At 68.1% G+C, this 54,082-nt stretch carries 64 protein-coding genes (1 of these 64 cut by a window edge); 48 read left to right on the top strand and 16 right to left on the bottom strand.

The genetic code is table 11. The features are described from left to right. The 30 genes from rplD to IEY70_RS15375 form a co-directional block, all read left to right on the top strand. Positions 1-337 carry the 3' portion of a 50S ribosomal protein L4 gene (gene rplD / locus IEY70_RS15520; RefSeq protein WP_189065936.1) on the top strand. Its footprint begins 269 nt before the window's first position, so only the last 337 of its 606 coding nucleotides appear in the window; its start codon lies off the left edge, out of view; the stop codon is at positions 335-337. After that, positions 334-621, top strand: a complete 288-nt coding sequence (locus tag IEY70_RS15515) for a 50S ribosomal protein L23 (protein ID WP_189065935.1) — start codon at positions 334-336, stop codon at positions 619-621. The genes rplD and IEY70_RS15515 overlap by 4 nt, the downstream gene beginning before the upstream one ends. A 13-nt stretch (positions 622-634) precedes the next feature. Further along, positions 635-1,468 carry a 50S ribosomal protein L2 gene (gene rplB, locus IEY70_RS15510; RefSeq protein ID WP_189065934.1) on the top strand — a complete coding sequence of 278 codons (834 nt, stop codon included), beginning with the start codon at positions 635-637 and terminating at the stop codon, positions 1,466-1,468. Positions 1,469-1,480: 12 nt separating this feature from the next. Continuing rightward, complete coding sequence (gene rpsS / locus IEY70_RS15505; protein WP_046843210.1) at positions 1,481-1,768, top strand: 30S ribosomal protein S19; 288 nt, start codon at positions 1,481-1,483, stop codon at positions 1,766-1,768. Continuing rightward, positions 1,765-2,169: a 50S ribosomal protein L22 gene (rplV, locus tag IEY70_RS15500; RefSeq protein ID WP_189065933.1), complete on the top strand. Its 405-nt coding sequence runs from the start codon at positions 1,765-1,767 to the stop codon at positions 2,167-2,169. Before rpsS ends, rplV begins: the two co-directional genes overlap by 4 nt. Further along, the gene (gene rpsC, locus IEY70_RS15495) at positions 2,169-2,912 is read left to right on the top strand and encodes a 30S ribosomal protein S3 (RefSeq protein WP_055362775.1); all 744 of its coding nucleotides are present in this window, start codon (positions 2,169-2,171) and stop codon (positions 2,910-2,912) included. Before rplV ends, rpsC begins: the two co-directional genes overlap by 1 nt. Further along, positions 2,912-3,337 carry a 50S ribosomal protein L16 gene (gene rplP, locus IEY70_RS15490; protein ID WP_189065932.1) on the top strand — a complete coding sequence of 142 codons (426 nt, stop codon included), beginning with the start codon at positions 2,912-2,914 and terminating at the stop codon, positions 3,335-3,337. Before rpsC ends, rplP begins: the two co-directional genes overlap by 1 nt. Continuing rightward, positions 3,324-3,527, top strand: a complete 204-nt coding sequence (gene rpmC / locus IEY70_RS15485; protein WP_189065931.1) for a 50S ribosomal protein L29 — start codon at positions 3,324-3,326, stop codon at positions 3,525-3,527. Before rplP ends, rpmC begins: the two co-directional genes overlap by 14 nt. Next, complete coding sequence (rpsQ, locus tag IEY70_RS15480) at positions 3,524-3,808, top strand: 30S ribosomal protein S17 (RefSeq protein WP_012693996.1); 285 nt, start codon at positions 3,524-3,526, stop codon at positions 3,806-3,808. Before rpmC ends, rpsQ begins: the two co-directional genes overlap by 4 nt. Continuing rightward, positions 3,805-4,209 (top strand): 50S ribosomal protein L14, encoded by a 405-nt coding sequence (rplN, locus tag IEY70_RS15475; protein ID WP_022800312.1) that lies wholly within the window; start codon positions 3,805-3,807, stop codon positions 4,207-4,209. Before rpsQ ends, rplN begins: the two co-directional genes overlap by 4 nt. Continuing rightward, the gene (rplX, locus tag IEY70_RS15470; RefSeq protein WP_444542421.1) at positions 4,209-4,556 is read left to right on the top strand and encodes a 50S ribosomal protein L24; all 348 of its coding nucleotides are present in this window, start codon (positions 4,209-4,211) and stop codon (positions 4,554-4,556) included. Before rplN ends, rplX begins: the two co-directional genes overlap by 1 nt. 58 nt (positions 4,557-4,614) lie before the next feature. Further along, positions 4,615-5,154 carry a 50S ribosomal protein L5 gene (gene rplE, locus IEY70_RS15465; RefSeq protein WP_189065930.1) on the top strand — a complete coding sequence of 180 codons (540 nt, stop codon included), beginning with the start codon at positions 4,615-4,617 and terminating at the stop codon, positions 5,152-5,154. A gap of 9 nt (positions 5,155-5,163) precedes the next feature. After that, positions 5,164-5,349, top strand: a complete 186-nt coding sequence (locus tag IEY70_RS15460; RefSeq protein ID WP_136389854.1) for a type Z 30S ribosomal protein S14 — start codon at positions 5,164-5,166, stop codon at positions 5,347-5,349. 434 nt (positions 5,350-5,783) lie between these two features. After that, the gene (gene rpsH / locus IEY70_RS15455; protein WP_189065929.1) at positions 5,784-6,185 is read left to right on the top strand and encodes a 30S ribosomal protein S8; all 402 of its coding nucleotides are present in this window, start codon (positions 5,784-5,786) and stop codon (positions 6,183-6,185) included. 96 nt (positions 6,186-6,281) lie between these two features. Then, a complete protein-coding gene (gene rplF, locus IEY70_RS15450) occupies positions 6,282-6,839 on the top strand; it encodes a 50S ribosomal protein L6 (RefSeq protein ID WP_189065928.1) in 558 nt (185 codons plus the stop codon). Continuing rightward, positions 6,839-7,177 (top strand): 50S ribosomal protein L18, encoded by a 339-nt coding sequence (gene rplR / locus IEY70_RS15445; RefSeq protein ID WP_189065927.1) that lies wholly within the window; start codon positions 6,839-6,841, stop codon positions 7,175-7,177. The genes rplF and rplR overlap by 1 nt, the downstream gene beginning before the upstream one ends. After that, positions 7,167-7,691: a 30S ribosomal protein S5 gene (gene rpsE / locus IEY70_RS15440; protein ID WP_189065926.1), complete on the top strand. Its 525-nt coding sequence runs from the start codon at positions 7,167-7,169 to the stop codon at positions 7,689-7,691. The genes rplR and rpsE overlap by 11 nt, the downstream gene beginning before the upstream one ends. Continuing rightward, complete coding sequence (rpmD, locus tag IEY70_RS15435) at positions 7,688-7,855, top strand: 50S ribosomal protein L30 (RefSeq protein WP_189065925.1); 168 nt, start codon at positions 7,688-7,690, stop codon at positions 7,853-7,855. The genes rpsE and rpmD overlap by 4 nt, the downstream gene beginning before the upstream one ends. Further along, positions 7,852-8,316, top strand: a complete 465-nt coding sequence (gene rplO, locus IEY70_RS15430) for a 50S ribosomal protein L15 (RefSeq protein WP_189065924.1) — start codon at positions 7,852-7,854, stop codon at positions 8,314-8,316. Before rpmD ends, rplO begins: the two co-directional genes overlap by 4 nt. After that, on the top strand, positions 8,317-9,636 hold the full coding sequence (gene secY, locus IEY70_RS15425) for a preprotein translocase subunit SecY (RefSeq protein WP_189065923.1): 1,320 nt from the start codon (positions 8,317-8,319) through the stop codon (positions 9,634-9,636). A gap of 195 nt (positions 9,637-9,831) precedes the next feature. Then, a complete protein-coding gene (locus IEY70_RS15420; protein ID WP_189065922.1) occupies positions 9,832-10,425 on the top strand; it encodes an adenylate kinase in 594 nt (197 codons plus the stop codon). A gap of 169 nt (positions 10,426-10,594) precedes the next feature. Further along, complete coding sequence (locus tag IEY70_RS15415; RefSeq protein ID WP_189065921.1) at positions 10,595-11,932, top strand: SWIM zinc finger family protein; 1,338 nt, start codon at positions 10,595-10,597, stop codon at positions 11,930-11,932. Then, positions 11,929-13,380, top strand: coding sequence for a DUF5691 domain-containing protein (locus IEY70_RS15410; protein WP_189065920.1), 1,452 nt, complete (start codon positions 11,929-11,931; stop codon positions 13,378-13,380). Before IEY70_RS15415 ends, IEY70_RS15410 begins: the two co-directional genes overlap by 4 nt. After that, positions 13,377-14,189 carry a hypothetical protein gene (locus IEY70_RS15405; RefSeq protein WP_189065919.1) on the top strand — a complete coding sequence of 271 codons (813 nt, stop codon included), beginning with the start codon at positions 13,377-13,379 and terminating at the stop codon, positions 14,187-14,189. Before IEY70_RS15410 ends, IEY70_RS15405 begins: the two co-directional genes overlap by 4 nt. After that, on the top strand, positions 14,186-15,277 hold the full coding sequence (locus IEY70_RS15400) for an ATP-binding protein (protein ID WP_189065918.1): 1,092 nt from the start codon (positions 14,186-14,188) through the stop codon (positions 15,275-15,277). The genes IEY70_RS15405 and IEY70_RS15400 overlap by 4 nt, the downstream gene beginning before the upstream one ends. Next, complete coding sequence (locus IEY70_RS15395; protein WP_189065917.1) at positions 15,278-16,033, top strand: DUF1963 domain-containing protein; 756 nt, start codon at positions 15,278-15,280, stop codon at positions 16,031-16,033. It abuts the gene before it with no gap. Positions 16,034-16,042: 9 nt separating this feature from the next. After that, entirely contained in the window at positions 16,043-18,229 is a 2,187-nt protein-coding gene (locus IEY70_RS15390) for a DUF5682 family protein (RefSeq protein WP_189065916.1), read from the top strand. A 92-nt stretch (positions 18,230-18,321) separates the two neighbouring features. Further along, positions 18,322-19,842 (top strand): polysaccharide deacetylase family protein, encoded by a 1,521-nt coding sequence (locus IEY70_RS15385; RefSeq protein WP_189065915.1) that lies wholly within the window; start codon positions 18,322-18,324, stop codon positions 19,840-19,842. A gap of 101 nt (positions 19,843-19,943) precedes the next feature. Then, the gene (locus IEY70_RS15380; RefSeq protein WP_189065914.1) at positions 19,944-21,137 is read left to right on the top strand and encodes a VWA domain-containing protein; all 1,194 of its coding nucleotides are present in this window, start codon (positions 19,944-19,946) and stop codon (positions 21,135-21,137) included. Positions 21,138-21,155: 18 nt separating this feature from the next. Further along, positions 21,156-22,148 (top strand): epimerase, encoded by a 993-nt coding sequence (locus tag IEY70_RS15375; RefSeq protein WP_189065913.1) that lies wholly within the window; start codon positions 21,156-21,158, stop codon positions 22,146-22,148. A 33-nt stretch (positions 22,149-22,181) separates the two neighbouring features. Here the strand turns inward: IEY70_RS15375 and IEY70_RS15370 are convergent, their stop codons facing one another. Beyond that, positions 22,182-23,417 carry a hypothetical protein gene (locus IEY70_RS15370; RefSeq protein ID WP_189065912.1) on the bottom strand — a complete coding sequence of 412 codons (1,236 nt, stop codon included), beginning with the start codon at positions 23,415-23,417 and terminating at the stop codon, positions 22,182-22,184. Positions 23,418-23,734: 317 nt separating this feature from the next. On the opposite strand from IEY70_RS15370, the gene infA reads away from it, so the two are divergent. The 7 genes from infA (at position 23,735) to rplQ (ending at position 27,150) form a co-directional block, all read left to right on the top strand. Beyond that, a complete protein-coding gene (infA, locus tag IEY70_RS15365; RefSeq protein WP_019012076.1) occupies positions 23,735-23,977 on the top strand; it encodes a translation initiation factor IF-1 in 243 nt (80 codons plus the stop codon). A gap of 115 nt (positions 23,978-24,092) precedes the next feature. Then, on the top strand, positions 24,093-24,206 hold the full coding sequence (gene rpmJ, locus IEY70_RS15360) for a 50S ribosomal protein L36 (RefSeq protein WP_019012075.1): 114 nt from the start codon (positions 24,093-24,095) through the stop codon (positions 24,204-24,206). A gap of 2 nt (positions 24,207-24,208) precedes the next feature. Then, the gene (gene rpsM / locus IEY70_RS15355; protein WP_189065911.1) at positions 24,209-24,589 is read left to right on the top strand and encodes a 30S ribosomal protein S13; all 381 of its coding nucleotides are present in this window, start codon (positions 24,209-24,211) and stop codon (positions 24,587-24,589) included. 3 nt (positions 24,590-24,592) lie between these two features. After that, on the top strand, positions 24,593-24,988 hold the full coding sequence (rpsK, locus tag IEY70_RS15350; protein ID WP_046843186.1) for a 30S ribosomal protein S11: 396 nt from the start codon (positions 24,593-24,595) through the stop codon (positions 24,986-24,988). 144 nt (positions 24,989-25,132) lie between these two features. Further along, positions 25,133-25,753: a 30S ribosomal protein S4 gene (rpsD, locus tag IEY70_RS15345; protein ID WP_055362796.1), complete on the top strand. Its 621-nt coding sequence runs from the start codon at positions 25,133-25,135 to the stop codon at positions 25,751-25,753. 14 nt (positions 25,754-25,767) lie between these two features. Next, positions 25,768-26,772 carry a DNA-directed RNA polymerase subunit alpha gene (locus IEY70_RS15340; protein ID WP_189065910.1) on the top strand — a complete coding sequence of 335 codons (1,005 nt, stop codon included), beginning with the start codon at positions 25,768-25,770 and terminating at the stop codon, positions 26,770-26,772. Between the two features lie 27 nt (positions 26,773-26,799). Further along, positions 26,800-27,150: a 50S ribosomal protein L17 gene (rplQ, locus tag IEY70_RS15335; protein ID WP_055362798.1), complete on the top strand. Its 351-nt coding sequence runs from the start codon at positions 26,800-26,802 to the stop codon at positions 27,148-27,150. 177 nt (positions 27,151-27,327) lie between these two features. Here rplQ and IEY70_RS15330 read toward each other — a convergent pair whose 3' ends face one another. From IEY70_RS15330 to IEY70_RS15315, 4 genes are all read right to left on the bottom strand, one after another. After that, positions 27,328-28,464, bottom strand: a complete 1,137-nt coding sequence (locus IEY70_RS15330; protein WP_189065909.1) for an AI-2E family transporter — start codon at positions 28,462-28,464, stop codon at positions 27,328-27,330. A 181-nt stretch (positions 28,465-28,645) separates the two neighbouring features. Then, positions 28,646-29,668 carry a helix-turn-helix domain-containing protein gene (locus tag IEY70_RS15325; protein WP_189065908.1) on the bottom strand — a complete coding sequence of 341 codons (1,023 nt, stop codon included), beginning with the start codon at positions 29,666-29,668 and terminating at the stop codon, positions 28,646-28,648. Between the two features lie 54 nt (positions 29,669-29,722). After that, positions 29,723-30,637, bottom strand: a complete 915-nt coding sequence (locus IEY70_RS15320) for an ABC transporter permease (protein WP_189065907.1) — start codon at positions 30,635-30,637, stop codon at positions 29,723-29,725. Continuing rightward, positions 30,637-32,616, bottom strand: coding sequence for an ABC transporter permease (locus tag IEY70_RS15315; RefSeq protein ID WP_189065906.1), 1,980 nt, complete (start codon positions 32,614-32,616; stop codon positions 30,637-30,639). Before IEY70_RS15315 ends, IEY70_RS15320 begins: the two co-directional genes overlap by 1 nt. 163 nt (positions 32,617-32,779) lie before the next feature. Between IEY70_RS15315 and ndk the strand changes: the two genes are divergently transcribed. Together ndk and IEY70_RS15305 are read left to right on the top strand one after the other, a co-directional pair. After that, entirely contained in the window at positions 32,780-33,196 is a 417-nt protein-coding gene (gene ndk, locus IEY70_RS15310) for a nucleoside-diphosphate kinase (RefSeq protein WP_189065905.1), read from the top strand. A 186-nt stretch (positions 33,197-33,382) separates the two neighbouring features. Continuing rightward, positions 33,383-34,441, top strand: coding sequence for a GGDEF domain-containing protein (locus tag IEY70_RS15305; RefSeq protein WP_189065904.1), 1,059 nt, complete (start codon positions 33,383-33,385; stop codon positions 34,439-34,441). 25 nt (positions 34,442-34,466) lie between these two features. On the opposite strand, the gene IEY70_RS15300 is transcribed toward IEY70_RS15305, so the two are convergent. Continuing rightward, positions 34,467-35,036, bottom strand: a complete 570-nt coding sequence (locus IEY70_RS15300) for a hypothetical protein (protein WP_229777971.1) — start codon at positions 35,034-35,036, stop codon at positions 34,467-34,469. Between the two features lie 77 nt (positions 35,037-35,113). On the opposite strand from IEY70_RS15300, the gene IEY70_RS15295 reads away from it, so the two are divergent. From IEY70_RS15295 to IEY70_RS15280, 4 genes are all read left to right on the top strand, one after another. Continuing rightward, positions 35,114-35,446 (top strand): hypothetical protein, encoded by a 333-nt coding sequence (locus IEY70_RS15295; protein WP_189065903.1) that lies wholly within the window; start codon positions 35,114-35,116, stop codon positions 35,444-35,446. Between the two features lie 126 nt (positions 35,447-35,572). Beyond that, positions 35,573-36,376: a nitroreductase family protein gene (locus IEY70_RS15290; RefSeq protein ID WP_189065938.1), complete on the top strand. Its 804-nt coding sequence runs from the start codon at positions 35,573-35,575 to the stop codon at positions 36,374-36,376. An 81-nt stretch (positions 36,377-36,457) separates the two neighbouring features. Continuing rightward, positions 36,458-37,354, top strand: coding sequence for an aldo/keto reductase (locus tag IEY70_RS15285; RefSeq protein WP_189065902.1), 897 nt, complete (start codon positions 36,458-36,460; stop codon positions 37,352-37,354). Between the two features lie 173 nt (positions 37,355-37,527). After that, entirely contained in the window at positions 37,528-38,601 is a 1,074-nt protein-coding gene (locus IEY70_RS15280; protein WP_189065901.1) for a type III polyketide synthase, read from the top strand. A 214-nt stretch (positions 38,602-38,815) separates the two neighbouring features. Here IEY70_RS15280 and IEY70_RS15275 read toward each other — a convergent pair whose 3' ends face one another. The 5 genes from IEY70_RS15275 to IEY70_RS15255 all read right to left on the bottom strand — a co-directional run bounded on the left by IEY70_RS15275 (position 38,816) and on the right by IEY70_RS15255 (position 43,863). After that, the gene (locus IEY70_RS15275; RefSeq protein ID WP_189065900.1) at positions 38,816-39,145 is read right to left on the bottom strand and encodes a hypothetical protein; all 330 of its coding nucleotides are present in this window, start codon (positions 39,143-39,145) and stop codon (positions 38,816-38,818) included. Positions 39,146-39,224: 79 nt separating this feature from the next. After that, positions 39,225-39,434 (bottom strand): hypothetical protein, encoded by a 210-nt coding sequence (locus IEY70_RS15270; protein WP_189065899.1) that lies wholly within the window; start codon positions 39,432-39,434, stop codon positions 39,225-39,227. A 198-nt stretch (positions 39,435-39,632) separates the two neighbouring features. Further along, positions 39,633-40,088, bottom strand: coding sequence for a heme-binding domain-containing protein (locus IEY70_RS15265; protein WP_189065898.1), 456 nt, complete (start codon positions 40,086-40,088; stop codon positions 39,633-39,635). 154 nt (positions 40,089-40,242) lie between these two features. Next, positions 40,243-42,174, bottom strand: a complete 1,932-nt coding sequence (locus IEY70_RS15260; RefSeq protein WP_229777970.1) for a heavy metal translocating P-type ATPase — start codon at positions 42,172-42,174, stop codon at positions 40,243-40,245. 210 nt (positions 42,175-42,384) lie between these two features. After that, the gene (locus IEY70_RS15255) at positions 42,385-43,863 is read right to left on the bottom strand and encodes an NADP-dependent isocitrate dehydrogenase (protein ID WP_189065897.1); all 1,479 of its coding nucleotides are present in this window, start codon (positions 43,861-43,863) and stop codon (positions 42,385-42,387) included. A 71-nt stretch (positions 43,864-43,934) separates the two neighbouring features. Between IEY70_RS15255 and IEY70_RS15250 the strand changes: the two genes are divergently transcribed. Then, on the top strand, positions 43,935-44,213 hold the full coding sequence (locus IEY70_RS15250; protein WP_160975755.1) for a helix-turn-helix transcriptional regulator: 279 nt from the start codon (positions 43,935-43,937) through the stop codon (positions 44,211-44,213). A gap of 16 nt (positions 44,214-44,229) precedes the next feature. Here the strand turns inward: IEY70_RS15250 and IEY70_RS15245 are convergent, their stop codons facing one another. The 3 genes from IEY70_RS15245 to IEY70_RS15235 all read right to left on the bottom strand — a co-directional run bounded on the left by IEY70_RS15245 (position 44,230) and on the right by IEY70_RS15235 (position 46,484). Beyond that, a complete protein-coding gene (locus IEY70_RS15245; RefSeq protein WP_189065896.1) occupies positions 44,230-44,622 on the bottom strand; it encodes a hypothetical protein in 393 nt (130 codons plus the stop codon). Positions 44,623-44,673: 51 nt separating this feature from the next. Beyond that, positions 44,674-45,456, bottom strand: coding sequence for a DinB family protein (locus tag IEY70_RS15240; RefSeq protein WP_189065895.1), 783 nt, complete (start codon positions 45,454-45,456; stop codon positions 44,674-44,676). Between the two features lie 170 nt (positions 45,457-45,626). Further along, a complete protein-coding gene (locus IEY70_RS15235; RefSeq protein WP_189065894.1) occupies positions 45,627-46,484 on the bottom strand; it encodes a hypothetical protein in 858 nt (285 codons plus the stop codon). Between the two features lie 198 nt (positions 46,485-46,682). Between IEY70_RS15235 and acnA the strand changes: the two genes are divergently transcribed. Both acnA and IEY70_RS15225 read left to right on the top strand, forming a co-directional pair. Continuing rightward, positions 46,683-49,394: an aconitate hydratase AcnA gene (gene acnA, locus IEY70_RS15230; protein ID WP_189065893.1), complete on the top strand. Its 2,712-nt coding sequence runs from the start codon at positions 46,683-46,685 to the stop codon at positions 49,392-49,394. Positions 49,395-49,452: 58 nt separating this feature from the next. After that, a complete protein-coding gene (locus IEY70_RS15225; protein ID WP_189065892.1) occupies positions 49,453-50,211 on the top strand; it encodes a TIR domain-containing protein in 759 nt (252 codons plus the stop codon). Here the strand turns inward: IEY70_RS15225 and IEY70_RS15220 are convergent. Beyond that, on the bottom strand, positions 50,193-50,414 hold the full coding sequence (locus IEY70_RS15220) for a hypothetical protein (protein WP_189065891.1): 222 nt from the start codon (positions 50,412-50,414) through the stop codon (positions 50,193-50,195). The genes IEY70_RS15225 and IEY70_RS15220 overlap by 19 nt on opposite strands. Before the next feature lie 49 nt (positions 50,415-50,463). On the opposite strand from IEY70_RS15220, the gene IEY70_RS15215 reads away from it, so the two are divergent. Together IEY70_RS15215 and IEY70_RS15210 are read left to right on the top strand one after the other, a co-directional pair. Continuing rightward, the gene (locus IEY70_RS15215) at positions 50,464-50,796 is read left to right on the top strand and encodes an HNH endonuclease (RefSeq protein ID WP_189065890.1); all 333 of its coding nucleotides are present in this window, start codon (positions 50,464-50,466) and stop codon (positions 50,794-50,796) included. Between the two features lie 335 nt (positions 50,797-51,131). Beyond that, positions 51,132-52,316 (top strand): S8 family serine peptidase, encoded by a 1,185-nt coding sequence (locus tag IEY70_RS15210; RefSeq protein WP_229777969.1) that lies wholly within the window; start codon positions 51,132-51,134, stop codon positions 52,314-52,316. 94 nt (positions 52,317-52,410) lie between these two features. On the opposite strand, the gene IEY70_RS15205 is transcribed toward IEY70_RS15210, so the two are convergent. Further along, entirely contained in the window at positions 52,411-53,424 is a 1,014-nt protein-coding gene (locus IEY70_RS15205; RefSeq protein ID WP_268243918.1) for a transposase, read from the bottom strand. Positions 53,425-54,082 lie beyond the last annotated feature (658 nt).

The following is a 54,082-nucleotide window of genomic DNA, read 5'->3' as shown; positions in this document are numbered from 1 at the left end:
CTACGGCTACACCCTGCCCCGCAAGGTCCGCCAGCTGGGCCTCGCCATGGCCCTGGCCGCCCGCCAGGACGAAGGCAAACTGGTCGCAGTGGACGGCTTCGACGTCGACGGCAAGACCAAGAACTTCGTCTCCTGGGCCGCGCAGAACGGCATGGACGGCACCGAGCGCGTCCTGATCGTCACTGACGACGCCCAGACCCGCCAGGCTGCCCGTAACGTCGCCTGGGCCACCGTGATGCCCGTCGCCGGCCTGAACGCCTACGACATCCTGCGCCACGACCGTCTGGTGATCGACGCGATCGCGCTGGAACCCGCCCAGGAAGGGGAAGAGGCATGAGCCACTACGACATCCTTCAGCAGCCCGTGATCAGCGAGAAGGCCTACGCCGGCATGGAACGCGGCGTGTACACCTTCTGGGTGAGCCCCAAGGCCACCAAGACCGAAATCAAGAGCGCCGTCCAGAAAGCGTTCGGTGTGACCGTCATCGGTATCAGCACCATGAACGTCCCTGGCAAGCGTAAGCGCGTCGGCCGCTTTATCGGCCACCGCGCCGACCGCAAGAAGGCCATCGTGCGTCTCGCCGACGGCCAGAAGATCGAGGCCCTCGAAGGCCAGGCCTAAGGAGAGATTGAACATGGCCGTCAAGAAATACCGTCCGTACACCCCCAGCCGTCGCCAGATGACGACTGCGGACTTCAGCGGACTGACCAAGAAGCGCCCCGAAAAAGCGCTCACCACCGCCCTCCCCAAGACCGGCGGTCGTAACAACCGTGGCCGCATCACCAGCCGCTTCATCGGCGGTGGCCACAAGCGCCTGTACCGCATCATCGACTTCAAGCGCCGCGACAAGGCCGGCGTGACCGCCAAGGTCGCCGCCGTCGAGTACGATCCCAACCGCAGCGCCCGCATCGCCCTGCTGCACTACGCCGACGGCGCCAAGCGTTACATCCTGGCCCCCGAAGGCCTGATGGTCGGCGCGACCGTGAACGCCGGACCCGAAGCCGAACCCAAGCTGGGCAACGCCCTGCCGCTGCGTTTCGTGCCCGTCGGTGCCGTCGTGCACAGCGTCGAACTGGTTCCCGGCAAGGGCGCCCAGCTGGCCCGCAGCGCCGGCACCAGCATCCAGGTGCAGGGTAAGGAAAGCGACTACGTGATCCTGCGACTGCCCAGCGGCGAACTGCGCCGCGTGCACAGCGAGTGCTACGCCACCATCGGTACGGTCGGCAACGCCGAGCACAAGAACATCAACCTCGGTAAGGCCGGTCGCAGCCGCTGGCTCGGCCGCAAGCCCCACCAGCGCGGTAGCGCCATGAACCCCGTGGATCACCCCCACGGCGGTGGTGAAGGCCGTACCGGCGCCGGCCGCGTGCCTGTGTCCCCCTGGGGCCAGCCCGCCAAGGGTCTCAAGACCCGCAAGAAGCGCAAGAACAGCGACCGCTTCATCATCACCCGCCGCGGCGGGAAGTAAGGAGGGTAGGACATGCCCCGTAGCCTCAAGAAAGGCCCGTTCGTGGATGACCACCTCCTGAAGAAGGTCGACGTCCAGAACGAAAAGAAAGACAAGCGCGTCATCAAGACCTGGTCGAGGCGCTCCACCATCGTCCCCGAAATGATCGGCCACACCATTGCCGTCCACAACGGCAAGCAGCACGTGCCCGTCTTCGTGAACGAGCAGATGATCGGCCACAAACTCGGCGAGTTCAGCCCCACCCGCAACTACCGCGGCCACGGCGCTGACAAGAACGCCAAGGGGAGCAAGAAGAAATGACCGCTCCAGTCACTGAATTCCGCAACAAGAAGCAGCGCAAGCAGAACGTCAAGCTGCGCACGCCCGGCAAGGCCATCGCCAAGTACGTCCGCATCAGCCCCCGCAAGGTGCGTCTGGTCGTCGACGTGATCCGCGGCAAGAGCGTCCGTGACGCCGAAGACCTGCTGCGCTTCATCCCCCGCGCCGCCAGCGAGCCCGTCGCGAAAGTCCTGAACAGCGCCAAGCACAACGCGCTGCACAACGACAACATGCTCGAAGACCGCCTGGTCATCACGGCCGCCTACGTGGACGCCGGACCGACCCTCAAGCGCCTGATTCCCCGCGCCCGTGGCAGCGCGAACATCATCAAGAAGCGCACCAGCCACATCACCATCATCGTGGGCGAGAAGGGGAACAAGTAATGGGTAACAAGATCAACCCGAACGGCTTCCGCCTGGGCATCACCCGTGGCTGGAACAGCCGCTGGTACGCCGGCAAGAAGCAGTACGCCGGTCTGCTGAAAGAAGACGAGAAGATCCGTAACCTCGTCGGCAAGAAGCTCAACGCTGCAGGCATCGCCCGCATCGAGATCGAGCGCGCCGGCCAGCAGGTCAACGTGATCATCAGCGCCGCGAAACCCGGCATCGTGATCGGCAAGGGCGGCGAGTCCATCAAGGAACTCCGCCAGGACATCGAGAAACTCGTGTCCGCCGGCACGGTCGCGGTGAACGTCGCCGAGATCCCCAACCCCAACATCAGCGCGCCCCTGGTCGCCCTGCGCATCGCCGAGCAGATCGAACGCCGCTTCGCGTTCCGCCGCGCCATGAAGCAGGCCGCCCAGCGCGTGATGGAATCCGGCGCCCGCGGCGTCAAGATCATCCTGTCCGGCCGCCTCGGCGGAGCCGAGCAGGCCCGCACCGAGATGGTCCGCGAAGGCCGCGTGCCCCTGCACACCCTGCGCGCCGACATCGACTACGGCACCGCCCTGGCCCGCACCACCTACGGCATCCTGGGCATCAAGGTCATGGTCTTCACCGGTGAAGTCATCGGCGGCCGCACCGAAACCTTCGCCCGTCCCCAGCGCCGCAACGACGAACGTCGTCCCGAAGGCGACCGTCCCAACCGCCGCCGCCCGACCGCGCGGCGCCGCCCCGGAGGTGAGTGATGCTTCTTCCCAAGCGCACCAAGTTCCGTAAACAGCACCGCGGCCGGATGACCGGTGACGCCAAGGGCGGCGACTACGTCGCGTTCGGCGACTACGGCCTGATCGCCCTGGAACCCGCCTGGATCCGCAGCAACCAGATCGAGGCCTGCCGTATCGTCATGAGCCGTCACTTCCGCCGCGGCGGTAAGATCTACATCCGGATCTTCCCCGACAAGCCCGTGACCAAGAAGCCCGCCGAAACCCGAATGGGTAAAGGGAAAGGCGCCGTGGAGTTCTGGGTCAGCGTCGTCAAGCCCGGCCGCGTCATGTTCGAAGTGTCCGGCGTGACCGAAGTCCAGGCCAAGGAAGCCTTCCGTCTGGCCGGTCACAAGCTGCCCATCCAGACCAAGATGGTCAAGCGCGAGGTTTACGATGAAGCCCAGTGAGATGCGTAACCTGAAGGCCGACGATTTCGCCCGCGAAATCGACGCCCGCAAGAAAGAACTGATGGAGCTGCGCTTCCAGGCCGCCACCGGCAACCTGGCCCAGCCCCACCGCGTGACGCAGCTGCGCCGCGAAGTCGCCCAGCTCAACACCATCCGTGGCGAGCTGAGCAAGCAGGGAGAGCAGGCATGAAAAAGACCTTTACCGGCGTCGTCGTGAGCGACAAGGCCGACAAGACGGTCAGCGTGAAGGTCGAGCGCCGCTTCGCTCACCCGCTGTACGGCAAGGTCGTGACCCGCAGCCACAAATACGCTGCCCACGACGAGAACAACGAATTCAAGATCGGTGACCGCGTCGAGATCCTCGCCGTGCGCCCCATCAGCAAGACCAAGACCTGGAAGGTCACCAAGCTGATCGAGCGTCCCCGTGGCATCGAAACCACCGCCGTGGAAACCGAAGGCGGTAACGCATGATCATGCCCCAATCCCGCCTCGACGTGGCGGACAACAGCGGCGCCCGCGAGATCATGTGCATCCGCGTGCTGAACAGCGGCATCGGCGGCAAGGGCCTGACGACCGGCGGCGGCGGTAACAAACGCTACGCCCACGTCGGCGACATCATCGTCGCCTCCGTCAAGGACGCCGCCCCCCGCGGTACCGTCAAGGCCGGCGACGTCGTCAAGGCCGTGGTCGTGCGTACCAGCCACGCCATCAAGCGCGCCGACGGCAGCACCATCCGCTTCGACAAGAACGCGGCCGTCATCATCAACAACCAGGGTGAACCCCGCGGCACCCGCGTCTTCGGGCCGGTCGCCCGTGAACTGCGTGACCGCCGCTTCATGAAGATCGTCTCCCTGGCACCGGAGGTGCTGTAATGCCCCGTCCCAGCGCTGGTAGCCACCACAACGACAAGCTGCACATCAAGAAGGGTGACACTGTCATCGTCCTGAGCGGCAAGCACAAAGGCAAGACCGGCAAGGTCCTCCTCGCCCTGCCCCGCGACCAGAAGGTCGTCGTGGAAGGCGTGAACCTCGTCACGAAGAACGTCAAGCCCAGCCCCGCCAACCCCCAGGGCGGCCAGGAACAGCGCGAGCTGGCCCTGCACGCCAGCAAGGTGTCCATCGTGGACCCCGAGACCGGTAAGGCCACCCGCATCCGCAAGACGGTCGTGGACGGCAAGAAAGTCCGTGTCGCTGTCGCCAGCGGCAAGAACATCGACTGAATTTCAGGGTCACGCGCAAGCGTGACCTGGGCGACCCGTCCGCCCGAAGAGAGGCAACATGCAGACCCTGAAGACCAAGTACAACGAGCAGGTGCGCCCGGCCCTGGTGGAGCAGTTCAGCTACTCCAGCGTCATGGCCGCGCCCCGCATCGAGAAGATCGTGATCAACGAAGGCCTGGGTTCCGCCAAGGAAGACAGCAAAGCCATCGACAAGGCCGCCAAGGAACTGAGCCTGATCACCCTTCAGAAGCCCATCATCACCAAGGCGAAGAAGAGCATCAGCAACTTCAAGCTGCGTCAGGGCATGCCGGTCGGCATCAAGGTCACGCTGCGCGGCGAGCGCATGTACGTGTTCCTCGAGAAGCTGATCAACATCGGCCTTCCCCGCATCCGTGACTTCAAGGGTGTCAACCCCAACGCCTTCGACGGCCGCGGTAACTACAACCTCGGGATCAAAGAGCAGCTGATCTTCCCGGAAATCACCTACGACATGGTCGACAAGGTGCGTGGCATGGACATCACCATCGTGACCACTGCCAAGACCGACGAAGAAGCCCGCGCCCTCCTGCAGGGTCTGGGCCTGCCCTTCCGGAAATAAGGAACTGATATGGCGAACACCTCGAAAGTTGTCAAGGCAGCCCGCGGCCACAAATTTGCCGTGCAGAACTACAGCCGTTGCAGCCGCTGCGGCCGCGCCCGCGGGTACTACCGCTTCTTCGGCATGTGCCGCATCTGCATCCGCGAGATGGCGCACAAGGGCGAACTGCCCGGCGTGAAGAAAGCCAGCTGGTAATCAGCTGACACCCCCCAAGGCCTCCCCACGCGGGAGGTCTTTTGCATTCCCGCCGCGATCACGGCCCAGGGATCACAGCTCAGGGATCACAGTGCAGGACTCACGGCGCATGGCAGCCTGGCGTCCCAGGTCCGGTCCGGCAGCCTGTCGGGGCGGCTTGTCGGGGCGGCGAGGAACTGATACACTCTCAAATTGCCGTGCTCTGAATCTTCAGGGTGTGGATGCAGTGCCCCCCGGATACGAACCTGTCGCCTTGAGAGGTGATCGTCCGGTGGTGGTGAAGACCCAACAGAAGAGACGCGCCACTGGCCACCACTTCCACTTGGGGAGAACCGCGCCCGACCGCCAGCTTGCCTGGGGCCGGGCCACCTGCCGGGAGCAGGCCCGCACACGCGGGAACCAGCCCGGATCAACACCAGCCCATTGGAGGCTACATGTTGAGTGATCCCATCGCCGATATGCTCACGCGCATCCGTAACGCGACGCGCACCTTTAAGGAGACCGTGGACGTCCCGGCCTCCAAGTTCAAGGAAGAACTGGCCAAACTGCTCGTGCAGGAAGGCTACGTTGCGTCCTACGAGCGCCTGCTGCCCGAAGGGCAGAAGTTCGACGTGCTGCGCCTGACCCTGAAGTACGGCGCCAAGCGTGAGCAGGTCATCAAGCACATCGAGCGCATCAGCCGTCCTGGCCGCCGCGCGTACGTGAGCGCCGACAACCTGCCCCGCGTTCAGCGTGGCCTGGGCGTTGCCGTGGTTTCCACGAGCAAGGGCCTGCTGGCCGACCGCGACGCCCGTAAACAGGGTGTTGGCGGCGAAGTCATCTGCGTTCTCTGGTAATCCCCTTCCCGGGAGTCCAGCGAGCACGAGATCTCACCTGACCTCGGCCTCCCATAGCGGGAAGGTCCGAATTTAAGGAAAGAAGGAGGACAGCACATGTCCCGAATTGGTAAACAGCCCATCGCCGTGCCGAGCGGCGTGACCACGAGCGTCGCCGGTGGCGTGTTCAAGGTCAAAGGCCCCAAAGGCGAACTGACCGTTCCCTACAACCAGGAACTGACCATCAAGCAGGACGGTGACCAGCTGCTGGTCGAGCGTCCCAGTGATCAGCAGCGTCACCGTGCCCTGCACGGCCTGACCCGCACCCTGGTCGCCAACGCCGTCAAGGGCGTCAGCGACGGTTACACCATCAACCTGGAACTCAAGGGCGTCGGTTTCCGCGCCAAGCTCGCCGGGAAGGCCCTGGAACTGACCATCGGTTACAGCCACCCCGTCGTGATCGAGCCCCCGGCCGGCGTGACCTTCACTGTTCCGGAACCCACCAAGATCGACGTGAGCGGCATCGACAAGCAGCTCGTCGGCCAGGTGGCCGCCAACGTCCGTAAAGTTCGTAAGCCCGACGCCTACCACGGCAAGGGTGTGCGCTTCGCCGGTGAGAAAATCAGCCTCAAGGCCGGTAAGGCTGGCGCCACCGGCGGGAAAGGGAAGAAATAATGGCTGCCCAGACTACCGTGCGCCGCAAACTCCGCGCCCGCCGCAAAGTGCGTCAGGCTGCCGGAGAGCGCCTGCGCCTCAGCGTGTACCGCTCCAGCAAGCACATCTACGCCCAGATCATCGACGACAGCAAGGGCATCACGCTCGCCGCTGCCAGCAGCGCTGCCGTCAAGACGGGTACCAAGACTGACACCGCCGCCGCCGTTGGGAAGGCACTGGCCGAAGCTGCCGTTGCCAAGGGTGTGACCAAGGTGGTTTTCGACCGTGGACAGTACCGCTACCACGGACGCGTGAAAGCGCTCGCAGACGCGGCGCGGGAGGGTGGCCTTGACTTTTAACCGACGCAACGACCGCAATGCGGAGCGCGAGAGCAGCGAATTCGAAGAGAAGATGCTGTTCGTCAACCGCACCAGCAAGACCTACCAGGGCGGCCGCCGTTTCCGCTTCTCCGCACTGGTGATCCTGGGCGACCGCAACGGCCGCGTGGGCATGGGTATCGGCAAGGCGAAAGAAGTGCCCGTGGCCATCGAGAAGGCCAAGAGCATCGCCCGCAAGAACATGATCATGGTGCCCGTCGAGAACGGCACCATCCCGCACGACATCGTCGGCGTGAACAGCACCAGCCGCGTGCTGCTCAAGCCCGCAGGCCCCGGTACCGGCGTGATCGCGGGCACCGTGCCCCGCTCCATCGCCGAACTGGCTGGCATCACCAACATGCTGTCCAAGGAACTCGGCAGCCGTAACAAGGTGAACGTGGCGTACGCCGTGTTCGACGGCCTGAAGAACCTCCGCACCGCCAAGCAGGTCCGTGCCCTGCGCGGCGAGGCGCAACCCACCGGAGGCGCGCAGTGAAAATCACCCTCAAGCGCAGCGTCATCGGTCGCCCTGGCTACCAGGTGAAGACCCTCCACGCGCTGGGCCTCAAAAAGATCGGCGACAGCCGTGAAGTCAGCGACAGCCCTGCCATCCGTGGCATGGTGAACACCGTCAAGCACCTCCTGGAGGTGGAAGCGTGAAGCTCCACGAACTCAAACCCCACGCTGGCAGCCGCAAGGACCGCAAGCGCGTCGGTCGCGGCCCCGGCGGCACCGACAAGACCGCCGGTCGCGGTCACAAGGGCCAGAAGAGCCGTAGCGGCGCCGGTAAGGGCAGCTACTTCGAAGGTGGCCGCAGCACCCTGATCAGCCGCCTGCCCAAGCGCGGTTTCAACAACGTCGGCATCACGTTCGAAGTTGTGAACCTGGGCAAGCTCGAAGGCATCGAGGACACCACCATCGACCGCAACACGCTGGAACTCGCGGGCCTCGTGCGCCGCAAGAACCGCCCCGTGAAGCTGCTCGGCAACGGTGAAGTGACCCGCGCCCTGACCATCCACGTCGACGCGGCCAGCGAAAGCGCCGTCAAGGCCGTGGAAGCCGCCGGTGGTCAGGTCATCCTGCCCGCCGCGAAGACGGAAAGCGCCGAGAAGGCGGAGTAAATGCTGCGCGCCTTCCGCGACGCGTTCCGGATTCCGGACCTTCAGCGGAAGATTGTCTTCACCCTGCTGCTCCTCGCGGTGTACCGACTCGGGAGTGCCATACCCACTCCCGGCGTCAACACCGCCGCACTTGAACAGGCCACCTCGGGTGGCCTTTTCGGGTTGATCAGCATGCTCTCGGGCGGCAATCTTTCGCAGTTCTCGATCTTCGCGCTGGGCGTGCTGCCGTACATCACGGCCAGCATCGTGATTCAGCTGATGACCACCACCATCCCCGCCCTGGAGAAACTCTCGAAGGAAGGCGAGGAAGGCCGCAAGAAGATCAACCAGTTCACGCGGTACGCCGCCGTGGGCCTGGGCGCCGTGCAGGCACTGTTCTTCTCGCTGTACATCACCAGCAACCCCTCGTTCCTGGCGCCCGGCTGGGATCCGGGGATCTTCACGTTGGTCGTGATGGTCCTGACCCAGGTGGCCGGGATCGCGTTCACCATGTGGATCGGCGAGCGCATCACGGACGTGGGTGTCGGCAACGGCATCAGCCTGATCATCACGGCGGGCATCATCGCGGTGTACCCGCGTGAGATCGCCGCGACCGCGCAGTTGCTGTCCACCGATCAGGTGCAGATCCTGTCGCTGGTGGCGTTCGTGGCCGTGATCCTGCTGACCATCGCCGGCATCGTGTACGTGTACCAGGCCGAGCGCCGCGTGCCCGTCACGTACGCCCGCGCGCGTGCCGGTGCGGCCGGTCAGGCCCGCGGGGCCGGTCAGGCCACCTGGCTGCCCATCAAGGTGAACCAGGCGGGCGTGATTCCGGTGATCTTCGCCTCGGCGATGCTGATCCTGCCGAACCTGATCGCCACGGCGACCGCTACCCGCGCGCCCGCCGTGAACGCCTGGATTCAGACGAACCTGACTTTCGGGCAGCCGCTGTACCTGCTGCTGGAAGCGGCGCTGATCTTCGGGTTCACGTACCTGTACAACTCCGTGCAGTTCGACCCCAAGCGCATTGCCGAGCAACTGCGCGAGGCGGGCGGTTTCATTCCGGGCGTCCGTCCGGGCACGCCCACCGCCGACTTCCTGGGCACCATCAGCAGTCGCCTGAGCCTGTGGGGCGCGATCTTCCTGGTGATCCTGACCATCCTGCCCCAACTGGTGCAGAAGGTCACGGGCATCACCACCTTCCAGTTCTCTGGAACGGGGCTGCTGATCATCGTGGGTGTCGCCCTCGAAACGCTCAAGCAGCTCGAAGCGCAACTGACGGTCCGCCGTTACGACGGGTTCATCAGCAAGGGCCGCATCCGTGGCCGCCTGAACAACTGAACCTGACGCCTTTCCCGGAACCCGCTTCCGGAACCCGCCTGCCCGTCACGCAGGCGGGTTTTTCGTGCGTGTCCGCTCGGGCCGGAGCAGCGGTGGGGCGGGATTCGTTACCTGCCGGGGTACAGGCCCGGACTGGGCAGCGCGGCCCCCCGCAGCGCCGGAGCCTTTATCCTGAAGGTCTAACGGAGGGAAAGTGTGACTGGACAGAAGAACAACGTCGTGATCTTCCTCGGGCCTCCCGGCGCAGGCAAGGGAACCCAGGCGGAACGACTGGCGCAGGACCGTGGCCTCGTGAAGATCAGCACCGGGGACATCCTGCGGGATCACGTGAAGCGCGGCACCGAACTGGGCGAGCAGGTCAAGCCCATTCTGGACGCCGGGAAACTGGTGCCCGACGAGATCCTGATCGCCCTGATCCGCGACCGGCTGGCCGACATGGACAGCGTGCGCGTGATCTTCGACGGCTTCCCGCGTACGACCGCGCAGGCGCAGGGGCTGGACGTGCTGCTGGAGGAACTGGGCGCGCCCGTGAACGCCGTGCCGCTGCTGGAAGTGCCGGACGAGGTGCTGGTGGGCCGCATCGTGGAGCGTGGCCGTCAGGCGGCCGAGCGGGGCGAGGCGGTGCGCAGCGACGACACCGAGGAGGTGGCGCGCCACCGTCAGCAGGTGTACCGCGAGCAGACGCAGCCGCTGATCGATTACTACTCCGCGCGGGGGCACCTGTACCGCGTGGACGGTGTGGGCGGCATGGACGAGGTGTACGAGCGGATCGTGGCTGGCCTGAAGTAGGCACTGTGACAGGGGGCCGGAGGTGACGTGCAGGACTGCCGTCGCTTCCGGCCCTTTCCTGTGACGTTGCAGCACTTGCCCCGGAACGGTGAATGCGTTACATTACGCCAGTAACGTAATTCATTCTCTGACATCTGGTGCGTGCGCGCCGGACGTGAAAGGAAGGCCCATGACCCCCACGCCCACTCCGCTGACCTCCGACACCGTCCTGGCCCTCGCACCCGACGCCGCCAGCGCCCACGCCGCCCGCAAACTCTCCACGCCCGGCAAATGGCAGAACCTGAACGCCCCCCCCGGCAGCCTGTGGGGCGAATGCCAGGGCAGCGGCAGCACCCCCTACCTGACTGGCGTGGACCTGAGCGGCCCGGCCTTCAAGTGCTCATGCCCCAGCCGCAAGTTCCCCTGCAAGCACGCGCTGGCCCTGCTGCTGCTCCGCGCCTCCCACGCAGAAACCTTCGGACAGGCCGCGCCGCCCGGCACCCTCCAGACCTGGCTGGACGGCCGGGCCGCGCGGGCAACAGCAGAACGCCCGGCCGCAGACGGCAACCCGGCCACTCCCGCTGGAAACGCCGCGCCCGACCCGGCCGCACAGGCCAGACGCCGCGCCGCCCGCGAGAAGAAAGTCAACCTGGGACTGAACGCCCTGCACACCTTCCTGAACGACCTGATCCGCGACGGCCTCGCGCACGCCCCCACCCGCCCATACAGCGACTGGGACACCCAGGCCGCCCGCCTCGTGGACGCCCAGGCACCCGGCGCCGCCCGACTGGTCCGGCAGATTCCCGACCACCTGCACGACCCCGCCGCACTGCTCGCGCACCTGGCCCGCCTGTACCTGCTGACCGAAGCCTGGGCCCACCGCGACACCCTGTCTGGCACCGAACAGGCCGACCTGCGCGCCGCGCTGGGCTTCCCGCTCGACTCGGCCAGCGTGCTGTCTGGCGGCGGCATCCGCGCCCACTGGCAGGTCATGGGTCAGAGCGTCACCGAGGAGGACACCATGAGCACCCGGCGCACCTGGCTGGTCAGCGGCGACCACACCGCCCTGCTGCTGGACTTCTCGGCCGCCGGACGCCCCTTCCCGCCCGCCCTGCCCCCCGGCGCGGAGGTACAGGCCGAGGTGTGCTTCGCGCCCGGCACGTTCCCGCAACGCGCCCTCCTGAACGGTGAGACCGCCGCCACCGGCCCTGCGCGTCCGGCAGACGGCCTCACGCTGGACGCCCTGCTGGACCGGCACGGCGCGGCCCTCGCCCTGAACCCCTGGCTGGAACGCACCGCGCACCTGACCGGCCCGCTGCACCTGCTGCCCGGCGACCCCTGGCACGCGCAGGACAGCACCGGCCGCCTCCCCCTGACCGGCAGCGGGCGCACCCTGCACACCCTCCTCGCCCTGAGCGGCGGGCACCCCGTCACCGTGTACGCCGAATGGAACGGCGAGACCCTGACCCCCCTGAGCGTGCAGCAAGGCGGTACGCTGCACCCCTTCCGGCCCACGGTGAACGCATGAACGACCACGACGCCCTGCTGGCCCTGGCCCTGATCGGCACCGCACGCGGCACCCTGCCCACACCCAGCACGGACGCCCCCGGACAGGCCGCCGCGCAGATCACCCGCCCGGACGCCGAGGGTACCCTGCTGGCCCGCGCCGCCCTGCACGCCCTGACGCACGCCGCCGGACGCACCCCCGACCCCGCCAGCGACGCGCCCCCCGCACCCGCACCCGCCGACACCCTGCCGGAAGCGCCGGAACGTGCCGCGCGGCACCTGCCACTGGTCCTCGGCACGCCCCTCCTGAGCGAATGGCTGACCCTCTGCGCGCACGCCGGATGGCGCGTCCCCACCGCCCACCTGCCGGAACTCCTCGACGCCGCCCGGAACGACAGCCGCCTGCGCCACCTGCTGACCCCCGTACTGGGCGAACGCGGCCGCTGGCTCGCGCAGTTCAACCCCGACTGGTCCTTCATGCCCCCCGACGAGGACACCTGGGACACCGCCACCGACGCGGGCCGCGAAACCCTGTGGCGCAGCGTCCGCGAACGCGACCCGCACGCCGCCCGCGACCTCCTGAACCAGCACCTGAGCAGCGAACGCGCCGCCAGCCGAAAACGCCTCCTGATCGCCCTGCTCGACACCCTTGCCCCAGACGACCACACCCTCGAACCGCTGCTGGACGCCCTGACCACCGACCGCAGCGACGACGTACGCACCCTGGCCCGCATGACCCTGCACCGCCTGAGCCGCAGCGCCCAGAACGCCCGCAACGCCGCCCGGTTCGCCGCCCTGGTGAGCCTGGAAAACCCCGGTCTGCCCGGCCGCCTGACCCGGCCCACCGGCCCCGACGAGCACGCCACCCGCGACGGCCTGCCCGACCCCACCAGCAAGGACGCCCTGAGCGCCGCGGCCCTGCTGGAGCACCTGCTGGAACACACCCACCCGGACGCCCTGCTGGCCGCACTGAACATCCCGCCCGCCACGCTCGTGAACATCGCCCGGCAGCACGACCACCTGCCCGCACTGGTGCAGAACGCCGTCAACACCAGCCATCCGGCACTGGCCGCCGCGCTCCTGCACGACCTGCCCACCCACCCCTTCCTGCTCCAGATCGGACCACCCGAAACGCTGGCCGCCGCGCAGAAGCAGGCCCTGCAAGACCGCGACCCGGAACGCCTGCTGGCCCTCCTCGGCCCCCAACCCGGCCCCTGGCCCCCCGACCTGAGCGCCGACCTCCTGACCACCCTGCACGCCACCTGCCCCACCCGCCACCACGCCACCCACACCTACCGCTGGGAACAACTCGCGGAACTCGCCGCCACCCACGCCCACCCACACATCCCCCACCCCGGCCCACTGCCAGACGACGCCACCGAATGGGCCCCCCAGACCATGAACAAGCTCCAGGCCACCCTGGACCTCAGGCAGCAACTCTGGACCGACTTCGGCAAGGGGAGAGGATGACGGTGGACTTGAGACTCCTCAGGCGGGAAATTCGAGCGCAGAAAGCGACGCCAGCCAGATTGAATGACCTTGCAGCCGCAGATGTCACTCTGGCCCGGTTGATTGCGCGGCAGTACCACACACCAGTTCCCGTCTTGGAGACACTGGCCAGTCACGCAGATGTATTCACCCGCCGTAATGTTGCCGGACATTCCCGAACGCCCACAGCAACCCTGATACAACTGGCCAGAGAGCGGCGCTTCCATGTTCTGAAGGCGTTGGCAAGTAACCGGGGCACTCCAGGTGAAGTCATCAACAAACTGGCGCGACACCATCATCACACCGTGAGAGCGGCCTGCCTGGGCCATCCGCAGCTCAGCTTCAACCGGTACTACCAACTGGCCCACGACCCCCATGCAGGTGTGCAGACCGCGTGGCTGGAGCATGAACTCACCCTCATCCGTTGGAAGAGCACGCCGCTGCCCACGCCCGACGAACTTGCGGCGTGGCTCGCCTCTCCACACATTTCTTTCCGTCATGTCCTGGCGCGGCACCTGTACCTCCTCCTCCCTGAACAGCAGACCGCCACCGCCGACGCTCTGCTCACCAACGACGACCCGGTCATCCGCGAACACGTCATCTTGTACGCCTCGGAAGCCATGCAAAACCTTCACTCTCGCGACCCTTCGCCCTGGATTCGCGGGGTCATCGCTGCCCGCACTACCGACCCTGACCTCGTACGTTCCCTGCTTGACGACCCCGACGAGCACGTCCGCCGCGCCGCCACCCGCAACCCCCAACACATTGCCCATCCCGGAGCCCACCCATGACCACCCCTGATTCCACCGTCCTCCGTCAGCACGCCGAGCAGGCCTACGCGCACGAACTGTCAGCCCTGGCCGCGCACGACGACCGGCCCCGCCCGCCCCGCTGGAACCTCTCGCCGCACGCCGTCCTGACGTACCTGATGGGCGGCACGCTGAAAGACGGCACCGAGATTACCCCCAAGTACGTCGGGGAACGCCGCCTGATGGAGATTGCCGTCGCCACGCTCGCCACGGACCGCGCCCTGCTGCTGATCGGCGTGCCCGGCACCGCCAAGAGCTGGGTCAGCGAGCACCTGGCCGCCGCGATCAGCGGTACCAGCACCCTGCTCGTGCAGGGCACCGCCGGCACCAGCGAGGAGAGTGTGCGCTACGGCTGGAACTACGCCCGCCTGCTCGCCGAGGGTCCCAGCGAGGCCGCCCTGGTCGAGAGTCCCATCGTGCGTGCCATGCGCACCGGGAAGATCGCCCGCCTGGAAGAACTGACGCGCGTGCAGAGCGACGTGCAGGACACCCTCATCACCATCCTGTCCGAGAAGACGCTGCCCATCCCGGAACTGAACGCCGAGGTGCAGGCCGTGCAGGGCTTCAATCTGATCGCCACCGCCAACAACCGCGACAAGGGCGTGAACGACCTGAGCAGCGCTCTGAAACGCCGCTTCAACACGGTCATCCTCCCCGTGCCGGACAGCCTGGACGACGAGGTCAGCATCGTCACCCGCCGCGTCGCGCAACTTGCCACCAACCTCCACATTCCCGCCCAGCCGCCCGCGCTGGAGGAAGTGCGCCGGATCGTCACCGTGTTCCGCGAACTGCGCGCCGGAGCCACCGAGGACGGCAAGACGAAACTCAAGAGCCCCAGCGGCAGCCTCAGCACCGCCGAGGCGATCAGCGTCGTGAACCACGGCCTGAGCCTCGCCGCGCACTTCGGTAACGGGCACCTGACCGCCCACGACGTCGCCGCCAGCCTCGTGGGGGCCGTCGTGAAAGACCCCGTGCAGGACAGCGTCATCTGGCGCGAGTACCTCGAAACTGTGGCGAAGAAACGCGACGACTGGAAAGACTTCTATAAAGCCTGCCGGGCGGTGAGCTGAATGACGGACATGGACGACCGGGAATGGTCGGAAGAGGAAGTCGAGCAATTTCTCGAGGAGTTCAGACGTCTGAACGCTCGACCAGCCAGCGTCCTGCAAGTTGGGGGATTCATGCCAACCCGCAGACCACTGGCCTCACACATTGGATTGATTCCAGTCATGCGGCCACACGAGACTTGGCCCCTGGACACACAGGAGCGTCCCATGCAGTTCATCGCGCAACTCAACCTGACGGAGGCCCCTTACCTCCCAGATGAACTGAAGCAATACGCCCTCCTGACTCTTTTCGTGGCAGAGGACTGCATACAGCGGCGTTTCATGCCGGGAAGTTGGACACTCAGGGCCTACCCGACTGTGGCCGACCTGATCCCGGTGGAGCCTCCACAGCAGCCCTGGCACTGGATGCGAGGGTTTGAATGCCAGTGGCAACTGATCACCGACTACCCCGCATATGACGACGCGCAACTCAAATTGCCGGACGGACTTAGCCTTGAGGATGACCTTCCTGAGGAAATCCACGGCTTCAACGTTGCTCGAAGCAAGGTGGGCGGATTCGCCTCGACAATCCAGCACGAGGTCGAGTTCGTCAGCGCCACACAAACAGTAGATGGCGGGCAGCGGGGCGATAATCCTCCCTTCGTGCTTCAGATTAACAGCGAGGAGAAAGCGCAATTGATGTGGGCAGACAACGGCACGCTTTACGTCGGAAAGCGAACTGGTACGGACGAATGGTTCGCGTCCTGCCAGTTCTACTGAGGTCTGACCGTGACATCATTGATCTCCATTTTCCCCATCCGTCATCACGGCCCCGGCAGTGCGCGGTCGCTGGAGCACGCGCTGTCGCAGCTCAATCCGGACGTGGTGCTGGTCGAGGGGCCGTCCGATGCGGATTCCGTGCTGCCGTTCCTGGCGCTGGAGGACATGAAGCCGCCCGTGGCGCTGCTGGGCTACGTGAACGACGATCCGGCGCGGGCCTCATTCTGGCCGTTTGCGGCGTTCAGTCCGGAGTTCGTGGCGTTCCGCTGGGCGGCGCGGGCCGGGGCGGCGGCGCGGTTCATGGACCTTCCGGCATCGGTATCGCTGGCAGGCGAGCGCGAAGGTGACGAGGCGGATGATCTGCACAGCGATCCGCTCCGGGTGCTGGCGGAGGCGGCCGGGTACGCGGATTTCGAGCGGTGGTGGGAGACGCTGGTCGAGGCGCGCGGCGATGATTTCGACGTGTTCGAGGCCGTGAACGAGGCGATGCGGGCCGTGCGGGCGGACGCTCCGGCGGCGTCGGGCCGGGAGGCGGCGCGTGAGGCGTGGATGCGGCAGGCGATCCGCGCGGCCGTGAAGGGCGGGGCGGGGCGGGTGGCGGTGGTGTGCGGCGCGTGGCATGCACCCGCGCTGGACGTACAAGCCTTCAAGGCGAAGGACGACGCGGCGATCCTGAAGGGCCTGCCGAAGGCGAAGGTCACGCTGACCTGGGTGCCGTGGACGCACGGTCGCCTCAGCACGGGCAGCGGGTACGGGGCGGGCGTGCGGTCGCCGGGGTACTACCATCACCTGTTCACGACGCGGCGCGACGTGACGGAACGCTGGTTCGCGCGGGTGGCGCGGCTGCTGCGCGAACAGCGGCTGGAGGCGAGCAGCGCGTCCGTGATCGAGGCGACGCGGCTGGCGAACACCCTGGCGGCCCTGCGCGGGCGGGCGTTGCCGGGCCTGGATGAGCTGAACGAGGCGGCCCTGAGCGTGTTCGGCTGGGACAGTGACCTGCCGCTGCGCCTGATCGAGCGGCAACTGGTGGTCGGCGAGGCGCTGGGTGAGGTGCCGGACGGCGTGCCGACCGTGCCGCTGGCGCAGGATCTGGCAAAACTCCAGAAGCGGCTCCGGCTGAAGGTGCAGCCCGAGCAGATGGAGCTGACGCTGGACCTGCGGACGGACAACGATCTGGCCCGCTCGGTGCTGTTTCACCGCCTGAACCTGCTGGGCGTGCCGTGGGCGGCCGAGCGGTACGCGGGCGGGCGCGGCACGTTCAAGGAGGCGTGGGCGCTGGCCTGGAAGCCGGAGTTCAGTGTGCGGCTGGTCGAGGCGAGCCGCAGCGGACAGACCGTGCAGGACGCCGCGACGGCCGTGGCGACCGACGCCGCCCGGAACGCGGGCACCCTGACGGAACTCACGACGCTGCTGGAGGCCGTGCGCTACGCGGATCTGGAGGGCGCGCTGCCGGTGGCGCTGGCGGCGCTGGACGCGCGGGCAGCCGGGAACGCGGACGTGAGTGATCTGCTCGAAGCTCTGCCGCCCCTGGCGCGACTGGCGCGGTACGGGGACGTGCGCGGCCGGGAGGGCGAATCGAACGCCCTGGCCGGGGCGACGTTCCGGACGCTGCTCACGCGGGCGGGCGTGGGTCTGCCGCTGGCGGCGGTCGGAATCGCGGACGACGCGGCAGAGCTGCTGCGCGGCCACGTGAGCGGCGCGGACGCGGCGGTGCGGTTAATGGGCGACCCGGACGCCCTGACCGGCTGGCACGCGGCCCTGGATCGCCTCGCGGGCCGGGACGACACGCCCCCGCTGCTGCACGGGGATGCCGTGCGCCGCCTGCGGGACGCGTCCGTGCTGGACGGCGCGGAGGTGCAGCGCCGCCTGGGGCTGGCGCTGGGAGCGGGCGCGCCGACCGGGATCACGGCGTGGCTGGACGGTTTCCTGGGCGACAGCGGCGCCCTCCTGATCCACGACCCGGCGCTGCTGGCCCTGCTGGACGACTGGCTGACCGGCCTGGACGCGCCCGCGTTCCAGGGGACGCTGCCGCTGCTGCGGCGGGTGTTCTCCCGTTTCGAGAAACCCGAACGCCGCGCCATTGGCGAGTCCCTGCGCGGCGGGCGCACGGTGCGGGGCGCGGCACGCGAACTGAACGGGGAACGGGCGCTGCGGGTCGTGCCCGTGGTCCTGCGCCTGCTGGGGGTGACGGCATGACCCGGACCCTGTCGGGTCTGCCTGGGCCACTGAGGGCGGCGCGCCTCATTGTCGCTGGCGGCCCTGTGTGGCGGTCGCTACTGTGGAATTCCATGTCGATCCTGCCGGCCCCCACCACGCCAACCACTGCCGCTCCAACCACCGCTGCGCCAACCACCGATGCTCTAACCACTGCCGCGCCCCCCGCCCGCCCGACCTGCCCGCTGCCGCCTCGCCTGCCCGGAATCCGTGGATCGGCGGGGCGCTCCCTGACCCGCCTGCGGGTGGGGGTGGGTCTGGTGGCGGCGGCGCTGGGTGCAGCCCTGCCGGGCGCGGCGCAGGCGGCTCCGGTGGTGCTGGTCTACCATCAGGTGGGGGCGAGTGGCGGGGCGTCGCTGGGCATCGACCCGGACGCCCTGAACCGCCGGATCGAGACGCTGCGCCGCATGGGGTACCGCTTCGTGACGGCCAGCGAGGCGGCCCGCGCGCCCGCCAGTGAGCGGGTGGCGGTCATTCAGTTCGACGACGGGTTCGAGAGCGTGTACCGGCTGGCACTCCCGGTGCTGCGCGCCCAGGGGGTGCCCGGCACGGCGTACGTCATCTGGTCGCGGGTGGGGCAGCCCGGCTCTCTCAGCGCCGCGCAGGTGCAGGAACTCCGCGCGGCCGGGTGGGAGATCGGCGCGCACACCCACGCGCACGCGGCCCTCGCGGACCTGAGTCCCGCCGGTCTGCGGCGTGAACTGGCCGCGCCGGACCAGGAGACCGGTGACGCCGCGCCCCGCTGCGTGGCGTACCCCCTGAACCGCCAGGACGCGCGGGTGCGGCGCGAGGCCCGCCGTCAGGGGTTGCAGTGCGGCGTGGCGGGCGGCCCGCCGACGCTGGGCCGCGCGGACCCCATGGCCCTGCCGGCGCCCGCCATCACTCCCTGGGACGACTCGCTGCTGCCCATGCGGGTCCGCTGGGGCCTGGACGCCCGCGCGCCGCTGCTGCTGATGGGTGTCACGGCGCCCGCACTGGACGGCGTGCGCGGCGAGCATCCGGCCACCCGGCCGCCCCTGACCTGGAACCCGGCGCACTACGAGTTGCTCGGGAACGGGCTGATCAGCGCCGCGTGGCGCGGCGAGCGGGAAACCCGGCTGGCGTGGCGCGAAGGAGCCTGGAGCGTGAACGTGGCGGCCCGGCGTGGCGTCGGCCCGGAGAACGGCGCGTATACCGGGGCGGGCGTGGCGCTCAACGTGTCGCCGTTCACGCTGGCTGCCGGACTGGACAGCAGCGGTCCGTTGCTGGGCGGCGCGGTCGCGCTGGGCGGGTACGGCGAACTGTGGGGACGCGCCAGCCGCCTGCGGGACGAGTGGCAGTGGGGCTGGGGCGGCACGTTCATCCCGGCGGACTACTGGGTGGTCACGGCCGCGCACGACGCTGCGGGCACGCAGCTGGGCCTGCGGGCCGCCGTGCCCTGGCAGAGCGGGGAGGGCCGTCCGCTGCGGCTGGGCGGCGGGTACCGCTGGGGAGAGAAGCCCGGCCCGTTCGCGGAAGCCGAGTACCGGGTCGGCAGTTACGCGGTGACCGCCGAGCTGAGCGGCGACGCGAGCGGCGAGCGGCGCTTCGGGGTTAAGTTCACGTCCGTCTGGTAAGCCTGCGCAGAGCGCATGCCTGCGGACGCAGGACACCGTGAACGCAGGACACCGGGAACGCAGAGGGACCAGGAACGCAGGGGCAAAGGAGGCGGAAACACATGACGGACACGGGAGACACGGAAAGGCGGCGCCGCTGGCGGCTGGTGCTGGGCGGGGGAGACGCCGACGGGCTGGCGGGCGGCCCCGGCGAGGGCGCGCCGGTCAGTCTGGGCAGCCTGGACCGCCGGATGGACGACGCCCTGTCTGGCCTGTACGACGCGGACCCCGGTGCGCGCCGGGGCGGGCTGGGCGCGAGCGCCCCTAAGGTCGCGCGCTGGCTGGCGGACCTGCGCGAGTTCTTCCCGGCGGACGTGGTGCGTGTCTTGCAGGGCGACGCCATCGAACGCCTGGACCTGCAGCAACTGCTGTTCGAACCCGAGATGCTGGACGGCGTGGAACCGGACGTGAACCTCGTGGGAACGCTGCTGTCCCTGAAGGGCGTGATGCCCGGGCAGGCGAAGGACGCCGCCCGCGCCGTGGTGCGCCGCGTCGTGGATGACCTGACGCGCCGCCTGGAGGAACCCACGCGCGCCGCCGTGACCGGCAGCCTGAACCGCGCGCAGCGGAACTTCCGGCCCCGCCCGGCCGAGATCGACTGGGACCGGACGATCCGCGCGAACCTGAAGTCCTACCAGCCGGACCGGAACACCGTCATTCCCGAGCGGCTGGTCGGCATGGGCCGCCGGCGCCGCAGCCTGCGGGACATCGTGCTGTGCCTGGACCAGTCGGGCAGCATGGCGAGCAGCGTCGTGTACGCCGGGGTGTTCGGCGCGGTGCTGGCCAGCCTGCCGGCCGTCAGTACGCGCGTGGTGGTGTTCGATACGGAGGTCGCGGATCTCAGCGAGCACCTGGATGATCCGGTGGATGTCCTGTACGGCATTCAGCTGGGCGGCGGCACCGATATCAACCGGGCGCTCGCGTACTGCCAGGGGGTCATCCGGCGGCCCGAGCAGACCGTCATGGTCCTCATCAGTGACCTGTTCGAGGGCGGCGACGAACGCGAGATGCTGGCCCGCACCCGCACCCTCAAGGAGTCCGGCGTGAACGTCATCGCGCTGCTGGCCCTGTCGGACGACGGCGCGCCCAGTTACGATCACGGCGTGGCGCGTGCCTTCGCGGCGATGGGCATCCCGGCGTTCGCGTGCACGCCCGACCACTTTCCGGGCCTGATGGCCGCCGCCATCCGTGGCGACGACGTGGCCGCCTGGGCGGGCGAACTGGGACTCGTGGTGCGTGGGGGCGGCGTAGGCTGAGCGCATGAGGCTGAGCGAATGACGACCCGACCCGACCTGCACGGACCCGAACGGGTTCAGTCCGGCGCTGCGCCCCGCCTCGTGATCGCGGGCGGCAGCGGTTTCCTGGGGCGGGCCGTGGCGCGGCATTTCGCGGCGCAGGACTGGGACGTGGTGATCGTGTCGCGTTCGTGCCCGCCGGTGCCAACGCCGGGACGCTGGGTGCCCTGGGACGCGCTGAGGCAGGGCGGATGGGTGAGGGAACTGGACGGCGCGGCGGCCGTGCTGAACCTCGCGGGCCGCACCGTGAACTGCCGGTACACCGCGCAGAACATGCTGGACATCTACACCTCGCGCCTGGACAGCACGCGGGCGCTGGGGCGCGCTGTGGCCAGCGTGGACCGGCCGCCCGCCGTGTGGCTCAGCAGTTCCACCGCGACCTTCTACCGTGACGCCCGCGACCGCCCGCAGGACGAGGCCACCGGCGAGCGGGGCGAGGGGTTCAGCGTGGATGTCGCGACCCGCTGGGAGGACGCCCTGCACGAACTGAACCTGCCGCACACGCGCCGCGTGGCCCTGCGGACCGCCATGGTGTACGGCGTCGGTGCGGGCGGCATCATGGAAACCACGGACCGGGTCGTCCGGCTGGGTGGGGCCGGGCCGATGGCCGGGGGCGGGCAGTACGTGTCGTGGATTCACGAGCGGGACTTCTGCCGCGCCGCGCAGTTCCTGATCGGGGGTGACCTGTCCGGGCCGGTCAACGTGTGCGCCCCGCAGCCCCTGCCGAACGCCGGATTCCTGCGCGCCTACCGGCAGGCGTGGGGCGTGCCGCTCGGCGTGCCCTCTCCCGCGTTCCTGATCGGGCTGGGCGCAGCCGTCATGCAGTCCGAGGCGGAACTGCTGCTCAAGAGCCGCTGGGTGGTGCCGGAGCGACTGCTCGGCGCGGGCTTCACCTTCGAGTTCCCCGCCTGGCCGGGCGCGATCCGTGACCTGGTGGCCCGTGCGCGGCGCGAGGGGCACGCAGGGCGGTAGGGGGCCGCTGCGGGTGCGGTCAGTCCAGGGCGGTCAGTCCAGCGTGCAGTGCCAGCCGCCCGGCGTGCGCGTGACCCGGTCCACGGGCAGCGTGATGTCCACCCGGTCGTTCCTGACCTGCCACAGCCCGCCGGTGGTGTCGGGTTCCGGAAGGCCCCGTACCTCCAGCCGCGCGGTGCTCAGCAGGTCGTGGCCCTGAGCGAGGGCCGCCGCGCCGTGCAGATGCAGGTGCGCTCCGGAGCCCCTGACGGTCAGGAGGCGGGTGTGCAGTACGCGGTCGCCGTTCAGGGCGTGCAGGTTCATGGGGTCGAATCCCGTGACGTGCAGGCCGGACGTGGCCGTCACGGTCAGGTGATGCCCGTCCTGCGCGTGAAAGCTGTCGTCCAGTACCTGAAGGTGCCGGGCGTGACCCTGCGCGGCGTCCTGCGCGGCGGCCAGCAGGGAAGGAGTGGTGGCCGGAGTGATGCGCGCGTTCCCGGTTCGTTCGTCCAGCAGGGCGTGCAGGGGCGTGCCGGTCAGCGCGGCGGCCTGCCAGGGGGTGCCCGTGCGGTCCAGCAGGTGCGCCAGGGCCGCGCCGCTGTCGTAAGTCCAGGCCCGCGCGGTCTGCGTGGCGGCCTGCCCGGCGTTCAGGGTGGGCGGCACGTTCAGGAAGCGGGTTTCGACGTGCCGCGCGAGACCCTCGCGGGTTTCCATGCGGGTCTCGAACTGCCGGTGGTGATCCGCCAGCCGCGCGTGCCGTAGCGCCCGCCATGTCAGCGCGTCGCGGGCCGCTGCGTGCCAGTCTGTGTGGCAGTCGCGCTGGGTCAGGGCCAGCGCCAGTGCCGCCGTTTCCTCGGCGCGGGCGTGCAGCACGTCGGGGTCGCCTGCCGGGTACGTCAGGGCGGCCAGTTCGGCTGCCTCCCAGGCGACCGAGGGCGTCGCCTGCTGGTACACGTGAAAGGCCTCGTGAACCAGCACGGAGGCCAGCGTGGGGGCGTCCACGGCGCCCAGCGAGGGCAGCAGCACCCCGGCCGCGACCACGCCGCCCGGCAGGATCACAGCCGTGTTCGCGCCCAGCGCGGGGTGACGGCCGGGCCAGGACCAGTCGAAGCCGCCCCCGGGTGCCGGGGCGGGTGTCCAGCCGGTGTCGGCCGGGCGGGGGCCGCGCAGCCAGCTGCGCTGACCGTCGAAGATGACCAGTGGGATCGTTGCGGGCGTGAATCCCGGCCACAGCGGCGGGGCACGCCGCACGAGGTCACTGGCCCTGCTCAGCAGGTCGGCTGGAAGCATGGCCCATTCTCTGCTGCCGGGAGGGGTCCGGGCTGCCGGAGTTGCCACTGCCGGGGTGTTTGCATGGGGTGTTTGTATGGGGTGCTGGTGGAGGGATGACGGTGGGGTCTGCGCCAGCGGGGCGGCGTTCCTCGCGGCAGGGCCATGAACGCCAGAGAGGCTGGTGTCCGGAATAGCCGAACGTTTCCGGGTCGTTCTGGCAGGTACGCCAGAATCCGGTCGGTCGGACCGCCCGCACGCTTGCCGATCCGGGCAGGGGCGTGATACCTTTACGTTTGGCTTGTATCAAGCCTGGAGGTTGCGTGGCGAGACGAAAAATGCCGGAACAGCGGGAAAAGCGTAAGAAGGAAGAGTCCGATACCGTGCGGGCCGAGGGCGTCGTGGAGGAAGCACTTCCGAACACGACCTTCCGAGTGAAGCTCGATACAGGACACGATCTCCTGGCTTACATCAGCGGCAAGATGCGCATTCACTACATCCGCATCCTGCCCGGTGACCGTGTGGTTCTGGAAATCAGTCCGTACGACACGTCGCGCGGACGGATCGTCTACCGCAAGTAACCTGGGGCCGAAGTACCCATAGATTCCCCACCTGCCAGAGGTGGGAGGGGGGTCGAGCGCTGCCAGTCAGCCGCCCAGGATGGGGCGGGCCGGCGCGGCGGCGCGAGGAGGAAGCATGAAAGTTCGTAGCAGTGTCAAAAAGATGTGCGACAACTGCAAGGTGATCCGCCGCCACGGGCGCGTTCTGGTCATCTGCACCAACGTCAAGCACAAGCAGAGGCAGGGTTAAGCATGGCGCGTATTGCTGGCGTTGACCTGCCCCGCGAAAAGCGCGTCGAAATCGCGCTCACCTACATCTACGGCATCGGCCTGACCCGCTCCAAGGAAATCCTGGCGACCACCGGCATCAACCCGGACACCCGCGTCAAGACCCTCAGCGAAGCGGAACAGAGCACCCTGCGTGAAGCCATCGAGAAGACCTACAAGGTCGAAGGTGACCTCCGCAACGAAGTCGGTCAGAACATCAAGCGTCTGATGGACATCGGTGCCTACCGTGGCCTGCGTCACCGCCGCGGCCTGCCCGTGCGCGGCCAGCGCACCAAGACGAACGCCCGTACCCGCAAGGGGCCGCGCAAGACCGTCGCCGGCAAGAAGAAAGCGACGAGGAAGTAAGCCATGGCGAAGAGTACCAAAGGCAAGACCCCGCGCCGCGCCCGGCGCAACATCAGCGCTGGCCGCGCGTACGTGCACGCCAGCTACAACAACACCATCGTCACCATCACTGACCTCGACGGCAACTCCGTTGCCTGGAGCAGTGGCGGCACGATCGGCTACAAAGGCAGCAAGAAGGGCACGCCCTACGCTGCCCAGCTGGCCGCCGCCGACGCGGTGAAGAAAGCGCAGCAGACCTTCGGCATGAACATCGTCGACGTGATCGTGCGCGGTTCCGGCTCCGGCCGCGAGCAGGCCATCCGCGCCATCCAGGCCAGCGGGATCGAAGTGAAGTCCATCATGGACGACACCCCCGTCCCCCACAACGGCTGCCGCCCCAAGAAGAAGTTCCGCGCCTAAAGCGCACGCGCGCGCCCACCTGCCCCGCCTCCACCGCTCACCTCACGGTGACGTAAGCCTCACCACAGGCAACGGAGGCGGGCAACAGAGGGCCGCAGACCCGGCTGCACTTCACAGAAGTCGCGCCGCAAGGAGAGTTAAGACATGGGTCGTTTCCGTGGTTCCATCACCAAACAGAGCCGCCGCGAAGGCATCAACCTCGCGGAGACTGAAAAAGTCCAGAAGTACCTCGACCGCCGTCCCTACGCGCCCGGCCAGCACGGCCAGCGCCGTGGCCGTGGTCGCCCCAGCGACTACAGCGTCCGACTGCGTGAAAAGCAGAAACTCGCCCGCCTGTACGGCATGGGCGAGAAACAGTTCCGTAACCTCTTCGAGGAAGCGGCCAACGTTCCCGGCGTGACCGGCACCGTGTTCCTGCAGCTGCTCGAACGCCGCCTGGACAACGTCGTCTTCCGCATGGGCTTCGCCAGCACCCGCCGGCAGGCCCGTCAGTTCGTCGGCCACGGTCACATCCTGGTCAACGGCAAGAAGGTCGACATCGCCAGCTACCGCGTCAAGATCGGCGACGAGATCAGCGTGTCCGAACTCGGCCGCAAGATCGGCTTCATCCAGGAAAACATGGAAGCGCAGAAGCGCCGCCGCGTGAGCCCCTGGGTCGAACTGGACGCCGAGAACTTCAAGGGCACCTTCTCCCGCCTCCCCGCGCGTGAAGACCTCGCCCTGCCCATCAACGAGAACTTCATCATCGAGTACTACTCGCGCTAAATCAGGAGGCCCCAGTGGATCAAAAGCGCCCTCAACTCAAGGCCCGCGTGGACGGCGATTACGGCGAGTTCGTCCTGGAACCGCTCACGCGCGGTTACGGCGTCACCATCGGGAACCCCATCCGGCGCATCCTGATGTCCTCGATCCCCGGTACCGCTGTCACCAGCGTGTACATCGAGGACGTCCTGCACGAGTTCTCCACGATTCCTGGCGTTAAGGAAGACGTGATTCAGATGATCCTGAACCTCAAGGAGCTCGTCGTGAAATTCCACGCGAGCGGCCCCAAGACCCTCACCCTGCGAGCGCAGGGCGAAGGCGTCGTGCGGGCCAGCGCCTTCGAGGTCCCCAGCGACGCTGAAATCGTCAACCCCGACCTGGTGATTGCCAACCTCGCAGAGGACGGCAAACTGGTCATGGAAGTGCGCGTCGAGGAAGGCGAAGGTTACGTTCCCGCCGACAAGCACGCCACCAAGGACCGCATCAACTCGATCCCGGTGGACGCCGTGTTCTCCCCGGTGCGCCGCGTGGCGTACCACGTGGAAAACACCCGCGTCGGTCAGCAGACCGACCTGGACCGCCTGATCCTGCGCGTCTGGACCGACGGTAGCGTCGGACCCCAGGACACGCTGGACAAGGCCGTGGAAATCCTCCGTGACGAACTCACGGTGTTCGGCAACGTCGAGGCCCTCCCGGCCGTGACGCCCGAGTACCAGCAGCCCGTCTACACGCCCGCCGCTCCCGCAGCGCCCAACGTGTACGACCTGCCCCCCCAGAACTCCACACTGAACCTGAACCCCGGCGATTACCCCGCCGAGATGGACTCACCCCGCGTGACCCTCGAAGGGCTGGGTCTCACGACCCGCGTGCTGCACTCCCTCAAGGAAGAAGGCATCGACAGCGTGGACGCCCTGTGCGCCCTCTCCGACCGCGACCTGAAAAAGGTCCCCGGTATCGGCGAGCGCAGCCTGGACGAAATCAAGCAGCAACTCGCCCAGTTCGGCCTCGCCCTGCGCGACTGAGCCGACTGACCCCAAAGGAGAATCACCATGCGTCACGGTAAATCCGGTCGCAAGCTCAACCGCAACAGCAGCGCCCGCACCGCCCTGGCCCGCGCCCAGGCGACGGCACTGCTGCGTGAAGGTCGCATCCAGACGACCCTCACCAAGGCCAAGGAGCTTCGCCCCTACGTCGAGAAACTGATCACCACCGCCAAGGGCGGCGACCTGCACGCCCGCCGTCTGGTGGCCCGCGACATCCACGACAACGACGTGCTGCGTAAAGTCATGGACGAAGTGGCCCCCAAGTACGCCGAGCGTCCCGGTGGCTACACCCGCATCCTGCGCGTCGGCACCCGCCGCGGTGACGGCGTCACCATGGCCCTGATCGAACTCGTCTGATCGACCGACCTGTCCGAGCCTGACCCCGCCCCAGTGGCGGGGTTTTGCGTTGCCGCGTTGGGGTTGCCGCGCCACCAGGGCGGCTCGCGGCAGGCGGGAATGGAAGGAGGGCGCACAGGGGGGCCAGGACGTCCATAGGGAACGTACGTCCTGGCCCCCTTCCGTCCGGTCGGTCGTCTACGGCCCCTCGGTGTAGATGCGGCTGGTGAAGTAGTACTTCTGCATCAGCAGCTTACCCAGCGCCACAGTCGGCACGGCCAGCAGCGCGCCCACGAAACCCAGCAACCCCACGCCCACCAGGATCGCCAGCAGCACCGTGACGGGGTGCAGGTCCGTGGTCTTGGACAGGATGTACGGACTCAGGAAATTCCCCTCGATCTGGTTGGCCGCCACGAACACCACGATCACAAAGATGATCTTCAGCAGCGCGCCCGGCATGGTCAGCGCCAGCAGGATCGCCGGGGTCGCCCCGATGATCGGCCCCAGGTACGGCACGATGTTGAACGCGCCCGCCAGGAACCCGATGGCGGCCGCGCTGGGAATGCCCACGATCATCAGGCCCAGCCACACGAACACCCCGATGAACGTGGCGATCACCAGTTGCCCGCGCACGTACCCGCCGACGGCCGTGCCGATCAGTTCACTGACCTCCAGCACGCGCGGCTGCCAGGGGCGTGGGAACACGCCCAGCAGCGTGGCGTTCACGCGGCTGTAATCGAGCATCAGGTAGATGCTCAGCAGCAGGATCAGCAGGATCTGCCCCAGCACCCCCCCGATGGACAGCAGTCCGCTGAGGATCGACCCGGTAGAGTTCAGTCCCTGTTGCAGGATCGGCACGAGGTTCTGCCCGAGGTTCTGCACGTACTCCTGCGCCGACTCGATGATGCTGGCGCGCGTGCCGTCCAGCCCGGTCACGCCCTTGCTGCTCAGCCAGGAGGTCGCGCGGTCCAGCGTGTCGCCCAGCGTGCCGATCTGCTCCGGAAGCTTCTGGATCAGTGTGACCAGCTGCCCCGACACGGTCGCCAGGAGTGCCCCGGCCAGCGTGAACAGGCCCAGGAAGACCAGCACCACGAAGAACACACCCAGCCCCCGCTTGACCCGCCCGCGCACCAGCCAGTTCAGCAGCGGATTGGCCAGGTAGGCGATCAGGAACGCCACGGCGAAATCGACGATGACCGTGCGGATCTGCCCGCTCAGCCGGTACAGCAGGTACCCGGCGATCAGGAACACGATCAACCGGACCCAGGGGCTTCGCCAGGCGTACTGGAAGGCGTTCAGGGAAGGCGCAGCGGGCGGGGGAGGGGATGGAGTCACGGTCCTCTCAATCTACGCCACTCCATCTATGCCACGTGCCCTGCGGCCGCGCGGGCGGGGAGGCTGACCGTCTGTTCATGCACCGGCCCCAAACCACCAGCCCCCAAACCAACCCCGGAACGGCGGAAGGCGCACGGCGATCATGCCGGTGCGCCTTCAGAAGGGCAGTCAGGTGGCCGGTTCAGAACTGCCGGGTCACGACCTGCCCGGCCTGCCCGAGGCTGGCGGGGGCCGCGCCGTTCACGCTGACCTTCACGGCCCCGGCGTTCCCGGTGCGGATGGTCACGCCTTTCGGGAAGCCCTTGACGCTCCCGGCGGGCGGCGTGCCCTCGTACAGCACCCGTCCCGAGCTGTCGGTCACGCGGGTCCAGGAGGCCCCGGCGAAGGTGACGGTCACGGGCTGCGCCGGCTTGGCGGCCGGTGTGGTGGCCTTGGGCGCGGAGGTCGCGGCAGGTTTCGCGCTGGCGGGCGTGGTCGCGGCGGGTGTCCCGGTGGTCTGCTTGGTGACCAGATCCGTCAGGGTGCTGGCCTTCCCGCTGGGGTTCAGCTGGGCGCGCAGGTTGCGGCTGCGGCTCAGGTCCACCGTCTGCTTCAGGGGGGTGCGCCCTGCGAACTCCACGCGCAGTTGCGCGTTCCGGCGGGCGTCCACCGGGAACGACCGGACGGGCGTGACGCCCAGGTCGCGGTTGTCGAGGTACACCTGCGCGCCGCTGGGCACGCTGCTGACGCTCAGGCGCACCGTGACTACCGGGGCCGGCGTGGGGTCCGCCGCTGCCGGTGCGGGCGTGCCCGTGGTGACCGGCGCGGGTTTCAGGAAGGCGCTGTACGCGTAGTACCCGCCGGCACCCAGCACGATCAGTGCCGTCACGACGCCCGTGATCAGCGCGGGATTCAGGCCCCCGGCGCGCGCTGCTGCGGGGGTGGCGGTCGCGGCACTCCTGACTGCCGGGCCGCGCAGGGCCTGCGAGGCCTCGGCGGGCACGCTGCGGTCGAATTCGGCCAGCAGCGGGGCCGGGTCGAGGTTCAGTTCCCGCGCGTAGCGTTGCAGGTACGACCGGGCGAAGGTGCGTTCCGGCAGGAGACTGGTGTTGCCTTCTTCCAGGGCCCGGAGGTAATCCCCGCGAATCTTGGTTCGCAGGGCCACGTCCTGGGTGGTGAGCCCCTGGGTTTCACGGGCCTGTTTCAGCGCGGCGCCAAAGCTCATATCCGTTACCCTACACGCTTCGGTGCGTCCGCGTGGCGCGGGGCGGGTGCGCCCTCAGCCGTCATAGGGCGTCCCGAGGGCCTTGGGTGCGCGGCTGCGGCCCGTGAAGATCAGCGCGACGATCGTGATCAGGTACGGCAGCGCCTGCACCAGCGTGGGCGGCAGCAGGTCCGTGCTGCCCAGCGCGATACTCAGGGCCTGCAGGAACCCGAACAGCACGGTCGCGGCCAGCACGCCCAGCGGTTTCCACTGCCCGAAGATCAGCGCGGCCAGCGCGATGAAGCCGCCCCCGGCGCTGATGTTCCGCACGTACGAGTCGAGGTTCCCGATGCTCAGGAACACCCCGGCCGTGCCGGCCAGCATGCCGGACAGGATCACGGCGACGTAGCGCATGCGGCGCACGTTCACGCCCATGCTGGCCGCCGCGCCCGGCTGCTCGCCCGTGGCGCGCAGGCGCAGCCCGAACGGCGTGCGGTACATCACGTACCACGTGACCGCCACCGCCAGGAACGCGAAGTACACGGGCGGCGAGAAGCGCAGTTCCCCCACGCCCCACAGCGGCAGGGCCTTCTCGACCTTGGGGCTCTCGTTCGACACGCCGTACAGCGCGGTCAGCAGCACGGCAGGCACGCCGCTGGCCAGCAGGTTGATGGCCGTGCCGCTGATCACCTGATTGGCGCGGTACTTGATGCTCAGGACCGCGTGAATCCAGGCGATCAGGCCGCCGACCAGCATGCCGCAGATCCACCCGGCCCAGGGCGCGGCGGCGCCCAGCGACGGTCCCAGCAGCTGCGTACTGACCGCCCCGGCCAGCGCGCCGAAGATGATCAGGCCGTCCAGGGCGATGTTCACCACGCCGCTGCGTTCGCTGAACAGGCCGCCCAGCGCGGTCAGCAGCAGCGGCACCAGACTGCGGATGAAGGTGGCCAGGAAGGCCGTGGTCAGAAGTTGATCGAACAGACCGTCCATTACTTGTCACCTTCCCGCTTGATCTCTTCACTGCTCTGCGCGACGTTCGGCAGCGGCGTGCCGCGTTCCAGATGCGCGGCCGAGGCGTCCAGCTGCGCCTGCTCGGGCTTCCCGTTGCGGTCGGTCTCGGCGACCAGTTGCGGGGGTGGCGGCTCGGTCACGCGGCGACTCAGGAAGCCCCCGGCGGCGATGAACAGCACGATCAGGGCCTTGAGGATCGTCACGATGTCGTTGTTGACCTTGTCGAGTTTCTGCTGCACGTTGATGCTGCCGGTGTCGATGGTCCCGAACAGCACGCTGGACGCCACCACGCCCGCCGGGGTGCTCTGACCCATCAGCGCGACCGCGATGCCGTCGAAGCCCACGTTGACCGGGGTGTTCAGGGTCAGGCGGTACTCGTTGAGCGCCCCGCCGTTCACGTAATGCGTGCCCGCCAGGCCCGCGAAGGCCCCGGCGATGGTCATGGCCAGGATGGTGCCGCGCGCCACGCTGATCCCGCCGTACTCGGCGGCCTTGGGGGACAGGCCCACGGCGCGTAGCGCGTACCCGGTCGCGGTGCGCCACATCAGCGTGCCGAACAGCGCCACGCAGGCCAGGGCGATCAGGAACGAACCGTTCAGGCGGCTGCCGGTCACGTCGACCGGAATCCCGACGCGCCAGGTCACGGCGGCCAGCACGATGGCGGCGGCCCCGGCGATCAGGCTGGCGTTCTTCACGCGGCCCCGCAGCAGCGGGCGGCCCACGAAGAACACGACCGCCGCGACCAGCAGGCCGATGCTGACGGCCGTCTGCCCGTCCCTGCCGACGTTCAGGATGTCCAGCAGCGGCGGCAGGCGCGAGCCTTCCTGAAGCAGCTGGCTCTGCGGGTTGGAGCCTTCGGCCTTGAACGGCTGGGTGTACGTGCGGCCCAGGAACGGGAAGGAGTCACTGCCGATCATGAACACGAAAATCGACGACGCGACGTAGTTCAGCATGATCGTGTTGATGACCTCGCTGGACCCGAAGCGCGCCTTGAGCAGGCCCGGAATGGCCCCCCACAGCGCGCCCCCGGCCGCGGCGGCCAGTACCGACAGCGGCAGCAGGCCCCAGCCCAGGCTGGCCGGGCCGTACACGCCGACCAGCATCGCGCCGATGGCGCCCATGGTCAGCTGGCCCGGCGCGCCGATGTTGAACAGGCCTGTGCGGAACGCGAAGGCCACGCTCAGACCCGTGAAGATCAGCGGCGTGGCGATCTTCAGGCTGTCCAGCAGCGGTCCGAACGCCGTGACCGGCGCGAACAGCGTGGAGTACACGAAGTACACCAGGTCGGCCTTGGCCATCCAGACGTTCCAGAGGGTCAGGGGCAGGCCGCTCTCGTTCACGGCGGGCTGCACGATCAGGACCACGAGCGCCCCGACCAGCACGGCCAGCCCGATGGCGGCCGCCGGGACCAGCAGCCCGCGCAGGCGGTTGAACAGCGCCCACACGCGCGCCGACTGGCTCAGGCCGGCACCGGCCGCGATCAGGCCCGCCAGGGCCGGGAGGAACAGGCCCAGGTTCATGCCGCCGCTGCTGTAGAAGTTCCGCAGTTGCCGCTTGGCGCCGGGACGCAGGGCGGTGTCGGCCGAGATGCGGTTGATCTCCTCGTTCAGGGCGCCGCCCAGCGTGAACACGGAGGCCACCGCCAGCGCGAAGGCCAGCAGGCCCGTGATCCAGAACCAGCGTTGCCGGGTGACGGCCCCGACCAGCGTGGCGACCAGCGAGGCCAGCGTGGCCCAGGCCAGGGCAAGGGCGGTGCCCGTGGGTGGAAGGGGAGCTTCCTGACTGGAAGAAAGGTTCATGACGGAACCGCTGATGTGCAGCAGAATGGCGTCGGCACTGAAACCGCGGCCCAGGGTGGCCAGCGGGGCCAGCAGCATCCCTGCAATCGCGACCGCGCAGGCAATCAGCGCGATGCGAGCCGCGTCCCCGGAGGGGCGTGAGTGAGAAACGTGGGTCACCGGAGCATTGTACGTGGTTCAGACAACTTCGGGACAGCGCCGCCCGCGCGGCGACGGGTGACCGGCAGGGGGGGAGGGCGCCCACCGCCCACTGCCCACCCGCGCGGCCGGGACACGCGGCCCCACACGCCGGCAGTTCCCGCCTGCTATGCTCCGGGACAGTATGGAACGCACTTTTGCCATGATCAAACCCGACGGCGTCCGCCGTGGCCTGACCCCCGAAATTCTCGCCCGCATCCAGCGTAAGGGCTACCGCGTGGTGGGCCTCAAGCAGATGGTCATCTCCCGCGAGACCGCCGAAGCGCACTACGGCGAGCACAAGGAGCGCCCCTTCTTCGGTGAACTGGTGGACTTCATCACGGGCGGACCCGTGGTCGCCATCGCCCTTGAAGGCGAGAACGCCATCGCCGGCTGGCGCGGCATGATGGGCGCCACCAACCCCGCAAGCGCCGCGCCCGGCACCATCCGCGCCGACTTCGCCACCACCATGGGCGAGAACGTCACGCACGGCAGCGACAGCAGTGAAAGCGCCGCGCGCGAACTGGCCCTGTTCTTCGCCGAGGGCGAACTGCTCGCCTGAGCGTTCCCGCCCCGCACGCGCCCCGGCCGGTCTGACTGGTCGGGGCGCCGCTGTATCATCACGGGGCTTCCCTGCCGGTTCACCTTCACTGCCGCCTCTGCCCCCGCCCCCGTCTTTCTCTGCGTTTCCACCGGGCCGACTGGACTTCACTGCCCATGACTGACCCCGCATGACCGGACCCGACGCATGACGCTGCCCCGCCCGACCCCGCCTGCCTCCACGCTGCCGCAACGCCTGCACCGCAGCCGCCTGTTCGCGGTGTACATCGCCAGTCTCGCGTACGTGCTGTACGCCGTCCTGACCGCCCTGATCGACCCGCCGCCCGACGGGTTCCCGGTCGGATACCAGATTCCCAAGTACTGGGCGGTGCTGGTCTCGCTGACCACCGCGCTGGCCACCCTGACCTTCCCGCAGCGCGTGCAGGCCATCTACGCCGTCACCAGCGTTGGGTACCTGATCGTGTCCACCAGCGAGATTCCGCGCGCCATCGGCTGGGGCGAGATGCCCATGCACCTGACCCTGTGGCTGATGCTGAACGTGATCGTGTCGTACCTGGTGTTCGGGTCACGGTACGGCACCGCCGTGAACATCCTGAGCGTGGCCGTCATGATGACCTCCGTGCTGCTCAACGGCCCCATCGACCCGCCCAACCTGGCGGACTGGGCGACGGCCAGCATCGCCATCGGCACGGCGGGCCTCCTGGCGTACCTCCTGACGGCCTTCATCGAACGGAACCTCGACCAGCACCAGCTGGACAGCGAACGCCTGCGCGCCGCCCGCCTGGACGCCCTGACCGAGGTGTACGGACGCGGCGCGATCGAGGAGGAATTCGAACGGGCCCTCGGCGCGGCCCAGTGCGGCGGGACGCCCCTGAGCGTCATCGTGACCGACATCGACCACTTCAAACGCGTGAACGACGAGTACGGCCACGCCGCCGGGGACGACGTGCTACGCGCCTTCGGTAAGCGGCTGCGCCGCAGCGTCAGCGGCGGGGGCGGCCTGGTGGGCCGCTGGGGCGGCGAGGAATTCATCGTGCTGCTGCCCGGCGTCGCCCGGACCGACGCGCAGGCCATCGCCGAGCGGTTGCGCGGCGAGATCAGCGCCGAACCCGTGGCGGGCCTGACCATCACCGCCAGTTTCGGCGTGGCCGGACAGCGGGACGCCGACACGACCACCAGCATGTTCAGCCGCGCCGACAGCGCCCTGTACGACGCCAAACGCGCCGGACGCAACGCCGTGCGCTGACCCGCCGCGCGTTGAACCCTGGCCCTCAGGGCTGCGCGAAGGCGCCCAGCAGCGCCGGTTCCACCTGCGTGGCGTACGAGCGGGTCAGGACCTTCAGGTCGCCGCTGCGCGTGATGATCACGGTGTCCCGCAGGCGCGACCCTGCTGCCGGGCGCAGCCCCGGCCCCTGATCGGTCTGCACGGCCCGCGCGTCCGGCCCGGCGAGGTCACGCGCCGTGAAACCCGGTCCCTGAATCTCCAGCATCCAGGTCATGGGGCGCGCGTCACTGTCGTACTGAATCGTGACCTGCCGCGCGTCGAACGGCACCTTCTCCCGCCACGCGGCGCGCCGCAGGCCGCCCGGCACGCGCGCCTTGTCCTGCGACTGCGCGTCGAACGACCCGGTCGCCGTGAACAGCACCCGCGCCACCAGATCCTCGCCGCCCGCGCTCTGGCCGCCCGCCGCGCCGCTGCCCGCCTGCGCGCCCGGCCGGCAGCCCACCAGCGTCAACGCCAGCAGCGCCGGGAGCAGCTTCAGCATCAGGGCCACCGTGCGGCCCACGCCGTGCGGGGCGTGCGGTCGGGAATCATGCAGGCTGGAGGCAACGGCGTTCATACCGCTGAAGCTACACCCGCCGCCGGGGGGCATCTGCCTGTCCCGTCACGCCCGCGCACCCGCTATGGTGGCCGGGTATGGCCGCCCATCAGGTTCTGCTGCTGCTGACCGGCACGCTGCTGGCCGCCCTGCTGACCCTGGGCCTGTCCCTGCAACGCCGCTGGTGGGCAGGCGTGGGCCGCGCCCCCCATCACGTCCTGTTCTTCCTGGTGTGCGCGGCCCTGACCGTCAGCGCGGGGCTGGCGTGGCGGGCGGGCGCGGCCGCCTGGGCGCTGCTGCCCGCCCTGATCCTGCTGCTGAGCATGCCCCGCACCCGCCCCGGCCGCGCTGATCACTGGCAGCGGGCGCTGGCCTGCGCCGCCGCGTTCCTGACCGGCACGCTGATCGCATGGGGCGCACCGGGACGCTGAAGCCGGACCGTTGAGGCTGGGTGTTCTAAGCTGACCGGCATGAGTTCTGCCGATTCCACCCCCGAGAGTGCCGTGCAGGCGGCCCTGCACCGCATGGCCGCGCCGGACGCCGCGCTGATCCGCGGGATGCTCGGCCGCCGCACCACCAACGGCCCGTTCCGCCCGGACCCGGTCAGCCGCGAACACCAGCACGTCCTGATGCGCGCCGCGCAGGCCGCGCCCAGTCACTTCAACTCTCAGCCGTGGCGCTTCGTGCTGATCGAGAACCCCGACACCATCGCCCGCATCGCGCAGATCAGCGGCGAGAGCATGACCGAACTGATCGAGGCCGGGGTGTTCTTCGAACGCTACCGCCGGTACTTCCGGTTCAGCGAGGCCGAGATGAACGAGCGGCGCGACGGCATTCACATCGACCACCTGCCCGGCCCGCTGCGGCCCTTCACGCGCCAGATCTTCAGTGACGCGGGCCTGAAACTCATGCGGCAACTCGGCGTGCCGAAAAAACTCGGCGAGGACAACCGCCGCCTCGTGGCAGGCAGTCCGCTGCTGCTGGCCGCGCTGCTGGACAGGGAGGAGTACCGCCCCGGCGAACTCAGCGGCTTCTACAGCGTGTTCGGGCTGGGCGCCGCCGTCGAGAACATCTGGAACGCCGTGGGCGCGCTGGGCATGGGCATTCAGTTCGTCAGTACGCCCATGGAGATCCCCCGGCAGTGGCAGGCCATCGGGGAACTGCTGCGCGTGCCGCCGGAGCTGGAACTGATGGCCGTGTACCGCCTGGGGTACCTGCCGCCCGAGCAGGCGCGCCCCAGCATCGACTGGAGCAGCCGCCACCGCAAACGCCTGTCGCAGTTCGTGTCCCGCGACACCTGCGACGTGCCCGAGGACGACCACGCCGGGCAGGAGCCGTCGGCGGGACAGGCAGCACCGTAGCGGGCCTTCACGTTCCATTAGCGTAACTGCCACGCGGCGTCCGGGGACTCGGCGCAGAATGCGCCCTTGGAGGGCAACACCATGACCGACACCACACCCAACGCCGCGCAGAGCGGCACCTTCAGGATCGGCGGGGACATCAGCGTCAACCGCCTGGGCTTCGGCGCGATGCGCGTCACGGGCGACGGCGTCTGGGGCGACCCGACCGACCGTGAGGGCGCGCTGGCCACCCTGCGCCGCCTGCCGGAACTCGGCGTGAACCTCATCGACACGGCCGACAGTTACGGCCCGGCCGTCAGTGAGGAACTGATCCGCGAGGCCCTGCACCCCTACGACAGCGTGATCGTCGCCACGAAGGGCGGCCTGACCCGCACCGGCCCGAACGTCTGGCCGCCCGTGGGCCGCCCCGAGTACCTCAAGCAGCAGGCGCACCTGTCCCGCCGCCGCCTGGGCGTGGACGTCATCGACCTGTGGCAACTGCACCGCATCGACCCGAAGGTGCCCCGCGACGAGCAGTTCGGCGCGATCCGCGAACTGATGGACGAGGGCGTCATCCGTCACGCCGGCCTGTCCGAGGTGACCGTCGAGGAGATCGAGGCGGCCCGCCGCGTGTTCCCCGTGGCGACCGTGCAGAACCTGTACAACCTCGTGAACCGCAAGAGCGAGGACGTACTGGACTACTGCGAACGCGAGAACATCGGCTTCATGCCGTGGTTCCCGCTGGCCGCCGGGAGTCTCGCCCGCGACGGCAGCGTACTGGCCGACGTGGCCGCCCGCCTGAACGCCAGCCCGTCGCAGGTGGCGCTGGCGTGGGTGCTGCGCCGCAGCCCCGTCATGCTGCCCATTCCCGGTACCGGCAAGGTCGCGCACCTCGAGGAGAACGTGGCCGCCGCCGCCCTGACCCTCACCGACGAGGACTTCCGCGCCCTCGACGAGGTCGGCAAGCAGGAATGGGCCAGTCAGGCGAAACAGGACTGAACGCCGCCGCACGCGCCGCCCCCTCCTGTGAGAGCGGGGCGGCGTTGTTGTGACGTGACCTACCGTCCGCCGCGCGGGGCGTTCCTCAAGAAGCGTTTCTGAAGCACAGGCCAGGGTCGCGCCGCGCCACATGGGCGGCCCGGCACGTTCACAGAGCGCGCCGGAACGGCAGAATGCCCGGTATGTCCGTTCCTGCCTTTCCGGCCCTCCGTTCCCTGGTGACCGGCACGCCTCCGCACGTCACGCCGCAGTCGGCGGTGCAGGAGGCGGCCCGCACGTTGTTTCCGCGCATGGCGGCCCGGCCCTCGCTGCTGGACGTGTTCGGGAACGCGCAGATCGAATCGCGGGCGCTGGCGCGGCCCCTGGAGTGGTACCTCAGTCCGCGCGGATTCGCGGAGAAGAACGCCGTGTTCATCGAGGAGGCCCGCACCCTGACCCGGCGGCTGGCCGCGCAGGCCCTCGCCCAGGCACAGGTGGACCCGCAGGACGTGGACGCCGTGATCGTCGTGAATACCAGCGGCCTGAGCACCCCCAGCCTGGACGCCGACCTGATCGGCGCACTCGGCCTGAACCGCCACGCGGCCCGCATGCCCATCTGGGGCCTGGGCTGCGCGGGCGGCGCGGCCGGACTGGCCCGCGCGGCCGACCTGATCCGCGCGGGCTTCCGGCGGGTGCTGTTCGTGGCGGTGGAACTGTGCAGCCTGACGCTGGTCAAGGGTGACGAGTCCAGCAGCAACTTCGTGGGCACCGCCCTGTTCGCCGACGGCGGCGCGGCCCTGGTACTGACCGCGCCGGACGTGCCGGGGCCGCCCGCGCTGGCGCACCTGCACGGCGCGTACTCCACCCTGATCGAGAACAGCGAGGACATCATGGGCTGGGACGTGGTCGACGACGGCCTGAAAGTCCGGTTCAGCCGCGACATTCCTGCCCTGGTGCGCAGCATGATGCGCGGCAACGTCGAGGAAGCCCTGACCGCCCACGGCTGGCCGCGCGAGGACGTGGGCACGTTCGTGGTGCATCCGGGCGGCGTGAAGGTCCTGGCCGCCTACGAGGAAGCGCTCTCGCTGCCCGCCGGGGCGCTCGACAGCAGTCGCCGCGTCCTGCGGCAGTACGGCAACATGAGCAGCGTGACCGTCCTGTTCGTGCTGGCCGAAGTCCTGCGCGCCGCGCCACGGGGCCGCGCCCTGCTGAGCGCCATGGGCCCCGGCTTCAGCGCCGAACACGTCCTGCTGCAATTCCCCGCGTAACGCCCGGAGGCGCCGGGCCATTCACACAGAAGGGGAGGCCGGATCACCGCGATCCGGCCCCCCTGTGAGCGTTCGTGTCAAACGGATTCCGTTTGTTTCATTAACAACCCGGAACAGCACCGCCCCTGCCAACTCCACGTCCGGAACCCGCTTCAACTCCTACTCGCTCCGCTCGGATTGAATGGCTTATAAAGCCGTTCAATCGGAGTCCGTATCAGCTGCCCTCGTTCCCGTCCACGGTCTTGTCGGGGCTGGTTGGTGCGCCGCTGGCGGGCAGGCCGTCCTTCATGCCGCCGTAGGTGCTGGGGTTGGCGTCCTGGCCAGTATTGTCGGCGGCGCGGGGGTCGGTGGTGCTGCTCACCTGCTGCGCCGGTGACGTGCCCGCTCCGGCCTGCGCGTTCGCGTCGCTGGCGCCGGTGTACTGGCCCTCGGTGGCGGCGTCCCCGGCGTTCTTGGGCGTGCCGGTATTCCACTGCGCCTGATCGTTAATGGTGTCCTGTGAAACGTTCGCGTGCGCCTCGCTGTTCGGTCTGCCTTCTCCCATGTGATCCTCCGGGGGGGGTGCGCCGCGCGTACCTGCGCGGGCTCAAATCTGCGTGCTCAGTGGCGCCAGTGCCTGTGTATCAGTGGTTGCGGATGCCGGGCTGCATACCGTCGTTCGCGCCGGTCACGTCGTCCGGCGTCTGGTCGACCTGCCTGGCGTGTTCCTGCATGCCGGTCTTCTGCACGTCCTTGACGCTGCTCAGGTCGTCGGTGTCCTTGCTGCCGCCCTGGGGGCTGCGCTGGTCCTTCGCGGGGTGATCCTTGGCGGGGTTGGTGTCACGCTCGTTCATCGGGAAACCTCCTGTACGAAGTGGGAACGGTCGGCCGTGCCGGTCAGCGTGGGCTGGCGCGAACGGAACGGATGGCCGGGGCTGGCCGGAAAACTGGTGTGCCCGTTCACCCTACCGCCACGCCCGCCGGTCGGGGCGAGTGCGGCGTTCATGCAGGGTTGGGCGTTCACGCGCCCGGCCTTCATCCGCTTCGCGCGTTCAGCGGCGTGTGGCCGTGCCGAAGGTGGCGTTCAGGCCACTGACGAGCTGCTGGCGTTCCGTGTCCGTCAGGCGGGCGTCCGGGTGCAGGGGCGGGTAGGTGGGTTCCGGCATGCTGCCGTCCTCGACCTCGTGCCCGGCGCGGCGGGCGTCCTCGCCGAAGCCCGGCACGTTCACGTTGAATCGGCTGCGGCCCTCGTCCACGTGCCGCTGCACCATCCACGAGACGGGCGCCACGTTGCTGTACCAGGGCCATGCGGTCGCGTGGCTGTGGCAGTCCGCGCAGGCGCGCGTGAACAGCGCCTCGGTCTGCGGGCTGTCCCAGGTGGGCGTGGCCTGCACGGGCGGGTTGCTGTGCGCCCGGCCGTACGGCACGAGCTGAATCAGCACGAACAGGGCCAGCAGGCCCAGCAGGAGGCGGGGCAGCAGGGGGCGGCGGGCGGGATTCAGTCTCATGGTGCCTCCGGTGAATTCTGATGCTCAGCGTGGGCGTCGCGCGCCGCGCCGGGATGTGCCTCGACCTGCGGGAATCTTAAGGGGCGGTCCAGCGGGGGTGGTCCAGAGGGGGCGGTCCAGCTGGTCAGTCCGTTCACCGCGCCCCGCCTCCTGCCTACACCCGGTGGCGCAGCAGGCGCAGGCCCATGAACACCACGAACACCGTGCCGCCCTCGTGCGCCAGGACGCCCAGTGGCAGCGGCACCTTGCCTGCCACGGCCAGCGGCGCGACGATCAGGATCACCCCGAACGCGAAGGTCAGGTTCGTGATCACGGTGCGCCGCGCGTCGCGGGCCAGCCTGACCGCGCCCGCCAGCCGCCCGAGGTCGTTCTGCATGAGGACCACGTCCGCACTCTCGATGGCGACGTCGGTGCCCGAGGCGACCGCCACGCCCAGGTCGGCGCGGGCCAGGGCGGGCGCGTCGTTCACGCCGTCCCCAACCATGGCGACCCGTCCGGCGCCCGGCTGCGCGCCCAGTTCGCCGATGATGCGGAGTTTGTCCTCGGGCAGCAGTTCGGCGCGGAATTCCGTCAGGCCCAGTTCGGCGGCGACGGTCTGCGCGACCTCCTGGCGGTCGCCGGTCAGCATGACGGGGTGCGTGATGCCGCTGCCGCGCAGCGCGCTCAGGGCCTGCGCGACGCCGGGCCGCAGGGCGTCGGCCACGCCCATCACGCCCAGCACCTGCGGGCCGCGTCCGACGATCACGCTGGAACTGCCCTGGCGGCCCAGTTCGGTCAGGGCGGTGTGCTGCGCGGCGTTCAGGGTCGCGCCGTTCCGCCCGGCGAGGCGGGTGTTTCCGGCCCAGACGACCGCGCCGTCCGCGCCGCGCGCCTCGATGCCGTGGCCGGGAATGGCCTGCGCGTCCTGCACGTGCTCTGGGGTCACGCCTCGTTCCTGGGCGGCGGTCACGACGGCCTGCGCGATGGGGTGCTCGCTGTGGGCCTCAAGCCCGGCGGCCAGGGCCAGCGCGGCCCCCTCGTCGTCTGCCATGACCCGCGTGAGGGTCATCTTCGCCTGGGTCAGCGTGCCGGTCTTGTCGAAGGCGACGGTGCGCACGTCGGCCAGGGCGTCCAGCGCGGCGCTGCTCTTGAACAGCACGCCCCCACGCGCGGCGGCGGCCATGGCCGAGAGCATCACGGCCGGGGTGCTGATCACCACCGCGCAGGGACTGGCGACCACCATGAAGGTCATGGCGCGGTACCACGCGTCGTCCACGTTCAGGCCGAACCCGAAGCGCAGCAGGGCGTACACGGCGGGCACGAGGGCCAGCACGATCATCGCGTACGGGCTCTCCCAGCGTTCGGTGAGGCTCTCGGTGCGGCTCTTCTGCGTCTGCGCCTGTTCCATCAGGCCCACCAGCCGCGCCAGGGTGCTCTCGCCCGCCGGGCGGATCACGGTCGCCTGCACGCTGCCGTTCAGGTTGACGGTCCCGGAGGCGAGTTCCGCGCCCGGCGCCTTGTCCACCGGGACGCTCTCGCCCGTGATGGGGCTCTCGTCCACGCTGGTCTGGCCGCGTGTCACGCGGGCGTCGGCGGCGATGCGCTCGCCGGGCCGCACGACCAGAATGTCCCCGATGCGGATGTCGCCCAGTTCGCACCACTTCTCCTGCCCGCCGCGCAGCACGGTCGCGCCTTCCGGGTTCAGGTTCATCAGGGCCTGGATGGCGCTGGACGTGCGGCCCATCGCCCAGTCCTGCAGGGTGTTACTCAGGCTGAACAGAAACAGCAGGATCGCGCCGTCCGCCGCCTGCCCGATGCTCGCCGCGCCCAGGGCCGCGAGAACCATCAGCAGGTCCACGTCCAGCTTGCGCTCGGCGAACAGCGAGTGCAGCGCCTCGCGACCGGCGGGAATGCCGCCCGCCAGGAACGCCGTGACGTACCCGGCCCATTGCAGCGCCGGGAGGTGAAGCAGGAATTCCCCGGCCGCGCCGGTCAGCAGGCCAGCCAGGGTCAGGGCGGTGAGGGTGACGGCGCGGCGCAGCTCGGGCGACATCGTGAAGCGCGGCTCGGGCCGGTCGCTCGGGGAGGTGAGGGTCTGGGTGGTCACGGGATGCCTCCGGGGTGGGGGAGAGGGACGATCCTCCTTAATAGGAAGGATTCTCAATAAGAGGATTCTACTCCCCCCGCCCCCCGAACTCAACGCAGAACACCCACCGGAATGCTCGGCAATCCCACACCCCACCCCGCAACAGGCCAAGGCCGCCCCCTCCCACGCGGGAAGAAGGCGGCCCTCACGGCACGGCTGACGGTCTGCCCGTTACTGCCCCTGCCCCATCGAGAACCCCGGCACGCCGTCGAAGGTGTACAGGTGCTCGGTCTTGATGAAATCCAGCCCGCTGCCCAGCAGACCCGTCAGCAGCGCCACCACGTCCGCGTGCCGCACCGGCCCGTCCCCGTCCGCCAGGAACCGGCAGCGCCAGTGGTCCGCGCGGAACGTCTCCGGCTGCCCGCCCGGCCAGACCTTCACGCCCCGGTTCGTGATCATGTTCAGCCGCAGCCGCCCGGTCACCAGCGCCTCCAGCCGCGCCGCCAGCACCGCTGGGTCACGGTCCGCCTCGGCCCACTCGAAGAACACGTCCGTGCCCACCAGGGCCTTCACCACGTCCCGGCGGTCCGGCTGCGGCGCGGGCGCGGGCAGTTGCCCCGGCCCCCGGCGCGCAGCGGGCAGCACCTGCGGCTCCTGCCCCAGCCGGGCGATCACGGCGTCCGCGAACTCGCGCGTCCCGACCCGCTCGCGGGTGTGTTCTCCCGCGATGTCGGCGGTGTGCACGCCGTCCTCCAGGGCGCGCAGCCACGCGTTCTGCACCCGCACTGCCACGTCGTGCTGCCCCAGGTGCCCCAGCATCATGACCGCCGCCTGCAGCAGCCCGCCGGGGTTCGCGACGTTCTGCCCGGCGATGTCCGGCGCGCTGCCGTGAATCGCCTCGAACAGCGCGAAGCTCGGGCCGATGTTCGCGCTGCCCGCCAGCCCCACCGAGCCGGTGACCTCGGCGGCCACGTCGCTGATGATGTCGCCGTACAGGTTCAGGGTCACGACCACGTCGTACCGTTCGGGGCGGGTCGCCAGCCGCGCCGTGCCGATGTCGATGATCTGGTGCTCCTGCTCCAGGTCCGGGTACTCGGCGCCGATCTCGCGGAACACCTGATGGAACAGGCCGTCCGTGAGCTTCATGATGTTGTCCTTGCTCAGCGCCGTCACCTTGCGCCGCCCGTGCGCGCGGGCGTACTCGAAGGCGTAGCGCACGATCCGCTCGCAGCCGTCCCGCGTGACGAGTTTCAGGCACTGCACGACCTCGCGCGTCTGGCGGTGCTCGATGCCCGCGTACAGGTCCTCCTCGTTCTCGCGGATGATGACCACGTCCGTCCCGGCGTGCGTGGACGGCACGAAGGGCGCGTAGGCGCGGCAGGGGCGGACGTTCGCGTACAGGCCCAGCGTCTTGCGCAGCGTGACGTTCAGGCTCTTGTACCCGCCGCCCTGCGGGGTGGTGATGGGAGCCTTGAGCAGCACGCCCGCCGCGCGCAGGGTGTCCCAGGTGTCGGGCGTGAAGCCACTGGTGTGGCCCTCGCGGTACACGGCCTCGCCGATGCGGATCGGGACGGGCTGGATGCGCGCCCCGGCGGCAGCCAGGATGCGCAGGGTGGCGTCCATGATTTCCGGGCCGATACCGTCCCCGTGGGCGACGGCGACGGTGGTGAGGGGCGTGGTGACAGGGGTGTCCAGGGTGGCTTGAGTCATGACTCCTCCAAAGTGCGAAATCGAATACGCGAAAAGTATGTCGTATTTTGTGTGCTAAGGTCAACCCACCCATGACCACGCCCGCCCCGTGGACCTTCCTCACCAACCACACCCACGTCCTGCTGTGCCTCCAGCAGCACCCCGGCGACACCCTCCGCGAAGTCGCCACCCGCGTCGGCATCACCGAACGCGCCGTACAACGCATCGTCCGCGACCTCGAAGACGCCGGCGTGCTGACCCGCGAACGACACGGCCGCCGCAACACCTACCACCTCCAACCCAGCACCCCCCTGCGCCACCCCCTCGAAGCGCACCACACCGTCGGCGAACTCCTCGACCTGCTCCGCTAGGCAGTGGTGCCCACCCTCACGACCGCTTCTGCTCCTGCGCCTCTGCCTGCATCTCCAGCATCACCAGCACGACCAGGGGCAGCGCAACCGGCTGCACAATCGCCCGTACGAAGCCCAGCTGCCCAGCGACGGTCTGCCGCTCATTGCCCGCCTCGGCCATCAGTCGCAGGAACCACCCGGTCACGCGACCCGAATTCAGGGGCCGCGCGCCCCAGCCAAGCAACACCGCCTCACCCATACAGACGGCGCACCCGACCAGCAACGTCAGTGCCAGCAGCCAGAAGGGGATCGCCAGATACGGGTAATCGGTCGCCACGACAGCCCCGAACAGCGACATGAACGCCAGCGTCACCCCACCGTAGAACAGGGTGAACAACACGCCCAGAGTGATCAGGAGATTGCGCCACATGACAGGAGTGTAGGCCGGAACGCCCCGTTGGACGTCCGCACATGGGGAAACTCAGCCGGGCCGCGCCACCCGCGTCACGGTCAGGTCCTGCGTGCTGTCACCGCGCCGGACCGTGAACGTGCTGCTCACACCCGGCGCGGCTCCCAGGCGCAACTCGTGAAAGTAGGCGCCCTGCACGTCCACCCCGTCGATGGCGACGATCTCATCCCCGCCGCGCAGGCCTGCCTGTTCGGCCGGACTGCCCTCATGCACCATGCGGCAGCGCACGCCGAGCCCGTCCCGCAGCGGTTCCAGCCACGCGCCGGTCGTACCCAGCCCCTGGTGACCCGGCTGGTGCCGACGCAGCAGGCGCAGCTGCCCACGGTGGTTGATCTCGTCCTCGAACACGTGGAACCACATGAAATGCCGGTTTCCCGTGCCGCCCCACAGCGGCAGCGGCTCGTCCAGCCACGCGTCGTCCCGCGCCCCCAGCAACTCCAGCGTTCCGGCGCGCACGCGGGCCAGTTCCTCCAGGTAGTGCCGCAGGGGCCGCCCCCGGATCTCCGCGCGGCCCTGCTGCCCGAGGTTCAGGCCCGGCCAGTGGTGGGCTTCCAGCGCGCCGTCCGGGTCCGGGTGCCCGTCGCTGATCAGTTGGTAGATGCGCTCCACGGCCGCCATGTGCGCCAGCAGCATCCCGGCGCTGTTCGCGTGCCCGTCCGGAATCAGGTCCAGTTCCTCCGGCGTCCAGCCCTGCACGGCCTCCAGGGTCGTCTCGCGCGTGTACGTCATCATCCCGATCAGTCGGGCGATCATGGGCGTGAAACCGGGCTGGTCGGACAGCAGGGTGGAAGGCATGCCCGCAGCATACGGGCCGCCTCCGCGCGGCGTTATACGAATTCCGTTTGTTTCGTTGACAGATCGGAACGCCACCGATCTGTCAACTACACGTCCGGAACCCGTTCTGCTCTTACTCGCTCCGCTCGGATTGAACGGCTTTGCAAGCCATTCAACCGGAGTCCGTATGATTACTTCAGTTCGGCGGCGAGGTTCAGCACGGCTTTCTTCAGCGTGACCGCCCCGGCTCCGGCAGAGAGGACCTCGCCGGTGCCCCCGTCCACGATGCGGGCGACGGCGCGGGCGGCGCCGCTCCCGTCGGGTTCCACGGTGATCTCCAGCCGCTGCCCGTGCCCGAGGTTCTGCGCGGCGGTGTTCAGCACCCAGTCGGCCCAGTTGATCTTCTCGGCCTGCGGGGCGTTCGCTTTCGCCTCCTGCTTCTCACGGTACGCCTGGGTTTTCTGGTCCACGTGCGTGCGGATGACCTCGAAGCGTTCGGGGTTCGTCAGGGTATCGAAGGGCACCTCGTCGCCGCTGTCCGGGTGGTGCACGAGCGCGTCGGGCTGCATCTTCTTCACGACGCTGGCCATGATGCGGACCTCGGCGGCGGGCACGTCCCAGGGCAGGTCGGTCTCGCCGTCCGCCTCGACCTCCGCTCCGGGCTGGGTGTCGGGCGCGGCGGCCTCCACGAGGCGGGCGATGACGCGCTGCTGCTCGGGTTCGAGTTCCTCGATGACCTTCGCGGCGGCGCGGTACGAGCGGGCCTGCGCCTCGTTCTTCGGCTGGATGCCCAGCGGTTCCAGCACTTTTGCCACGTCGGCCGCGTCGATCAGGCGTCCGGCCTGCGGGGCGGTGAAGCCCCAGCGGTCTTGCAGGTACGCCTCGAAGGAGTCGTGCGTGGCGAGGAAGAATTCGTTGTCGCGGATTTCGGACAGGGCCTGCCCGGTGCGGCGGAAGTCACGCAGGCCGTCGCGGACGGTCTGTTCCAGCGAAGAGAGGCGGGCGCGCTGGTGCGGTTGAAGCTGGGTGGGTGGGGTGGGGTCGCTCATGCAGGTGAACCTCGCTGGGGGGAGAATGCCCGTGAACGATACCAGAGCCGTCCTGGCCCGGACGCCTCTCCGCGCAAGCTGTTGTCCCTGTGGGGGTAACGGCTCTGTGCCCGTGCGTGCCTGCCCCGGTAACGCCCACTCAGACACCCTTCCCGTATGATGGAAGTACCGCCCGGAAACGGGCAAGGAGGAACACACATGGCGATGAACCTGTTCGGCGCACGCGACACGCTCACCACGCAAAGCGGCCAGAAACTCTACTACTACAACCTCAACAAACTCCAGGAGCAGGGCCATGACATCAGCCGCCTGCCGGTCAGCATCAAGGTGCTGCTCGAAAGCGTGCTGCGCGAAGCCAACGACTACGACGTGCGCCGCGAGGACGTCGCCACCGTCGCCGGGTGGAAACCCGTCAACGAGGAAGTCGAGATTCCCTTCAAGCCCGCCCGCGTGATCCTCCAGGACTTCACCGGCGTGCCCGCCGTCGTGGACCTCGCCGCCATGCGCTCCGCCATGGTCAAACTCGGCGGCGACCCCAGCAAGATCAACCCGCTGATCCCCGTGGACCTCGTCATCGACCACTCCGTGCAGGTCGACGAGTTCGGCACCGACTTCGCCCTCGCCAACAACATGGCCCTCGAATTCGAACGCAACCGCGAACGCTACGAGTTCCTCCGCTGGGGCCAGCAGGCCTTCGACAACTTCGGCGTCGTGCCCCCCGCCTCGGGCATCGTGCACCAGGTCAACCTGGAGTACCTCGCCAAGGGCGTCCAGAGCCGCCCCGAAGACGACGGCGTCGTCGTGTACCCCGATAGCCTCGTCGGCACGGATTCTCATACCACCATGATCAACGGCCTGGGCATCGTCGGCTGGGGCGTCGGCGGCATCGAGGCCGAGGCCGTCATGCTCGGCCAGCCCATCTACATGCTGATGCCCGAAGTCATCGGCTTCAAGATCACGGGCGCCATGCCCGAAGGTGCGACCGCCACCGACCTCGCGCTGCGCGTCACCGAGATGCTGCGCGCCAAGGGTGTGGTCGGCAAGTTCGTCGAGTTCTACGGCGCGGGCCTGAGCAACATGACCCTCCCCGACCGCGCCACCATCGCCAACATGGCCCCCGAGTACGGCGCCACCATGGGCTTCTTCCCCGTGGACGACGAGGCGCTGCGCTACCTGCGCCGCACCGGCCGCCTGGAAACCGAGATCGAACTGGTCGAGGCGTACTACAAGGCCCAGGGCATGTACCGCACCGACGAGACCGTCGATCCCGTCTTCACCGACACCATCGAACTCGACCTGGGCACCATCGTCCCCAGCCTCGCGGGCCCCAAGCGTCCCCAGGACCGGGTGGACCTGACCGGTATGCACACCGTGTTCAACGAGGCCCTCACCGCGCCCGTCAAGGCCCGCGGCTTCGAACTGCCCGCCGATAAACTGGACGCGCAGGGCACCATCACCGGCACCGACATCAAGATCGGACACGGCGCCGTCACGCTGGCCAGCATCACCTCCTGCACCAACACCAGCAACCCCAGCGTCCTGATCGCCGCCGGTCTGGTCGCCAAGAAGGCCGTCGAACTGGGACTGGACAGCAAACCCTGGGTCAAGACCAGCCTCGCCCCCGGCAGCCGCGTGGTCACCGAGTACCTCGAAGCCGCAGGCCTCCAGACGTACCTCGACCAGATCGGCTTCAACACCGTCGGTTACGGCTGCATGACCTGCATCGGCAACAGCGGCCCCCTGCCCGAACCCACCGTGGACGCCATCAACGAAGGTGACCTCGTCGTCGCCAGCGTGCTGAGCGGCAACCGCAACTTCGAAGGCCGCGTCAACCCCCACATCAAGGCGAACTACCTCGCCAGCCCGCCCCTGGTCGTCGCGTACGCCCTGGCCGGGACCGTCGTGAACGACATCGTCAACGACCCCATCGGCACCGGCAAGGACGGCCAGCCCGTCTACCTGCGCGACGTATGGCCCACCGCCGCCGAAATCCAGACCGTCATGGACAGCGCCATCAACGCCGACATGTTCCGCAAGGTCTACGACGGCATCGAGAAGAGCAACCAGGACTGGAACGCCATCCCCGTCGCCGAAGGCGCGCTGTACGACTGGAAGGAAGACAGCACCTACATCCAGAACCCCCCCTTCTTCGACAACCTCGCCGGCGGCCCCAGCGACATCGTGTCCATCGAAGGCGCCCGCGCCCTGGTGAAAGTCGGCGACTCCGTCACCACCGACCACATCAGCCCCGCCGGCAGCTTCAAGAGCGACACGCCCGCCGGGAAGTTCCTCACGGAACGCGGCATCCTCCCCAAGGACTTCAACTCCTACGGCAGCCGCCGCGGCAACGACCGCATCATGACGCGCGGCACGTTCGCCAACATCCGCCTCAAGAACCAGCTCGCCCCCGGCACCGAAGGCGGCTTCACCACTGACTACACCACCGGGCAGGTCAGCTCCATCTACGACGCCAGCGTCAACTACAAGGCCAGCAACATCCCCCTCGTCATCTTCGCCGGTAAGGACTACGGCATGGGCAGCAGCCGCGACTGGGCCGCCAAGGGCACCTTCCTGCTCGGCGTGAAGGCCGTCATCGCCGAGAGCTTCGAGCGCATCCACCGCAGCAACCTGGTCGGCATGGGCGTCCTGCCCCTCCAGTACAAGAACGGTGAGACCGCCGAGAGCCTGGGCATCAACGGCGACGAGACCTTCGACGTGATCCTCCCCGGCGACCTCAAACCCCGCCAGGACGTCGACGTGAAGATCACCGCCAAGGACGGCAGCACCCGCACCATCACCGTCCAGTGCCGCATCGACACCCCCGTCGAAATCGACTACTACAAGAACGGCGGCATCCTCCAGACCGTCCTCCGCGGCATCCTCGCCAAGAGCAACGAAGTCAAAGCCTAATCAACGAAGCCTTCCTATTCACCCCGTCCTTGGTTGGGCGGGGTGATAGTATTTTTTTATGATTGAGCGGACCGAAAAGATCGAAACGGCGAGGAGTTATATCACGGCCATAGATCAACTTTCGTCGCCTGAGGATATGAATTTTCAAGTATGGCAATCTAGAGTGGCTCAATTTTTACAATCAACTTTCGGGAGTCAATCCTGGCAATACGAGAGATTTATTGGAATAAGCTGGAAATTTTCACCGAGGTCAATGGTGGCAGGTACTGATTATGGAGCTATTCGTAGTAAAACTTTCCTGAATGGAAAGCTGGGTGCAAAAACATTATTGGAAGAGGCGATTAGAGATTTGCAGTCTGTGAAGATCGACTCATCGGTATTTTTTAAACAAGCCCCAGAGAGAAGGATATTTATCACTCATGGCAGAAATCCTGAATGGATGGAAGTTCAGAGATATATTGAACAGACAATAAAAATTCCAACAGTAGAACTGTCTCAGGCGGCAAGTCTGGGAAGAACAATTATTGAAAAATTGGAGCAGGAGTCAAAAAATTGTGGATATGCTGTTATTGTTATGAGCGGGGATGATAATGGCGAGGATGGTAGTGTCAGGGTCAGAGAAAACGTAATGCACGAACTTGGCTGGTTCCAGGCTAAATATGGACGCGGTCGTGTATGTCTTTTGCACGAAGACGGCGTATCTATACCCTCAAATGTATCCGGCTTAGTTTACATCCCTTATCCTAAGAATAGAGTGCGTTCAGCATTTGCTGATTTGCGGGATGAAATTGAAGCCATTTACGGAAAGACGGAATAAGGCAATAATAAATCAGAATTTTGATCGGCGACGAGGTTCGTGGCGACCGTGCCGTGTCGGCTGGTCGCTCCGGCCTGCGCGGTAGGGGTGTCGGCGGGGAGGGTGTACACGAAGCCGTCCACGTACTCCCGGCGGTGGGGGCTGAGCGGTTCGCTGCTCAGGTATTCGGCCTCGCTGAGTTTCTTCAGGGGCGAACTGGTCATGCGTTCAGTGTACGGGTCGAGTGTTCTGCCCGCGCTATGGTGTGCGGATATGGGTCGTAAGGATCGGGAGCAGGCGAGCTGGGTCGAGGATACGCGCACGGTACCGCTGGACGTGTGCGTGCTGTGCGGGCGCGAGGGGGACATGACGGATCATCACCTCGTGCCGAAGTCGCAGGGGCGGCGGCAGGGTGTGAAACTGGGCGAGATTCCCACCGTGAAGATGTGCGCGGCCTGCCAGGGCTTCCTGAGCAAGACGTTCAGTAACGCGCAACTGGCGAACGAGTTGAATACCGTGGAGGCGATTCTGGCGCGTGATGAGGTGCAGAAGTTCGTGAAGTGGGTGCAGAAGCAGCCGCTGACGAAGGGTGTGCGCGTTCACTGACCCGACGGTGCCGTGGCCGGGGTGACGTTCAGGGTTGATGGAGGTCGTTCAGACCCACGTCAGGGGAGGGGTTTATACGCTGGAGTATGCGTCTGCCTGTGCCCCTGCTGTTTGCCCTGAGCGCCTCGCTGCTGCTGTCGGCCTGCGGAGGAGGGGGTGGTGGTACGATCCCGCCCACGCCGGTGCCAGCACCGTCCCCGGCGCCCACTCCACCGGCACCCGTTCCACCGGCGCCCACTCCGCCTGCTCCTGCGCCGACGCCAGGGCCGATCTGCACGCAGTCGATCGGCGCAGAGGGAGTCAGCATTCAGGGAATCCAGGGCGGCGCGGCGGGTATGACGGCCAGTGTGGGCGCGCCGGACTGGAGTGCGCCGCACGTGCCGGGACGGGTGCTGCTGCTGGGCGCGGATTCCCTGGCGGCGCAGTCCGTGACGACCCTGTCCGGCGTGGTGACGCAGGCAGTCACGGACGGCGTGCGTCTGGCCTTCACGCCCGCAGGAACGGATGACCGTGCGTTCGCCGTGACGTTGCAGCGGGCCGGATTGCGTGTCCAGCCGGACTTCCTGTACGCGCCGCTGGCCACCCCGAACGATCCGGGAGTGCCGGGGAACGCGGGCGTCCCTGTCGCTGGCGTGGGATCGTTCACGCAGTCGTACCTGACGCGCGTACGCGCCCCGCAGGCCTGGACGTTCCTGCAAGGCTGCGGCAAGACGCCAGTCGCCGCGAAGACCGCCATCCTCGACTCGAAAGTCGAGGCGGGTCACCCGGACCTGACGGGCCGCGTGGCTGCCAGCGCGTCGTTCCTCAGCCCCGAGTCGGGCGGGTCCGACACCAGTACCGGGCACGGCACCGCCTCAGCCGGACTGGTGGGCGCCGCCACGAACAACGGACGGGGCGTGGCGGGCGTCTCCTGGAGCGGCCCGCTGCTGGCCGTGGAGGTGCTGGGCGCGGCGGGCGGCAGCACCAGCGACCTCGCGCGCGGCCTGAACGAATCGGTCCGGCAGGGCGCGAAGGTCATCAACATGAGCCTCGGACTGCCCGGCGACCCCGGAGACGCCGTGCTGGCCCAGGCCCTCACGAACGCCGCGAAGAGCGCCGTGCTGGTCGCCGCCGCCGGGAACACCGCCGGGGACGGCGTGTACTACCCGGCCAGTCACCCGGACGTGATCGCCGTGGGTGCGGTCGCGCAGAACGACGGGCAACTCGCCTGCTACAGCGCCCGCCCCAGCGCCGCGCGGCCCCGACCGCTGAACATCGTCGCGCCCGGCGGCGCCGGTAACTGCACCGGAGCCACGAACGCCGCGCAGATGCTGATCCTCGCGCCCGGCGGCACGTACACCCTGGGCGCAGGAACCAGTTTCGCCGCGCCCCTCGTCAGCGGCGTGGCCGCCCTGATGCGCGCCGCGAACCCCGCCCTGAGCGCCGCCGACACGAAAGCCCGTCTGCTGGGCAGCGTCAACTCCGCCGCCGGGCAACCCCTGCTGGACGCAAACGCCGCCATCCGCGCCGCCACCCGCTGAGGGCAGAAAGGGACGCGCTGCGACCAGTGCAGCGCGCCCCTCGGAGCATCAGCTGAATTTATGTAGGCGATCTGGATCAGTAGTCCGGAAGGTTTCAGGCCGCCTTGACACCGAGGGTCAGCACCTCGTCGATCAATTTCCAGCAATTCTCATCCGGGGGCTCCACGGCCAAGATGCTCAAAATCCGCCCCACGAAAAACTCGTTGTAGGCGCGGCGTTTCTCATCCTCCATGCTGAACACCAGCGGGCAGGCCCGCTGGTCTTGCAACTGACTCAGCCGTGCTGCCGACACTGCCAGCAAAGCCATGTTCCAGTGGAAGTGCAGGGACTCCAGTTGCCTGGACTGACACTCGCTCAGCCCGGCAAATTGCTTCCCGTCGCGGAACGGGAACTCCATCGAGAAGCGCGCCCGGTAGAGCCTGATGATGGTCGCTGCCGTCATGGTTGTGGAGGTGCTGAACAGCACCTCCACCCGCGGCCAACCTGCCCCGGGCCGGACCACCGCCACCACGCGAACCGGCCGTTTCAGGCTGACCGAGTACGCGACCACCGTGTACACCATGCATTCGTCCGCCCACGGCAACGCTTCCCAGCGCGTGAAGTCACGCAGACTGACTTTGCCGTCATACAGCCTGGGTCGGCCCGGCTTCCCCGTGCGGGGTCCGGTGAACAGATGCTTGAGATTGGCATCCCGGCGCATCTTGCCGACGAAGGGCAGTTGCCCTTCGTCCACCACGCGTGAAACGAACTTCAGCTTGGTGTAGTACGCGTCCGCGACGATCGCCTGGAGCTGCGACCGCAGGGTGTCGGGAAGTTGAGTGATGGTGTTCAGCGTGACCGTGGCATAGAAGTCCACCCGGGTCTCCCCATCCGGTACGGCCGCTGGGGTCTGCGTGATGGAGAGCGGAATGGGCTGATGTGTGACCGGATCGATCCAGGTCACGCAGGTGCCTTCCAGACCCCGCACGGATCGACCCTGCGTGCCGCACCAGTACGAGGCAAGTTCGGGGGTGTGCTGACCGTGTTTTGGGATGAACACGGCATCGACCCCCAGGATGCCCGTGTGACTGATACGGACTCCGATTGAATGGCTTATAAAGCCGTTCAATCCGAGCGGATGCGAGAAGGAGAGAAACGGGTTCCGGACGTGGAGTTGGCAACCCGGTGCTGTTCCGGGTTGTTAACGAAATAAACGGAATCCGTATGAGGATCTGCTGGTCTTGCGCCTGCAAGACCATTGCACTGTTGAGTTGTGTCCAGGGAACTGGTTTTTGCGCCCAGGAACGGTGGGTGCGCTCAGGGGTCGGTGCGTAGCGGGCCAGGTTGGTGAAGGTGTGCCTACCTGGGATGACCAACCATAGGGTGAGGAGGAGGCGAAGGTACGCTTGCTGGGTTCGGCGAAGGCCCGCACGGTGGAGTGCAGCGGTTAGAATCTGGTCGGGAGTCGTCCGTTGAGTGCGCATACATTCACGAGAACGACTCCCCTCTTATTTGTCAAAAAAACCTTCCGGACTACTGTGGATTTGAGTGCAGTAGTTCTGCGATGAACACGATGCATAATTGTCTTGATCAATATACATTGCAGTGAAGTTTGAGCAGTCCTAAACTGCAGTAAGTAGAGGTGATCAGGCGAGTCAGCTGGGTCCCATCTCCCAGTAGATCTATGCAACCTGCGCAAGCCTGAGAGTCTGTAATTAAGTACAACGCACCAAAGAAGTAGACTTGGGCATGGCCCGTTCCCATCGGCGCATTGAGATTTCGGAAGA

The sequence above is a fragment of the Deinococcus seoulensis genome, from assembly GCF_014648115.1.
Lineage (GTDB): Bacteria > Deinococcota > Deinococci > Deinococcales > Deinococcaceae > Deinococcus > Deinococcus seoulensis.
Note: the sequence above shows the minus strand (reverse complement) of the source record. Positions and strands in the feature narration are given on the sequence as shown.

Bases quoted from the DNA above. Each gene is read 5' to 3' on its own strand.
- rplB (WP_189065934.1), top strand. From the start codon at position 635: ATGGCCGTCAAGAAATACCGTCCGTACACCCCCAGCCGTCGCCAGATG.
- IEY70_RS15290 (WP_189065938.1), top strand. From the start codon at position 35,573: ATGCTCGGCCGCCGCACCACCAACGGCCCGTTCCGCCCGGACCCGGTC.
- IEY70_RS15405 (WP_189065919.1), top strand. From the start codon at position 13,377: ATGACGGTGGACTTGAGACTCCTCAGGCGGGAAATTCGAGCGCAGAAA.
- rplP (WP_189065932.1), top strand. From the start codon at position 2,912: ATGCTTCTTCCCAAGCGCACCAAGTTCCGTAAACAGCACCGCGGCCGG.
- IEY70_RS15255 (WP_189065897.1), bottom strand. From the start codon at position 43,863: ATGACTCAAGCCACCCTGGACACCCCTGTCACCACGCCCCTCACCACC.
- rplR (WP_189065927.1), top strand. From the start codon at position 6,839: ATGGCTGCCCAGACTACCGTGCGCCGCAAACTCCGCGCCCGCCGCAAA.
- rplE (WP_189065930.1), top strand. From the start codon at position 4,615: ATGCAGACCCTGAAGACCAAGTACAACGAGCAGGTGCGCCCGGCCCTG.
- IEY70_RS15320 (WP_189065907.1), bottom strand. From the start codon at position 30,637: ATGGACGGTCTGTTCGATCAACTTCTGACCACGGCCTTCCTGGCCACC.
- IEY70_RS15215 (WP_189065890.1), top strand. From the start codon at position 50,464: ATGGGTCGTAAGGATCGGGAGCAGGCGAGCTGGGTCGAGGATACGCGC.
- secY (WP_189065923.1), top strand. From the start codon at position 8,317: ATGCTGCGCGCCTTCCGCGACGCGTTCCGGATTCCGGACCTTCAGCGG.
- IEY70_RS15285 (WP_189065902.1), top strand. From the start codon at position 36,458: ATGACCGACACCACACCCAACGCCGCGCAGAGCGGCACCTTCAGGATC.
- IEY70_RS15380 (WP_189065914.1), top strand. From the start codon at position 19,944: ATGACGGACACGGGAGACACGGAAAGGCGGCGCCGCTGGCGGCTGGTG.
- IEY70_RS15385 (WP_189065915.1), top strand. From the start codon at position 18,322: ATGTCGATCCTGCCGGCCCCCACCACGCCAACCACTGCCGCTCCAACC.
- IEY70_RS15410 (WP_189065920.1), top strand. From the start codon at position 11,929: ATGAACGACCACGACGCCCTGCTGGCCCTGGCCCTGATCGGCACCGCA.
- IEY70_RS15275 (WP_189065900.1), bottom strand. From the start codon at position 39,145: ATGGGAGAAGGCAGACCGAACAGCGAGGCGCACGCGAACGTTTCACAG.
- IEY70_RS15305 (WP_189065904.1), top strand. From the start codon at position 33,383: ATGACGCTGCCCCGCCCGACCCCGCCTGCCTCCACGCTGCCGCAACGC.
- rpsQ (WP_012693996.1), top strand. From the start codon at position 3,524: ATGAAAAAGACCTTTACCGGCGTCGTCGTGAGCGACAAGGCCGACAAG.
- rpsC (WP_055362775.1), top strand. From the start codon at position 2,169: ATGGGTAACAAGATCAACCCGAACGGCTTCCGCCTGGGCATCACCCGT.
- IEY70_RS15220 (WP_189065891.1), bottom strand. From the start codon at position 50,414: ATGACCAGTTCGCCCCTGAAGAAACTCAGCGAGGCCGAATACCTGAGC.
- ndk (WP_189065905.1), top strand. From the start codon at position 32,780: ATGGAACGCACTTTTGCCATGATCAAACCCGACGGCGTCCGCCGTGGC.
- IEY70_RS15325 (WP_189065908.1), bottom strand. From the start codon at position 29,668: ATGAGCTTTGGCGCCGCGCTGAAACAGGCCCGTGAAACCCAGGGGCTC.
- acnA (WP_189065893.1), top strand. From the start codon at position 46,683: ATGGCGATGAACCTGTTCGGCGCACGCGACACGCTCACCACGCAAAGC.
- IEY70_RS15515 (WP_189065935.1), top strand. From the start codon at position 334: ATGAGCCACTACGACATCCTTCAGCAGCCCGTGATCAGCGAGAAGGCC.
- IEY70_RS15400 (WP_189065918.1), top strand. From the start codon at position 14,186: ATGACCACCCCTGATTCCACCGTCCTCCGTCAGCACGCCGAGCAGGCC.
- rpsK (WP_046843186.1), top strand. From the start codon at position 24,593: ATGGCGAAGAGTACCAAAGGCAAGACCCCGCGCCGCGCCCGGCGCAAC.
- rplF (WP_189065928.1), top strand. From the start codon at position 6,282: ATGTCCCGAATTGGTAAACAGCCCATCGCCGTGCCGAGCGGCGTGACC.
- rpsH (WP_189065929.1), top strand. From the start codon at position 5,784: ATGTTGAGTGATCCCATCGCCGATATGCTCACGCGCATCCGTAACGCG.
- rpmJ (WP_019012075.1), top strand. From the start codon at position 24,093: ATGAAAGTTCGTAGCAGTGTCAAAAAGATGTGCGACAACTGCAAGGTG.
- IEY70_RS15240 (WP_189065895.1), bottom strand. From the start codon at position 45,456: ATGCCTTCCACCCTGCTGTCCGACCAGCCCGGTTTCACGCCCATGATC.
- IEY70_RS15265 (WP_189065898.1), bottom strand. From the start codon at position 40,088: ATGAGACTGAATCCCGCCCGCCGCCCCCTGCTGCCCCGCCTCCTGCTG.
- rpsM (WP_189065911.1), top strand. From the start codon at position 24,209: ATGGCGCGTATTGCTGGCGTTGACCTGCCCCGCGAAAAGCGCGTCGAA.
- rpsS (WP_046843210.1), top strand. From the start codon at position 1,481: ATGCCCCGTAGCCTCAAGAAAGGCCCGTTCGTGGATGACCACCTCCTG.
- IEY70_RS15370 (WP_189065912.1), bottom strand. From the start codon at position 23,417: ATGCTTCCAGCCGACCTGCTGAGCAGGGCCAGTGACCTCGTGCGGCGT.
- IEY70_RS15415 (WP_189065921.1), top strand. From the start codon at position 10,595: ATGACCCCCACGCCCACTCCGCTGACCTCCGACACCGTCCTGGCCCTC.
- IEY70_RS15250 (WP_160975755.1), top strand. From the start codon at position 43,935: ATGACCACGCCCGCCCCGTGGACCTTCCTCACCAACCACACCCACGTC.
- IEY70_RS15270 (WP_189065899.1), bottom strand. From the start codon at position 39,434: ATGAACGAGCGTGACACCAACCCCGCCAAGGATCACCCCGCGAAGGAC.
- IEY70_RS15225 (WP_189065892.1), top strand. From the start codon at position 49,453: ATGATTGAGCGGACCGAAAAGATCGAAACGGCGAGGAGTTATATCACG.
- IEY70_RS15280 (WP_189065901.1), top strand. From the start codon at position 37,528: ATGCCCGGTATGTCCGTTCCTGCCTTTCCGGCCCTCCGTTCCCTGGTG.
- rplV (WP_189065933.1), top strand. From the start codon at position 1,765: ATGACCGCTCCAGTCACTGAATTCCGCAACAAGAAGCAGCGCAAGCAG.
- rplX (WP_444542421.1), top strand. From the start codon at position 4,209: ATGCCCCGTCCCAGCGCTGGTAGCCACCACAACGACAAGCTGCACATC.
- rpsD (WP_055362796.1), top strand. From the start codon at position 25,133: ATGGGTCGTTTCCGTGGTTCCATCACCAAACAGAGCCGCCGCGAAGGC.
- rpmC (WP_189065931.1), top strand. From the start codon at position 3,324: ATGAAGCCCAGTGAGATGCGTAACCTGAAGGCCGACGATTTCGCCCGC.
- IEY70_RS15245 (WP_189065896.1), bottom strand. From the start codon at position 44,622: ATGTGGCGCAATCTCCTGATCACTCTGGGCGTGTTGTTCACCCTGTTC.
- IEY70_RS15375 (WP_189065913.1), top strand. From the start codon at position 21,156: ATGACGACCCGACCCGACCTGCACGGACCCGAACGGGTTCAGTCCGGC.
- rplN (WP_022800312.1), top strand. From the start codon at position 3,805: ATGATCATGCCCCAATCCCGCCTCGACGTGGCGGACAACAGCGGCGCC.
- IEY70_RS15395 (WP_189065917.1), top strand. From the start codon at position 15,278: ATGACGGACATGGACGACCGGGAATGGTCGGAAGAGGAAGTCGAGCAA.
- rplQ (WP_055362798.1), top strand. From the start codon at position 26,800: ATGCGTCACGGTAAATCCGGTCGCAAGCTCAACCGCAACAGCAGCGCC.
- infA (WP_019012076.1), top strand. From the start codon at position 23,735: ATGCCGGAACAGCGGGAAAAGCGTAAGAAGGAAGAGTCCGATACCGTG.
- IEY70_RS15460 (WP_136389854.1), top strand. From the start codon at position 5,164: ATGGCGAACACCTCGAAAGTTGTCAAGGCAGCCCGCGGCCACAAATTT.
- IEY70_RS15235 (WP_189065894.1), bottom strand. From the start codon at position 46,484: ATGAGCGACCCCACCCCACCCACCCAGCTTCAACCGCACCAGCGCGCC.
- IEY70_RS15295 (WP_189065903.1), top strand. From the start codon at position 35,114: ATGGCCGCCCATCAGGTTCTGCTGCTGCTGACCGGCACGCTGCTGGCC.
- IEY70_RS15300 (WP_229777971.1), bottom strand. From the start codon at position 35,036: ATGAACGCCGTTGCCTCCAGCCTGCATGATTCCCGACCGCACGCCCCG.
- IEY70_RS15210 (WP_229777969.1), top strand. From the start codon at position 51,132: ATGACGGCCAGTGTGGGCGCGCCGGACTGGAGTGCGCCGCACGTGCCG.